We start from the raw sequence: 55,395 nt of genomic DNA, 5'->3' as shown, positions 1-55,395 counted from the left end.
GGGATGTTCCGGCTGAAGCGGGCGATCGACCTCGGCGTGAATGTCGGGCTCGGCACGGACGGCGTGACCAGCGGCGACAACTGCAACATGTACGAGGCGATGCGGCTCGCCGCCTTCACCTCGCATGTGCAGACGCCCGACCCGCACGCCTGGGCGACGGCCGAGCAGGTCTATCTCGCGGGCACGCTGGGCTCCGCGCGCGCGGCCGGCTTCACCGACATCGGCGCGATCGAGCCGGGGATGAAGGCGGACATCGTCTTCCTCGACCTCGTGACGCCGCACTGGATGCCGCACAACGCGACGCTGAACCAGATGATCCACGCCGAGGATTCGACGGCGGTGCGGCACGTCATGATCGGCGGCCGCTTCGTCTATCGCGACGGGAAGCACACCACCCTCGACATGGCGAAGCTGGCAGCCGAGGCCGAGGAGGCGCGCGACCGGCTGGAAGCGGCCAATGCCGAGCAGAAGGCGCTGTTCGATCTGCTGGAGCCCGTGGTGGCGAGCTTCTGCTCCGGCCTTGCGGCGCGGCCCTACCACCTCTCCCGCTACATGTGCGACGCCCCGAATTCGGGGATCTGACCAGCCGGCGGGTCAGAGGGTCTTCAGGAACTCCACGATGTCCCGCCGTTGTGCTTCCGTCAGCGCCGGGCCGATGACGCCGTTGCCGCGCGGCCCGTCGCGGAATTCGTGGCCGCGGTTGGAATTGCCGGGGATCGTCGTGTCGAAGGGGAAGCCCCCGGGGAAGACGCCGGTCTCGAAGCCGACATTCACGGGATCGAACTGCCGGCTGCCGACGATGAAGGTCCTGTCGCGCTGGTCGGCCGGAACCAGCATCTGGTGGAGGCTCGGCACCGAGCCGTTGTGCAGGTAGGGCGCCGTCGCCCAGACGCCGTCCAGCGGGCGCGCGCGGTAGGCGCCGAGGGCGCGCCACTCGTTGTCCCGGAAGCCGTCCATCTCCCGGCGCTGCGCGGGCGATATGTTGTTCTGTTCGTACCAGGTCCGGATCACCTCGGTGGTGACGCGCCGCAGCCCCTCGGCGGCGGAGACCGGCGTTCGCGAACCGGTGTCCGGATAGGCGCGGCGCCGGACGAAGTTCATCGCAGCCGCCGGATCGGTGCCGATGTGCTCGAGCGCGACCATGTTCAGGCGCAGCTCCGGCCGTTCCGCCTCGCCGGGAGCGCCCGCCGCCATCGCCCAGCGCCCCGTGTGGCAGCCGGCGCAAAGATCCCCGTAGAGCGCCGCCCCGCGGGAGGCGGCCGCCCGGTCGATCGGGCCCAGCAGCCGCTCCGGCCAGGGCGGCGGCCGCAGCCCGGCCCGAGGGGCGGGCCCGGCCAGCAGGCGCTCCATCTCGTGGATCGTGTCGAGCCGCACGGTGGTGCGGTAGAGTTCCTGGCGCGAGCCGGTGAGCGTCGTGCCGGCGCGCACGCCCATCGCCTCCGCGACGTTGCGGCCCATCGGCTGGCGGATGGCGCCGTTGTACTGCACCCAGTCGAACCAGGATGCGTCCCAGAGGGCGGGGAAGCTCACCGGCCCATCAGCGACGGCGAAGTTGCGCCGGTCGTTCAGCCCCGTTCCGAAGACGAAGTTCCCGCCGCGACCGAGCGCATCGAGGCGGCCGAAGCCCTCCACCACCGGGTAGAGCCGGTTCGCCTGCGCGATGTCGAGCTCGCTGCGCCCGGCCGCGACCGCGCGATCCAGCCGGTCCTTCAGGCCTTGCCGGGCTTCGGACGTCATCCCCGTGCCCAGCACGGCCGCGGCGAAGCGGTCGAAGCGGATGTCGGATCGCTGCGTCAGCAGCAGGGCGAACCCGAGCTCCTGCTGGAAGGCGGCCGTGTTGGTCATGGCGGGCCCGCCGTCGATCCGGATGGCGCGGCCGCCCCGCTCGATCTGGCCGGTGTGGCAGGCGGCGCAGGTCAGGCCCACGACCGTCTCGGGGCGCCCGTCGGCCGCGGGGAAGCGGTCGTCCGGGGCGAAGCCGACCGGCAGCCCATGGGGGTTGGCCGCCGAAACAGGATCGGGCAGGAAGCCGAAGCGGGCCAGGTACCCGGGCGCGGCGAAGCGGGAGGAGCCGATCAGGCTGACCCCCGGCTGCTCCAGGGCGAGGAACCAGGCCAGCGGCATGAGCCGCGTGCCCTGGGATGCGTGGTAGAACCAGCCGCGCTGGGCTTCCGTCCAGTTCTGCTCCGCGAAGGCGAGGTCAGCCGGCGGCCGGTATTCAGGCAGCTCGGCGCAGCCCGCCGCCAGCGCGAGGAACAGCGACGCGACACCACCGATACCCATTCGTCCGGCCATTTGCAGATCGCCTTGTACTTGCCATCGGGACAGTAGGCGCGGAACGACATGCGGCTCAAATGAAATATTTCGAAGTCATGGCCTATAGAAACTGGCAAAAATTATATCGCATTGTCTCTCGCAACGGCACATCGACGATGAAATGCATTTACCGTCCATCGCCCGGAGGATCTCCGGTCGAGTGCGGCCTGCAGTTGCCGGGTCGACGGCGACTTCAACCCGCAGCGGATCGGTGATGGCGGGCCCGCATCGGCTCCCCTGGCCCCGACGGCGTCGGTTCATCGAATATTCGAATAAATAAACCTGCCCATCTTCGTCGCCATTTGATGATAGTGGACATACGTGACTTACTTCAATCGGAGATCGGCCTTGTCCAGAAATATCGTGATCTGCTGCGACGGAACCGGCAACGAGATCGGCACCACGATTTCCAACGTGCTGAAGCTTTACCGCAGTATCGAGAAAAGCGATCGCCAGCGCGTGTACTACAATCCCGGCGTCGGAACGATCGGCCAGCAGAATGCCTGGCAGCGGCTGCGTCAGAATGCCCGGAGCGTGTTTGGACTGGCGACCGGAGCCGGGCTCGACGACGACGTCCTGGGCGCCTACCGCTTCCTCTGCGAGACCTACCGGGACGGCGATCGGATCTGGCTCTTCGGCTTCAGCCGCGGCGCCTATACCGTGCGTGTCCTCGCCGCCTTCGCCCATGTCATCGGGCTCCTGCCGCCGGACCAGCTCAACCTCGCGGGCTACGCCCTCTCCGCCTACAAGCGCGCCAGCGCCGAGAGCCGGCGCGAGGAACGCCGGCAGGCCAATGCCCCCGCCCCGGAGCCGAAGGCGCGCAGCGCGGACCTGGAGGCGGCCTGGCACTTCAGCCGCGTCGCCGGCGGCTATCCCGTCCGCATCGAGTTCCTCGGCGTCTGGGACACGGTGGCCTCGGTGATCGTCCCGCGCCGCGACACGCTCATCCCCGATCTCCAGACGCTGCGCTTCACGCGGACGAATCCGAGCGTGAAGACCTTCCGGCAGGCCATGGCCATCGACGAGCGCCGCCGCATGTTCCGGCTCAACCACTGGAAGGAGCAGCAGCCCTACAGGCCGAATCCCTATGTCGCCGCCTCGGCCGTCCCGCAGGACATCCGGCAGGTCTGGTTCGCCGGCGTGCATGCCGATATCGGCGGCGGCTATCCGGAAACGGAAAGCCAGCTCTCGAAATACCCGTTGCACTGGATGGTCGAGGAGGCCGTCGCGAAGGGCCTCCACGCGGATCGCGGGATGATCGATCACCTCGTGCTGGGGCTGCCGCGACCGGGCAGCAACCACACCTACGTCGCGCCCGACGCCGGGGGCCCGCTGCACAATTCGATGAAGCTGCTCTGGAAGCCGCTGGAATGGATTCCGAAGTCCGTCAGATGGCGCGAATGGGCCGGCCGCTCCGATCTGCTCGGCTGGTACCTGCCGCGATCGGAGCCGCGGCTCATCCCGGACGGGGCGCTGCTGCATCGGTCGGTTCTGGAGCGGATGGCCAAGGTTCCGGACTACCGGCCCGTCAACCTGCCGCCGTCCCACCATGTCGAGAACGCGCCCTGAGCCGAACCCGGCACGGCGCTTGCTGACCGGAGGTTCATCTTCCCTCCAGGTCGGACTCACGCATGCAACGCCGCTCGCTCCTGCCGCTTCTCGCGGCATCTGCCTTCCCGCGCGCCGCGCCGGCGCAGACGCCCTGGATCCCCGACCGCCCGATCCGCCTGATCGCGCCCTTCGCCGCCGGCGGCGCGGCCGATGTCGTCGCCCGCGTCACCGCCGAGGGGCTGGCGCAGATCCTGGGACAGCAGGTCATCGTCGAGAACCGCACCGGGGCCGGCGGTGCCGTCGGCACCGAGCTCGTCGCCCGTGCCCGGCCCGACGGCTACACGCTCACCACCTCCAGCCAGGCGACGCACGGCATCAACCCCGTGCTGACGCGCCTCAGCTTCGACCCCGCGACCGACACCACGCCCATCGCCATCGTCGCGGGCGTGCCGGCGGTGCTCATCGTGAACAACGACCTGCCGATCCGCAGCGTCCCGGAGTTTCTCGCCTACGTGAAGGCGCGCCCGGGCCAGGTGAACTACGGCTCGGCCGGCATCGGCTCGTCCAGCCACATGGTCATGGCGCTGCTGGCTCAGAAGGCCGGGCTGGAGCTGAACCACGCCCCCTATCGCGGCACGGCGGTCGCGATGCCGGACCTGATGGCCGGCCGCCTCGGCGCCATGACGGACAACATCCCGGGCGCGCTGGCCTTCATCCGCGACAACCGCGTGCGGGCGCTGGGCGTCTCCACGCCGAACCGGCTGGCGGTGCTGCCGGACGTGCCCAGCATCGCCGACACGGTGCCCGGCTTCAGCGTCCTGAACTGGTACGGGATCTCGGGGCCGGCGGGCCTCGCGCCGAACATCGTGGCGACGCTGCACGCGGCGGTGCAGACCCTGCTGGCCCGCCCCGCCTTCCGCGAGCGGCTGATGAGCCAGGGCACGGACCCCATGCCCATGAGCACCCCGGAGTTCACCGCCTACATCGCCCAGGACCGGGCGCAGTGGCAGGAGCTCGCCAACGCGACCGGGCTGCGCGCGGACTGATCAGTAGAAGAAGCGCTCCTCTACGATCATCCCCTCCTCGACGGTGTAGAGCGCGACCTCGGTCATCTGCATGCGCTGGCCCGTGGCCTTCACGGTGATGTCGATGCGCATGGTCAGCGCGAACTGGTCCTCGTTGATGTAGGGCCCCTCGACCTCGAAGCCATGGACCTCGTGCGCGGCGGTCCAGGCGGCGCCCTTGGCCGCGACGGCGGGCTTGCCATAGACGGCGCGCGGCTCGCCCATCGCCTCGATGCTCGAGACGTCCTCGTGCCAGTAGCGCTCGGCGGCGCCGTGGAAGTCGCCCTGCTTCAGCAGGGCGGTGAAGCCCTCGGCGGTGGCGCGGATGTCGATCATTCCCGTTCTCCTGCAATCGGATGCGGAGAAGGCTAGACCCGGGCGAAGGTCAGGGATGTGAAGCTTCGGTCAAGGGGTGGCGACGCGGGTGGCGTCTCCCTTCGAAATCGGCCGACGCCCATGGGGCGCCGGGCGCGCTATCAGTACTGGTTGGGGAAGAGAACCTTCTGATAGGTCCGGCCATCGCCCGACTTCGCGGCGGGGATGAAGGGGCGGGCCTTGGCGAGGGCCGCCATCGTCGCGGCGGCGTTCAGCTCATAGGCCGGGATGGCCTGCAGGGCCGCCTCGCATTTTTCCCAGCCGTCGATGATCCCCTGGCGGTTCTTGTGCCAGTCGTCCGTCGTGGGGAACTTCTTCCGATCGAACCCCGTGTAAGCGTAGCCGGCATAGGCGCGTAGGGCCGTGGACCTCAGGCCGCCGTAGGAGCTGATGTAGTAGTCCAGCAACTGGCAGATCGCCTCCATGCCCTCGTCGTCGTCGCCGCGGCGTACGGCATCGACATCGACGGAGATGGCGCCCTTGTTCTTGACCCGCGTGAGTTCCGCGGGTTCCGTCTGGCCGAAGCCAATGGCGCTGCCACCCACCTGCGAGCCATTGTTGAACAGCCCTTCCTCCCAGCAGATGGCGAGGATCAGCTCATGCGTGCAGGAGAGGGCGGTCGTCATGTTATGCTTCTGCACGAGGCAATCCATGTAGGTCATGTCGCGGCCCGGCGTGTAGCCGCGGTAGGGATTGGCCATGGGATGCTCCTCGCTCGTGCCGCCGGTCCATCCGGCTTCGCGAGGCCATCATGCGGGGCGCGTGTCGCGGCCGGGTCGCGGCGAGCGTCTGGGTTGGTCGCGTTGGTCGCTCCCTCCGGACGAATCGAGCATCGCAAGGAAGGGATATAGGATGAAATACCTTGAACTTTCGAGGCTGTTCTTATAGCCGAGGAATGACCCACGCCACCCCACTCACCGACGCCGAATACGCCCTCCTCCTCCCCTTCCTCTCCACCGGCCGCCCGCCCGCCGACCGCCGCCCCCTCGACGCCATCTTCCACGTGGTCATGACCCGCTGCATCTGGGCCGACCTCCCGCCGCATCTGGGAAAGCCCGACACCGCCCAGCGCCAGCTTCGCCGCTGGATGCGCGCCGGCGTGATGGACCGGCTCCTCATCGCCGTCGCGCGCATCCCCGCCTATGCCGGCCTCCGCCTGCGCATCTGCCGCGCCTGACGCCGCGCCGCCCGTGTCGCCTCGATGCAATCGCTGCTGCTGGCCAAGGCCTTGCGCCTGGAGGCGGCGCTGCCCTGCCCTTCCATCCACCTGCCCAAGCCGGCTTTGTCCGAAACCGTGCAAAGGCTCACATTCCGGCTCTTCGAAAATCCGCACCGCGTGGATTCCCGGGTCTTCGGGCTCCTCGGACGCCTCATGCGCTTCGCCGGAGGCCGCCGCGACCTCTGGCGCACCCAATGATGCGCCTAGAGCAGCCCGCCCAGCACCTGCCCGCCCGGCAGCGGCCGCGGCGCGCCGGTCGTGCCCGGGAAGCTGATCGGCAGCCCGCGCGCCGTCCGCGCCGCGAGCACGGCGAAGCACTGCGCCTCCAGCGCGTCGCCGTTCCAGCCCGTGACCTCCACCGGCCGCACCGGCTCGCTGAGGGTCGCCGCCAGCGCCCGCATCATCGCGGGATTGCGCCGCCCGCCGCCGGCCACCAGCCATTGCAGCGGCGGCTCCGGGAAGTGCCGGGCCGCGGCGGCCACGCAGACGGCGGCGAAGGCGACCAGCGTCGCCGCCCCGTCCTGCGGCGAGAGGTTCTGGGCGCCCGCCTCGCGCAGCGCCCGGTCGAAATCCAGCCGATCCAGCGACTTCGGCGGCTTCTGGGCCAGGTAAGGATGCGCCATCAGCCGCCCCAGCACCGCGCCGTCGGCATGGCCGGCCAGGGCCAGATGCCCGTTCTTGTCGTAGTCCTTGCCGAGGGAGCGCTTCGCCCAGTCGTCCAGCGGGCCGTTGGCGGGCCCCGTGTCGAAGGCCAGGAGATCACCGTCCGGCCCGAGCCAGGTGACGTTCCCCACGCCGCCCAGGTTCAGCACCGCGAGCGGCTTGGGCAGCCCTGCCGCCAGCGCCGCATGCGCCACGGGGACCAGCGGCGCCCCCTGCCCGCCGGCCAGGACGTCGGCCGAGCGGAAGTCGTAGGCGACGGAGAGGCCGGTCATCTGGGCCAGCTTCCGGGCATCGCCGATCTGCCAGGTGTAGCCCCGGGCATTGCGGCCATCCCCGGGCCGGACCGGGCGATGAAGGATCGTCTGGCCGTGGAAGCCGATGAGCTCCGCCTCCGGCAGCCCGGCCCGCGCCGCCTCCAGCGCGATGCGCGCCACCGCCGCGGCATGGCGGTCCGTCAGCCGCGCCGTGCAGTCGAGCAGGAAGGGGTCCTCGGCCGTGATGTTGGGAGCCATCTCCAGCAGCCGCCGCAGGTCGCGGCGCAGCGCGGGCTCGTAGGGCAGCGTCACCGTGGGGCCCAGCTGGCCCACGCGCTCCCCGTCCGTCTCCACCCAGGCCGCATCCACGCCGTCCAGCGACGTGCCGCTCATCAGCCCCACGATTCTCAACATGGGCCGAGTGTGCTACGCCGCACGGCCAAACGCCAACCGGGTCCAGAACTTCATGTCCGACTTCCTCGATGTCATCCGCGAGCGCGGCTTCGTCCACCAGGTCACCGACGAGGCCGCGCTGAAGGCCGCGTTCAAGGCCGGTCCGGTGGCGGGGTATATCGGCTTCGACGCGACGGCGGACAGCCTGCATGTGGGCAGCCTCGTGCAGATCATGCTGCTGCGCTGGCTGGGCAAGACCGGCAACCGGCCGGTGGCGCTGATGGGCGGCGGGACGACCAAGATCGGCGACCCCTCGGGCCGCGACGAGACGCGCCAGATCCTCACGGAGGAGCGCATCGAGGAGAACAAGGCCGGCATCCGCCGCGCCTTCACGAGCCTGCTCGAATTCGGCGACGGCCCGGGCAAGGCCATCATGCTCGACAATGCCGAATGGCTGGACGAGCTGCGCTACATCCCCTTCCTGCGCGAGGTGGGCCGCCATTTCAGCGTGAACCGCATGCTGACCATGGACAGCGTGCGGCTGCGGCTGGAGCGCGACCAGCCGCTCACCTTCATCGAGTTCAACTACATGCTGCTGCAGAGCTACGACTTCGTGGAACTGCGCCGGCGCCACGGCGTGACGCTCCAGATGGGCGGCAGCGACCAGTGGGGCAACATCGTCCTGGGTGCCGACCTCGTGCGCCGGATGGACCAGAAGGACGCCTTCGGGATCACCGCGCCGCTCATCACCACGGCCTCGGGCGCGAAGATGGGCAAGACGGCGGCGGGCGCGGTGTGGCTGAACGCCGACCGCGTCTCGCCCTACGACTACTGGCAGTTCTGGCGCAACGCCGAGGACGCGGATGTGGGCCGCTTCCTGGCGCTGTTCACGGAGCTGCCGATGGACGAGGTCCGCCATCTCGGCGCGCTGCGGGGCTCGGAGATCAACGAGGCGAAGAAGATTCTGGCGACCGAGGCCACGACGCTGCTGCACGGCCGTGCGGCGGCGGTGGAGGCCGCCGAGACCGCGCGGCTCGCCTTCGAGCAGGGCGCGGCGGCCGAGACGCTGCCGAGCATCACGGCCGCGCTGCCCGCCTCGCTGGCCGACCTGCTGGTCAGCGCCGGCCTCGCCTCCAGCAAGGGCGAGGCGCGGCGGCTGGTGGCGCAGAACGGCATCCGGCTGAACGACGATGTCGTGAGCGATGCCCAGCGCTCCGTGACGGCCGATGACCTGCAGGACGGGGCGGCGAAGCTTTCCGCAGGCCGGAAGAAGCACGTGCTGGTGCGCGCCGCCTGAACTAGCGGCGGGAGTTCCGGCGCGGCTGCGAGGCGGCTCGCCGCGTGTTCCGGGCGGGCCGCGCTGCCGTCGCGGCCGGGGCCGCCGTCGGCCGGATCGTGTTGGCGCCCACGCGGTAGCAGCGATTGCCGCGCGCGAAGTCCCGCAGCTCCGCCGGCACGGCCGCCACCGTGTCGCCCGCCTCCAGCCGCGCCCGCCCTTCGGGCGACCAGCTGGCGGGACGGATGGTGGGGCTGGCGAAGCTGCCGCTCGCCCGTATCGGGATGTCCAGCGCGAAGAAATTGGTGGTATCGCGCTGGCTGCCGATCACGAGGTCGAGCTGCCGGCGGTTGAGGTCGAAGCTCGCGATGCCCGCGATGGTGCCGGTGCCGGCCTCGATGCGCAGCGGCGCCACCTCCCCCACCCCCCGGCGGATCTCGGCCACCGCCAGCAGGCAGGTGACCGGCGTCGTCCCCCGCGGCGTGCGGAAGAGCGAGCGGATGTCGGTCGAGGCCATCTCGATGACCTCGCGCTGGATCTGGCCGCTGGTCATCGCCACCACGGCGGAAAGATCGGCGGCCCGGGTCACGGCGTTCAGGGTCCGTCCCTGCCCCTGGGCGATGACGCGCGCCTCCAGCCGGCCGGTGAGCGGCAGCGGGCGCAGGCCGAAGGCGCGGCGCAGCGTCTCGACGTCGCCCTCGCGCATGGCGACCTGCGCCAGCACCGCGACCTCATCGCCGCGGCGCTCGAGCTGGCCATGGGCGGAGATGCGCGCGGAAAAGGCCCGGAGCGCGAGCTCGTCCACCACGATCCGGTCCGCCACGACGGCGGCCTGGATCCGGGCCTCGGTCGCACGGACCTGGCCGTAGCGCAGGTCGTCCGCCGTCAGGCGCGCCTCGATCATCGGGTCCGGCTTCTCCTGCACGATCAGCGGCAGGTCGGCGTCGTCGGAGGGCGGCGCCCCCGTGCGCGGCGGCGTGCCCAGCAGGCGGTTCATGTCGAGCCGCGAGAAGTTGAGCTGGGCGGAGATGCGGTCCGGTTGGCCGTCGGCCCCCTCCGCCATCTGCAGCAGCGGGCCGGCCAGCGGCGCGCCGTCGAGGGCGCCGGTCACGGTGGTGAGCTTCCAGAGGTCGCCCTGCCGCTCCATCTGCCCCGCGAGCCGGATGGGGATGGTGGGCCCGCCCCCGCTTCCGCCGCCGATGGCCAGCAGCGTGGCCGGCGAGGGCGCCTCCAGGGCCAGGTCGGCCTGGATGCCGTCGAAGTTCAGCGGATCCGTCGCCGTGCCGCGCAGGGTCAGGACCGTGTCGCCGCCAGCGGTGGCGCGGAGGTCCAGCGGGAAGGGCGTCGGTACGTCCCAGAACTGGAGGAAGGTGCCGAGCGCGGTGTCGAGCACAAGCGGCACGTCGTTGTAGGCACCATTGGCGAGGAGCCGGACCGGCTGGTCGCGCCCGGGCGCCGCCAGGCTCGCGGAGTCGAGCCGCACGCGCAGCGCCTGGCCGCTGCGCGTGCGGATGGTGATCTGGCTTCCGGTCAGCTGCAGCACCTGGACGAAAGGGAAGCCGCGGCGCGATTCCGGATCGGGGCCGGGTGTGCTGGGCGCCTGGGGCGGGGTCTCGTTGAAGCGCCAGTTGCGCTGCTGGTCGGCGTTGCGCTCCAGCAGGAGCGACAGCCCGTCGATGGCCACGCGCGTGACGATCACCTCCCGATGCAGGAGCAGCGGCCAAAGCTCCAGCTCCAGGTCCAGGGAGGTGAGCGTCACCATGTCCGGCTGCGTGCCGCCGTCGATATTGGCGAGGTGCAGGCCGCGCAGCGCGACGGCAAGGTTCCTACCGGGCGTGACGCGCAGGCTCTCGATCGTGACGCCCCGTCCGGCGGCGGCCGTGGCCCGGCCGACGACGTAGGAGGCCAGCTCGACGCTCGGCAGCAGGAACCAGGCCGCCGTGAGCGCGGCCGGCACCAGGGCCGCGATCGAGGCGACCGCAACCAGGATCGCGATGGTCCTGCGCCTCAAGCTCAAACCCTTGTCATCCGAGGGAAATCCGGCCCGAAGGCCATAAGGTGTCATGCCAGCGGGGACGGCTGCGGGCAACGGCCCCTCGCCCGCATCTCCCCCTTTGGCCGATGCTATGGCATCCTGCGACAAACAACGGGAAACATGTCCATGAACGAGCCCAGCCTGGTCATCCGGGGCGGGACCGTCGTCGACGGCACCGGAGGCGCGCCCTACGAGGCCGACATCGCGCTCGACGGCGCCCGCATCGCCGCCATCGGCCGGAACCTGTCGGTTCCCCGCGGGACCGAGGAGATCGACGCGCGCGGGCAGCTGGTCACGCCGGGCTTCGTCGACATCCACACGCATTACGACGCGCAGGCGACCTGGACCTCGCGCATCCTTTCCTCCTCGCTGCACGGGGTGACGACGGCGCTGCTCGGCAATTGCGGCGTGGGCTTCGCGCCCTGCCGCCCCGAGAGCCGCGACATGCTCGTGAAGCTCATGGAAGGTGTGGAGGACCTGCCGGAAGTCGTTCTGACTGAAGGATTGCCGTGGAACTGGCAGAGCTTCCCGGAATATCTGAACGCACTGGACTCGCGCGCCTACGACATGGATATCGCGACCCAGGTGCCGCATGCGGCGCTGCGCGTGCACGTCATGGGCCGCCGCGGCTTCGAGCGCGAGCCGGCGACCGCCGAGGACCGGGCGGAGATGGCGCGGCTGGCCCGCGAGGGGATCGCGGCCGGCGCGCTGGGCTTCTCCACCTCCCGCGCCATCGCCCACAAGACGCTGGCCGGGGAGCCGACCCCCACCCTCGGTGCAGCCGAGATCGAGCTGGCGGAGATCGCCGGCGGGCTCGGCGGCGGCTGGATGCAGCTCATCTCCGACTTCGACGACCCCGCCGAGGAGGAGTGGGAACGGCTGATGCGCATCGCCCGCATCGCGAAGCGGCCTATGACCTTCTCGCTGCTCCAGCGCGAATCCCGGCCGGAGTTCTGGCGCTGGCTGCTGGACCGGGTGAGCGAGGCCAATGCCGAAGGCATCCGCATCACCGGCCAGGTGATGGGTCGCCCCGTCGGCCTCATGTTCGGCTGGGAGCTGTCGCAGCACCCCTTTCTCACCCGGGCCAGCTTCCGGGAGGTGGCAAACCTCCCTATCGCCGAGCGCGCCCAGGCCCTCCGCGATCCGGAGCGCCGCGCCCGCATCCTGGCCGAGCCCACCGCCGACCCGGCGCTCCGCGCGCGCCTCAACAACTACGCCCGGATCTACAAGCTCACGCCGGACTACGAGCCGCCGCCCGAGGCCAGCGTGCTGGAGCAGGCCAAGGCCCAGGGCCGCGACCCCGAGGACCTCTGTTACGACTGGATGCTGGAGGACGGCGGCCGCGCCATCCTCAACCGTCCCCTGCTGAACTATGCGGACGGCAATCTGGACGCGATCCGCGAGATGGTGACCCATCCGCACACGCTGATGGGGCTGGGCGATGGCGGCGCCCATGTCGGCTATATCTGCGACGCCTCCTACACCACCCACATGATGACCCATTGGGCCCGCGACCGCGCCCGCGGCCACAAGCTGCCGGTGGAGTTCGTGGTGAAGCGCCTCTCCGCCGACAACGCCCAGGCGCTCGGCCTCAGGGATCGCGGCACTCTAGCGGTGAACATGAAGGCCGACCTCAATATCATTGATTTCGAAGCAATGAGCATCGAGCGTCCCAACATGCGCTACGACCTGCCGGCCGGCGGTAAGCGCCTGGTCCAGGGCGCGAGGGGCTACACGGCGACGATCTGCTCGGGGCAGGTGACACAAAGAAACGGCGAGATGGCGGAGGCCCTGCCCGGCCGCCTCATCCGGGGAGGAAAATCATGAGACACGATCTGGTCATCCGCGGCGGGCACGTCGTCGACGGCACCGGCACGCCCGGCTTCGAGGCGGATGTCGCCATCCAGGACGGCGAGATCGTCCAGGTCGGCACGGTCGCCGGCTCCGGCCGGGAGGAGATCGACGCGCGGGGGCTGATGGTCGCGCCCGGCTTCGTCGACATTCACACGCACTACGATGGCCAGGCCGTCTGGGACAGCCACCTCGCCCCTTCGGCGATCCATGGCGTGACCACGGCGCTGATGGGCAATTGCGGCGTCGGCTTCGCGCCCTGCCGCGCCGCCGACCGCGACACGCTCATCGCGCTGATGGAGGGCGTGGAGGACATCCCCGGCCCGGTGCTGCACGAGGGGCTGAACTGGTCCTGGGAGAGCTTTCCCGAATATCTCGACGCCCTGGACCGGAAGGCGCGCGACATCGACATCGGCGCCCTGCTGCCGCACGGCGCGCTGCGCGTCCATGTCATGGGCAAGCGCGCCCTGAGCCTGGAGAACGCGACCCAGGGCGAGATCGGCGCCATGCGCGTCCTGACCGCCGAGGCCGCCGCCGCCGGGGCCTTCGGCGCCAGCACCAGCCGCACCATCAGCCACAAGACCCTGGCCGGCGACCCGACCCCCACCCTCAAGGCCCAGGAGGAGGAGCTGATCGGCCTCGCCGCCGGGCTGACCGAGGGCGGCGGCGGGCTGCTGGAGATGGTCTCCGACTGGAACACGCCCGATCCGGCCACGGAATTCGCCATGGTCCGGCGCGTGGCCGCGGCGTCCGGCCGGCCGATCGTCTTCTCCCTCACGGCGCGGCACGACCGAACCGAAGCCTGGAAGGAGCTTCTGGCGCTCTCCGACGAGGCGGCCGCCAACGGGCTCGACATTCGCCCGGTCTTCCCGCCCCGGCCGATCGGCATCCTGCTCGGGCTGGTCGGCAGCCAGAACCCCTTCTCCGGCTGCCCCTCCTACAAGGAGGTGGCGCATCTGCCGCCGGCCGAGCGCGCCGCTGCCTTGCGCGCCCCGGAGCGGCGGGCCAGAATCCTGTCGGAAGATCGGGTTGCGGGCTCCAATTTCCCCCTCATCACAAGACTGCACTGGGCCCGGATGTTCCCCTTCGGCGCCCCGCCCGACTACGCGCCGCCGCGCGAGAAGAGCCTCGAGGCCCAGGCCGCGCGTGCCGGCCAGAAGCCCGAGGCCTTCACCTACGACTACCTCACCGAGGGCGACGGCACCAACTTTCTCTTCGCACCGCTTACGAATTTCGCAGACTATACGCTTGATGCATCAGCAGAATGCCTGCGGCACCGCAACGCCATCATCGGCCTGTCCGACGGCGGCGCGCATGTCGGCTTCATCTCCGACGGCAGCTTCCCGACCTTCGTGCTCCAGCATTGGAGCCGGAACGGCTTTCGGATGGAGGAACTGGTCCGCCGGCAGACCAGCGACACCGCCCGCGCCATGGGCCTGCGCGACCGCGGCGTGGTGGCGCCGGGCCTGTTGGCCGACCTCAACATCATCGCCCCCGACGAGCTGGGGCTGGAGGCGCCACGCATGCTCCACGACCTGCCCGCGGGCGGGAAGCGGCTGATGCAGGCGGCGCGGGGCTATCGCGCGACCATCAAGCGGGGGGTGGTGACCTATCGGGACGGGAAGGCCACGGGCGCCTTGCCGGGGAAGCTCCTGCGACGCGGTTCTTGAGAGGGCTTTGCCCCCTCGTTGTCTCCCCTTTCGGGGCCAACCCCCACCAAAGACCAAAAGTCCTTTGGAAAACAATAATTTAAGTGATGGGGTCCAGGGCAAAAAGCCCTGGCGGGGGGTGCGGGGGGCGGAGCCCTCCGCCTCACAACGTCTCAAACAGCCGCACCAGCAGCCGCGTCCGTGGCACCAGGCAGGAGACCAGCAGGTGCTCCTCGTGGGTGTGCGGCCCGTCGCCGATCACGCCGAGCCCGTCCAGCGTCGGCACGCCGAGGGCGCCCGTGAAGTTGCCGTCGCTGCCGCCGCCCGCGATGCGCTCGCCCGCGACCTCGAAGCCGATCTCGCGCGCCAGCCCGGCGGCATGGTCATACAGGTCCTGGATCGCGGGGCTCTTGCCGTAGGCCGGGCGCGACAGGCCGGGCCGCAGCTCGATGCGGGTGTCGGGATCGTGTGGCTGCAGCGCCATCAGCTTGGCGCGCAGCTCCGCCTCGGTCTCTGCCGTGGGAACCAGGCAGTAGACAATCGCGTCGCAGCGCATCGGCACCATGTTTTCGTGCGTGCCGCCCTGCAGGATTCCGACATTCACGAAGATGTTCCGCGAATAGTCGGTCATCTCCTCGATCGCGAGGATCTGCCGCGCCATCTCGCGGATCGCACTGCGCCCCTGCGCGTGATACGCGCCGGCATGGGCGGGCACGCCATGCACCGTCAGATGGTAGCGCGCGATGCCATGGCGGCCGACGGTCAGCCGCCCGCCGCCGCCCGAGGGCTCCGGCACCAGCACGGCGTGGTGCTTCCGCGCCTCCGCCTCGATGGCCTCGCGCGAGGAGGGGCTGCCCATCTCCTCGTCCGGGATCATCATGAAGCTGACCGAGCGGCGCGGCCGGCGGCCAGTGGCGTGCAGGTGCTCCAGCGCGGCCAGCGCCATCGCGTTGCCGCCCTTCATGTCGTAGATGCCCGGGCCGTAGGCGCGGTCGCCCTCGACCCGGAAGGGCAGCGGGCCGGCCAGGGTGCCGACCGGATGCACCGTGTCGATATGGCCGCAGAGCAGCAGGCCGGGGCCGTTGGTCTCGCCGGGGATGCGGCCGATCAGGATGTCGGCATAGCCGTCGCGGCCCGGCATGCGCTCGATGGCGGCGCCGATCGCCCTCAGGCGCCCTTCCACCATGTCCGCCACGCGGTTGACCCCGGCGACGTCCTGGGTCGGGCTCTCGATCTCGACCCAGCGGCGGACGTCGGATAACAGCCCTTCCGCCGTGAGCTCCCTCATCGGGCGAGTGCCGCCTCGACCCTCAATGCGGCGTCCAGCGCCGCCCGGCCCTGCTGGCCCGTCGCCTCGTGCGGCGTGCCGCGGGCGATGGCGGCGATGAAGGCGCCCTGCTCGGCCTCCAGGCTGTCGTGATCCACCCAGCTCCGGCGGGTGAGGCCCCAGCCGGGCATGTTGTCGACGGGCACCTCGCCGTCCGGCGCCAGGAACTCCAGGCTGCGGGCGAGGAAATCCACGCGCATCTCGCCCTCGGGCCCGAGCAGCCGCAGCTTCCGTTCCAGCCCGACGGCCACGCGGCTCGCCGTCACCTGGGCCTGCGTGCCGTCCTCGAAGCGGAGCTGCGCCACCACCCAGTCTGGCAGCTTCGTCATGACGCTGCCGCCCACGGCCCGCACCTCGGCCAGCGGCGAGGGCACCAGCGAGAGGATCAGATCCAGGTCGTGGATCATCAGGTCCAGAACGACGGAGACGTCCAGGCTGCGCGGCCGGAAGGGCGCCACCCGCGCCGCCTCCAGCGAGACCAGCCGCCGGCCGTTCAGGCTCTCCCGCAGCGTCTGGATCGCGGCGGAGTGCCGCTCGATCTGGCCGACCATCAGCACCAGGCCCCGCCCGGCGGCCAGGGCGATCAAGGCGTCGGCCTCGGCCAGAGTCGCCGTGATGGGCTTCTCAACGAACACATGCTTGCCGGCCTGCAGCGCCGCCTCGGCCAGCCGGGCATGAAACAGCGTCGGCGTCGCGATCACCACCGCGTCGCAGGCCTCCAGCAGGGCTTCCGACGAAAGCGCGGGGCAGCCGGCCTCGCCCGCCACCTGGGCGGCCCGGGCGGGATCCGCGTCGTGCAGGCCGGCCAGGGTCGCGCCTGCTGCATTCCTCAGCTTGAGGGTGTGGAAGCGGCCGAAATGGCCCGCGCCGAAGACGCCGATCCGGGGGGAAACCATCCCCGCTCCCTACTCCCTCCGCCCAAGGCTTGCATCCCCCCCTCCCCCTCGTCATGTTCCGGCCGAATCGCTGGTCCAGGTATCTTGCCCTCATGATGTACTTCGCGCGTTGGAAGACGGCCGCCATCCTCCTGGTCTGCCTGCTGGGCGTGCTCGTCAGCCTGCCCAACCTGCTGCCGCGCTCCGCCTTCCCGAGCTGGGCCCCGATCCGCCAGATCTCGCTGGGCCTCGACCTGCGCGGCGGTTCCTACCTGCTTCTGGAGGTCGACACCTCCGTCCTGCTGCGGGAGCGGCTGGAGGGCCTGGTCGAGGCCACGCGCCGCGGCTTCACCCAGGCCAATCCGCGCATCGCCTATACGGGCCTCGCCGCCCAGACCGAGCAGCGCCGTATGTCCGTGCGAATCACCGATTCCGCCCAGCGCGACGCGGCGCTGCGCATCGTGCGCGAGCTCGGCAACCCCGTGAGCGTCGGCGGCGGCGCCCAGGCGCCGGACATCGAGGTCGCCGTGGCCCCGGACGGGCTGCTCACGGCCACCGTCACCGAGGCCGGCCTCCGCGCCAAGGCGACCGGCGCCGTGGAGCAGTCCATCGAGATCGTCCGCCGCCGCATCGACGAGACCGGCGTCTCCGAGGCGCTGATCGCGCGCCAGGGCCAGAACCGCATCCTGGTCCAGCTCCCGGGCGTCGAGGATCCCGGCCGCATCAAGGACCTGCTGGGCCGCACCGCCCGCATGACCTTCCACCTCCTGGACGAGACCGCGAACGTCCAGGCGCCCACGCCGCCCCCGGGCGTGATCTTCCTGCCCGGCGAGCAGCCCGGCGAGCGCTATGCCGTCCGCCGCCGCGTCGAGGTCGACGGCGCCAACCTGACCGACGCCCGCGCCAGCCAGGACACGCGCACCGGCGAGTGGGTGGTGAACTTCACCTTCGACAGCGTCGGCACCCGCCGCTTCAGCGAGATCACCCGGGCCAATGTCGGCCGGCCCTTCGCCATCGTGCTGGACGACAAGGTCATCACCGCGCCGAACATCCGCGAGGCCATCACCGGCGGCCGCGGCCAGATCAGCGGCAACTTCACGGTGCGCACGGCCAACGACCTCGCGGTGCTGCTGCGCGCCGGCGCCCTGCCCGCGCCGCTGACCGTGGTGGAGGAGCGCTCCGTCGGGCCGGAGCTGGGGGCGGACGCCATCCGGGCCGGCATGATCAGCCTCGCCGCGGGCGCGGCCTTCGTCTTCCTCTACATGGGCTTTGCCTATGGGCTCTTCGGCTGGTTCGCCAACATCGCGCTGGCCATCAACATCGTCCTGCTGATCGCCTGCCTCTCGCTGCTGGAGGCCACGCTGACGCTGCCGGGCATCGCCGGCATCGTGCTGACCCTGGGCACCGCGCTCGACGCGAACATCCTGATCAACGAGCGCATCCGCGAGGAGGTGAAGATCGGGCGATCGCCGATATCGGCGCTCGAGACAGGATATACAAAGGCTTCGGGGACGATTCTTGACTCGAATCTCACCAACCTGATCGCCATGGCCTGCCTTTACGGTTTCGGTTCGGGCCCGGTGAAGGGCTTCGCGGTGACGGTCGCCATCGGCACCATCGTCCAGATGTGGACGGCGACCGTCCTCACCCGTCTCCTGGTCGTCTGGTGGTACCGCTGGAGAAAGCCGCGCGAGCTGCCGGTGCTGGAGCGCCCTGGGCTGACCATCGGCCAGCGCCTCGCGCGTCCGCTCTTCCGCATCTGTCCGGACGTGACGAAGATCAAGTTCATGCGCGGGGCCGTGATGGGCCTCGTCGTCTCCGCCGTGCTCTCCACGGCCTCGCTGGTCGGCGCCTTCTATCCCGGGCTCGACAAGGGCATCGACTTCAAGGGCGGCATCATCATGGAGGTCCGGACCCAGGGTCCGGCCGACATCAACGCCCTCCGCGCGGCCACCGGCGGGTTGAACCTCGGCGATGTCGGCCTGCAGCAGTTCGGCGACGAGAGCACCCTGCTCGTCCGCCTGCCCGCCCCGCCCGACGAGGCGCAGACCCAGCCGATCGTCTCGCGCATCCGCGGCGCGCTGGAGGCGGCCTCGCCCGGCATCCGGATCCTTCGCGTGGAGGCCGTGGGCAACCGCGTCTCGGACGAGCTCTTCATCGGCGGGCTGCTGGCGCTCGGCCTCAGCCTCGTGGCGATGCTGATCTACATCTGGGTCCGATTCGAATGGCAGTTCGGCATCGCGGCCATCATCACGCTCATCCTGGATACCACGAAGACCGTCGGCTTCATGGTTCTCTTCCAGGTCGAGTTCAATCTGACAACCATCGCGGCCATCCTCACCGTCATCGGCTTCAGCGCCAACGACAAGGTCGTGGTGTTCGACCGGATGCGGGAGAATCTGCGGAAATTCAAGACGATGCCGCTGCAGGAGCTGGTCGATCTCTCGATCAACGAGACGCTGAACCGCAGCCTCGGCACCTCCATGACCCTGCTGCTCTCGGCCCTGCCGCTGGCGCTCTTCGGCGGCGACACCCTGGCCGGATTCGCCTGGGTCATGGTCTTCGGCATCATCGTCTCGGCCTCCTCCTCGGTCTTCATCGCGGCGCCGATCGTGCTCTTCAGCGGCCGCAACACGCTGCGCCGCGGCGAGTCCGATCCGGTCGCGCCGAAGGGACAGACGGCCATCCGCTGATCCGTCCCGGTATCCGGAGCGGATTCAAAGGGTTGACCCGCGTGCCTGCGCGGGCACGCCTTCCGATTCATTCTGCGGCATGTCCAGACCGTGTTTGAGGTCGCATCGAATTGTGTGTAATCTCGAATCTATGATCACGGTTCGAGGCAGTGTCAGGTTTTGAGACGTTCCAGCGGCAGGGAAGCCCCTCCGCTTCCGGAGGCGGCCCCACCCTTGGCCGTGTGCTCGTGCTCGCCCAGGACGAGGGGCTGATCGAGGCCGCCTTCCGTGCCGTTGACCGTCTGCGCGGCCCCGCGCCGCTGATCCTGCGTTCCCAGGCCGAGGTGCTGAGCGCCGTCGTGGGCAACACCAACGGCTTCGCCCATATCCTCCTCGAGGATGCCGAGCTTCCGATCCAGCGCTCCCTGGTCGATGCCCTGGCCGAGGCCTCGCCCCGCGCCGTCATCTCGCCGCTCACCCCGCTGGCCGCCCTCTCCGAGGATGGCGAGTTCCTTCTCGGCCTGCTCAACGGCACGCGGCTCATCGCCCATGACGCGCTGCGCGCCGGCCGCAACTCCACAGGCATGAAGGCCGGCCTCTCCGGCGATTCCCTGCTGCTCCGCTACCAGCCCATCGTCGACACCCGCACCCGGCGCCTCGTCATGGTCGAGGCCCTCGCCCGCTGGCGCAGCGAGCCCGTCTCGCTGACGCCCGTGAACTTCGTGCCGGCCATGGAGCAGATGGGCCTCTCCCGCCTGCTCGCCGCCGCCGTCACCCGCATCGCCGCCCGCGACCTCTCGCGCCTGCCCGGACGGCTGCCCATCCCGGTCTCGGTGAACCTGCCCGTGCCGGAGATGGAGAAGCGCGACGTGGTCGCCTGGCTGGGCCAGCAGCTCCGCCGCTCGCGCCTGCCCCGCCAGCGCCTGATGGTGGAGCTCACCGAGACGGCGCCGGTGAAGGACCGCACGCGCCTCGGCCGCTCGCTCCGCCGGCTCAACGCGGCAGGGCACGGCGTCATGCTGGACGACTTCCTGATCGACGACCCGCGCCAGAACCTCCTCGGCCTGCCCTTCGCCAGCGTGAAGCTGGACCGCTCCCTCGTGCAGTCCCTGCCCCATTCGGCCCGGGCGCGTCAGCAGGTCCGCGTTCTGGCGCGGCGCGGGCTGTGCCTCACCGCGGAAGGGGTCTCCAGCCCGTTGCTGTTCCGGCTGCTAAGGGATCTGGGCGTGCAGCGCGCCCAGGGGTTCCTGGTGGGACGGCCGCTGCCCATTGAGGCCCTGCCGGCCTGGAATGACCGATGGCGGAAGACGCCGATCAATAGGCTCAAGGCGTAAGTCGGGGCTCTGCCCCGAACCCCGCTGGGGATCGTGTCGATCCCCAGACCCCCTGACGGAACTTAGCGGTACGCCTCGCCGTAGAGGGTCATGATCTCCTCGGCGGTGGGGACGCGCGGGTTGTTGGCGGGGCTGCCGGACGCCAGCGCCTGCTCCGCCATCACGGGGAGCAACCCGTTCCACTTGTCGGCGCCGATGCCATAGGCCGCCGGTGTGGGCACCTGCAGCTCCTGGTTCAGCGCGCGCAGCTCCTCCATGAGCTTCGCGCCGGCCAGCTGGTCCGCGTCGCCGGGTGCCGCGCAGCCGATGCAGCGCGCCGCCTCGGCATAGCGCGGCAAGGCATGGTTCAGGCCGAAGCCCGTCACCGCCGGCAGCAGCATGGCGTTCGAGAGACCGTGCGGCACATGGAAATGCGCGCCGATCGGCCGCGACATCCCATGCACCAGCGCCACCGACGCGTTCGAGAAGGCCAGCCCCGCCAGCGTCGCGCCCAGCATCATCGCCTCGCGCGCCGCCGCATCCTCGGGATCCTTGTAGACGCGGCGCAGATGCGGGCCGATCAGCCGCATCGCCCGCTCGGCATACATGTCCGAGACGGAATTGGCGCGCTTGCTGACATAGGCCTCCAGCGCATGCGTCAGGCTGTCGATGCCCGTATCGGCCTTGGTCCGCGCCGGCACCGTCTTCGTCAGCTCGTGGTCCACCACGGCCGCCAGCGGCAGCGCCCCCAGCCCTGCGATGAGCATCTTCTCGTCGCGCGCGACGTCCGTGATGACGGTGAAGCGCGTGGCCTCGCTGCCCGTGCCCGCCGTGGTCGGAACGCAGATCACCGGGAGCGCGCCCTTGTCTGCCGCGAAGGGCACCTTGAACGTGCTCATCGGCGTGCCCGCCGGTGCCGCCGCCAGGATCGCCATGGCCTTGGCCGTGTCCATCGGGCTGCCGCCGCCGAAGCCCACCAGCACGTCGAAATCGCCGGACTGCAGTACCGAGACGCCGTAGGCCACGACCGCATCGGTCGGGTCCGGCACGGTCTCGTGGAACACCACGGGGGACATGCCGGCCGCGCGCAGCGGCTCCAAGCATTTCTCCACCGTGCCCGAGCTGACCATCCAGGGGTCGGTCACGACGAGCGGGTGGGAGAGGCCGAACTGCTTCAGCAGCTCGCCGAGGCGGGAGAGGCTGCCGCCGCCGATGATCATCTGGCGGGGCGCGACGATGGATTGGATCATGGGGCGGGATGTTAGACCGCGATGGCTGCCGCTGGGAGTCACCCGGCCGGTGATTGGTCAGCCCCGCTTCGGCGGATCTGCCGTGCCGGCCGTGCCAGCCCCATCGACTCCCTGAGGGTCCCGCCGCTGTATTCCTGCCGAAAAATGCCGCGCCGCTGCAGCTCCGGCACCACGAGATCGACGAACATGTCCAGGCAGCGCGGCAGGACCGGCGTTCCGATGTTGAAGCCGTCGCAGGCGCCGCTGCGGTACCAGTCCTCCAGCTCGTCGGCGACCTGGCCCGGCGTTCCCCTGATGATGAGCGAGCCGGAGGTCGGTGCCAGGTGCTGATAGGCCCGACGGATGCTGGGCTTCTCGCGCTGGAGCCACTCGGCGGCCAGGAGCCGGTAGGTCGAATTGCCGACCCCCTGCGCCGTCGGGACCGCCGGCATCGGATCGTCGATCGCGTAGGAGGACAGGTCCATCTTGAACATGCTCTCCAGGAAGGAGACGCCCAGGGCCGGGCTGATCAGCTCCTGGAGCTCCCTGTAGAGCTCGTCGGCTTCCGCTTCGGTGCGGCCGAGGAAGATGGTGGCCCCCGGGATGATCTTCAGCTGGTCCGGCGTGCGGCCATACCTGGCCATCCGGCCCTTGAGGTCGGCGTAGAAGCGCTGCGCCTCTGATTTCTCGGTGGTCAGCGAGAACATCGTGTCGGCGATCTCCGCCGCCAGCTCCAGCCCGTCTTCCGACTGGCCCGCCGTGCACAGGATGGGGCGGCCCTGCGGCGGCCGGGCGATGTTCAGCGGCCCCTGGATCGAGAAATGCGTCCCGACATGGTCGAGCCGCTGCACCTTCGTCGGGTCGAGGTAGCGGCCGCTGGCCTTGTCCTCGATGAAGGCGTCCTCGGCCCAGCTGTCCCAGAGCCCCTGGCAGACCTTCACGAACTCCCGGCAGCGCGCGTAGCGCTCGGCCCGCGGCACGTGCGAGGCGAGGCCGAAGTTCACGGAATCGCCCTCGTATCCCGTCGTGACCACGTTCCACACGGCCCGCCCGCCGCTGAGATGGTCGAGCGAGGCGAAGCGACGCGCCAGGAGATAGGGCTCCTCATAAGTCGTCGTCGCCGTGGCGAAGAGGCCGATATGCTTCGTGTGCTGCGAGATCGCCGCCAGCAGGGTCAGGGGCTCGAAGGCCGTGGGCCGGCTTGATCGGCTGGAGGCGGCGAAGAGGTCCGGGTGGTCCATGTGGCGCACGGCATTGCCGTCCGCGAGGAAGAGCATGTCGAACTTGCCGCGCTCGGCGGTCTGGGCGATGCGGATCGCGTGGTCGAGGTTCATGGCCGTGTGCGACCAGGCCTCGGGATGGCGCCAGCCGCCCAGATGGCTGCCCATCGGGATGAGGCTGGTCATCAGGATCATCATCTCGGAAGGCTCCCGGGCCAGAGGCGCATTCGATGCGTGGCGCTGTGCGGGGGCTTCATCCGGACGCCGCCGTCACGCTAACCATCTCCCCTGACCGATGACGGTGTTGCGAGCATGTCCTAGGCCCCTCGCTCTGCTGCCGCAGCATAGAGCGCCATCCGCTGCGCAGCCTTCTCCGTGAGGCCCCCGGAGAAGTCGAGGCCCGCCGGCGGGAGCTGGCCCGCGAAGTGGCAGGCGACTCCATCCGCCAGCGGCGGGTCCTTCTCCCTGCAGATCTGCTGGGCGAAGGGGCAGCGGGTGTGGAAGCGGCAGCCGGGCGGGATGTTCATCGGGCTCGGCACGTCGCCGCCCAGCGGCCGCACCCGGCCGCGCCGCGACGGGTCCGGATGCGGGATCGCCGCCAGCAGCGCGCGCGTATAGGGGTGGCGCGGATTGTCGAAGAGCGCGCGCTTTTCCGCAATTTCCACGATGCGGCCGAGATACATGACCGCGATCCGGTCGGCGACATGCTTCACCACCGCGAGATCATGCGCGATGAAAAGGTAGGAGAGGCCGAGCCGCTGCTGCAGGTCGCGCAGCAGGTTCACCACCTGGGCCTGGATGGAAACGTCCAGCGCCGAGACCGGCTCGTCGCAGACCACCAGATCAGGTTCGACCGAGAGCGCCCGGGCGATGCCGATGCGCTGGCGCTGCCCGCCCGAGAACTCGTGCGCGTAGCGCTCGGCGTGATAGGGCGCGAGGCCGACCAGCCGCAGCAGTTCCTCGACGCGGGCCCGGCGCGAGGCGGCATCGCCGATGTCGTGGACCTCCATCGGCTCCATGATGGTCTGGCCCACGGTCAGCCGCGGATTCAGCGAGGCGTAGGGATCCTGGAAGACGATCTGCGCGCGGCGCCGGAAGGCTTTCAGCGTGGCGCCGCTGAGCTTCGTGATGTCCGTCCCCTCGAAGCTGACGCTGCCGGTGCTGGGCTCGATCAGCCGCAGCACGAGCCGTGCCGTGGTGGACTTGCCGCAGCCGCTCTCGCCCACCAATGCCAGCGTCTCGCCGCGCCTCACGGTGAAGGAGACGCCGTCCACGGCACGCACCAGCCCGATCTGCCTGGCACGGATCACGCCCTTGCGGACGGGGTAGTGCTTGGCGAGGTTCTCGACCTCCAGCAGCGTGCCGCCATCGCCCGACCGGTTCACGCCGCCACTCATGCTGCGACGCTCTCTTCGACGGGCGCGCGAAGGCAGGCGGCCTCGTGGCCGGAGACGATCTCGCGCAGGGCCGGCACTTCGGCGCGGCAGGCATCGATGGCGAAGGGGCAGCGGGGGTTGAAGCGGCAGCCGGAGGGCAAGGCGAAGGGTGGCGGGACGGAGCCTTGGATGGCGAGCAGCCGCTCGCGGTCCTCGTCCAGCCGCGGGATGCTGCCCAGCAGGCCCAGCGTGTAGGGGTGCTGCGGGTCCTCGAAGAGCGCGCGGGCGGAGGTCCGCTCCACCACCCGGCCGGCATACATCACCGCCACGTCGTCGGCCATTTCCGCGACCACGCCGAGATCGTGGGTGATGAGGATGATGGACATCCCCGTCTCGGCCTGGAGGTCGCGCAGCAGGTCCAGGATCTGCGCCTGCACCGTGACGTCGAGGGCCGTCGTGGGCTCGTCGGCGATGAGCAGGCGCGGCGAGCAGGCCAGCGCCATGGCGATCATCACGCGCTGGCGCATGCCGCCGGAGAGCTGGTGCGGATACTCGTCGAAGCGCCGCTCCGGCGAGGGGATGCGGACGCGCTTCAGGGCGGCGATGCCGCGCTCGCGCAGCTCCGCCCTGCTGGCCTTGGGTTCGTGGACCCTGATGCCCTCGGTGATCTGGAAGCCCACGCTGTGGACGGGGTTCAGGGACGTCATCGGCTCCTGAAAGATCATGCCGATGTCGCGGCCGCGCACCTGGCGCATCTCGTTGTTGGAGAGGCCGGCGAGGTCGCGGCCCTCCAGCAGCACGCGCCCCGAGGCGATGCGGCCTGGATGCGCGACCAGCCGCATGATGGAGAGCGACAGCACCGACTTGCCGCAGCCGCTCTCGCCAACGATGCCGAGCGTCTTGCCGCGCTCGACATCGATCGAGACGCCATCCACGGCGGTGATGTCGCCGCCCGAGGTGCGGAAGACCGTCCGCAGCCCCTCGACCCGAAGCAGCGGCTCCGCCGCGCCGGATGGCGCGACCGTTTCGATATGATCGGGTGCCGTCACAGCCACTTGAAGGTCGGCACCGCGATCTTGTCGGCCGTGCGATGCGCCCAGTCCTGCTGCGGCACCTTGGCCACCACGCGCTTCTGTGCCTCCGAGAGCGCCAGCGCGGCGGCCTTGAAGTCCATGGTCAGCACCTGGCCGTCGCCGACCACCTTGATGCCGTCGACATAGACGTCGCGCACCGCACGGTCGCCGGCGGCGTAGATCAGCGCGCGCACGGGATCGTGGTTCGGCTGCATGCGGGGATGGGTCGCATCCACCAGCACGAAGTCGGCGCGGCAGCCGGGGGCGAGGCGCCCGATATCGTCGCGACCCAAAGCCCGCGCGCCGCCGATGGTGGCGGCGTCGAAGATGTCGGTCGTCGTCGTCGTGCGCGGATCGGTCGCCTGGGTGCGGGCGAGATAGGCCACCAGCCGCAGCTCATCCAGCAGGTTGTGCGGATAGGTGTCGGTGCCCACGCCCATGTTCACGCCGTTGCGGTGGTAGCGCCCGAAATCCTTCAGCGTGATGCCGCGCCGGGCGAAGACGGTCGGGCAATGCGCGACCGTCGTGCCCGTCTCGGCGAGGATCGAGATGTCGCGCTTGGTGTGCCAGGGCGTGCTGGGATGGTCATCCAGGAAGATGCCGTGGCCGATGACGGCGCGCTCGTCGAGCAGCCCCATCTCGTGCAGCCACTGGATGGGCGTGAAGCCGTGCCGCCGCGTGATCTCGTGGAATTCCGAGACCGACTGCGCCGCGTGGATCTGCCAGGACAGCCCGCGCGCGCGCGCCTCCGCCCGGCTGTCGCGCAGGAGCTCGGGCGCACAGGTGTCGATCTGCGCCGGGCAGGCCATGCCGAAGAGCCGCCCCGAAGGGTGCTGCTCGGCGCGCTGGATGAGGGTGAAGGCCTCCTCCATCGCCTTCTCGCCGGCCTTCTCGTCCCATTCGTATTCGACGACATGGCCGTTCTTGGTGAACCACCGCGCCGACTTGAACATCGGCGCGATGCAGACGCGCATGCCGGAATCGGCCAGCAGGTCGAGCCAGCCCGGATGCGCCATGGAGAGGTCGGCCAGCGTGGTCACGCCGCTCAGCAGCAGTTCCGAGAGCGCCACGCGCACGCAGTCCGGCACGGCTTCCGCGTCGGTCCGGAAAATCGGCATGTATTCGTAGAGCGAGGAGTTGTAGAGGCCGGGGCTGCCGATCTCGTCGATCAGCCCCTTGTTCATCGGCTCGCTGCTCGGATGCGAGTGGATGTTCACCAGCCCGGGCATGACCATGAGGCCGCTGCCCGAGATCACCTCGTCTGCCACGCCCTCGTAGCCGCGGCCGACGAAGCGGATCACCCCATCCTCGAAGGCCACGTCGCCGCCGGGCAGGTAGGCGTGGCGCTTCTCGGAGGCGTCCCAGGCGACGACGAGGTCGGCGCCCCTGATGAGCGTGACGGCCATGGTCAGCGCACCACCCGCAGGTCGAGCCCGCGATAGACGCCGATGCCGTAGAGCCCATGCGCCCGCACGCCGTCCACGCGCTGGGTCGAGAAGACCGTCAGCTGCGTGCGCGCGAGCGTCAGCCAGGGGGCCTGCTCGGCGAGCCGCCGCTGGATCAGCGCCGTCACCTCGGCGCGGCGGGCGGGATCGGTGCCGCGGCGGGCCTCTTCCAGCCAGGCGTCGGTCTCGGGGTCGTTCCAGTTCATCCGGTTCGGCGAGGGCCGGTTGCGGCTGTGCCAGTAGAGCGAGAGCGCATCCGTCGCCGAGATGTACGGGTAGCTGAGGATATAGGCGTCGAATTCCTGCGTCGCGAGCCGGCCCCAGGCCACCGTCGCGTCGAACATCTGTACGCGCATCTCGATGCCGACCTGCCGCAGCCCCTGCTGGATGATCTCCGCACTGCGCTGGTTGGTGAGGTTGGTGATGCCGTACATCAGGAAGCTGGCGCGTTGGCCGTCCTTCACGCGGACGCCGTCGGACCCCATGCGCCAGCCGGCCTCGTCCAGCATGCGGCGCGCGGCGGCGGGATCGTAGTTGGGCACCATCGCGTCCGACTGCGCGTCATAGTCGAGCGCGTTCGGGTTGATGATGTTGCGCGCCGGCAGCGCATGACCCGACCAGACCGCGCGCGTCAGGCCCACGCGGTCCACCGCCATATGCGCGGCGCGGCGGATGACGGGGTCGCTGACCACGGGCTTGTCGACCTTGAAGCCCAGGAAGACGTCCCAGAAGTAGTTGGGCTGGGTGCTGCTGCGGATGGTCGGCACGCGGCGCATCGTGTCCCAGAAGGCTTCCGGGATGAACTGCGTGATATCAGCCTGTCCCGCCTGCAGGGCGGCGACGCGCGCGGCGGCCTCGGGGATCACGCGGAAGACGATGCGCTCGACATGCGCCGGACCCTGGTTCTGCAGGACGGGTGGGCCCCAGCGGTAGGTGGGGTGGCGCGTCATCACGAACTCGCTGCGCGGCGTCCAGTTGGCCCAGCAATAGGGGCCGGTACCGTTGAAGCCCTGCACGCCGAAATTGTCGCCGAGCCGCTCGACCGTCGCGCGGTCCACGATCACGCCGAAATACTGGCTGAGCTGGGAGAGCAGCTCGCCGAAGGGCTCGGTGAGCTCGTACTCCACGGTATAGGGATCGACGGCGCGCAGCTCCTTCACGGGGCCGGCGCGCCAGGCGACGGGCGAGGCCACGCGCGGCGTGGTGCGGCCGATCCAGCGGTTGATGCTGTAGACCACGTCGTCGGCGGTGAAGGGCTTGCCGTCGCAGAAGGTGACGTCGCGGCGGAGGTGGAAGGTGTAGGTCTTGCCGTCGGGGCTGATGTCCCACCGCTCCGCGAGGCCGGGACGGATGGTGCGCATGTCGAAATCCATGCTCACCAGCGTGTCGGAGAGCATCTGGATGACCTCGCCGCCGGCGAGCGCGGTGGAGCGGTGCGGATCGTAGCGGTCGCTGTCGATCTCGCGCATGAAGGTGATCTGGTTGCGCGGCTGGGTCTGGGCCTGCGCTGTGAGCGCAAGACCGAGAGCGGCAAGGCCGCCCAATGTCGCGCGTCGCCAAGTCTTGATCATTTTTGTCTCCCGTTCAGATGCGGAGCCGGGGGTCGAGCGCGTCGCGCAGCGCGTCCCCCAGCAGGTTGAAGGCCAGCACGATCACGAAGATGCCCACCGAGGGGATCACGCTGATATGCGGGGCGATGAAGAGGAAGCTGCGGCCCTGGGCGGCCATGGCGCCGAGCTCGGCCACCGGCGGCTGCGCGCCGAGACCCAGGAAGGACAGCGCCGAGCCCAGCAGGATCACCTGCCCGAGCCGCAGCGTCGAGAAGACGAAGATCGCCGAGAGGCAGTTGGGCGCGAGATGCCGCAGGATCAGCCGCCGGTCGCTCATGCCCGTGGCGCGCGCGGCCTCGATGTAGTCGAGGCCCATGACCACCAGCGCGGAGCTGCGCACGATGCGGGCCATCAGCGGCACGGTGGCGATCGAGAGCGCGATGATCACCGAGGTCAGGCCGGGCCCGAAGATGGCCGCCAAGGCGAGGCCGAAGAGGATGGCCGGGAAGCTCAGCATGATGTCCATGAGGCGCATCAGCAGCCCGTCCACGCGGCGGTAGAAGGCGGCGAGGAAGCCCACGACGGCCCCCACGGCGCCGCCCGCGATGAGCGAGGCCAGGCCCATGAAGAGCGTCACCTGCAGCCCGTAGAGCATGCGGGCGAGGATGTCCCGCCCCTGCCCGTCCGTGCCGAACCAGTACTGCCCGTCCGGCGGCTGCATGATGGCGAGCAGGTCGGTCTCGTAGGGGTCGCCCGGCGAGAGCCAGGGGGCGAAGACCGCCGCCAGCAGGATCAGGACGACGATGGCGAGGCTGATGGCGCCGCCGGTGTCGCGCATGAGCATGCGCAGCACGGTCGGGCGGCGCGGCGCCTTGTCCAGGGCCGGAACGGTCGTCGCGCTCATGCCTGCCGCACCCGCGGATCGAGCACCGCATAGAGCAGGTCCACGACCAGGTTCACCAGGATGAAGCCGAGGCTCAGCACGATGATGGTGCCCTGCGCCATGGGGAAGTCGGCGGACAGGATGGCGCCGACGGCGAGACGGCCCACGCCGGGCCAGGAGAAGATCGTCTCGGTCACCACGGCGCCGCCCAGGAGAAAGCCGATCTGCAGGCCGATCAGCGTGACGACGGGGATCAGCGCGTTGCGCAGCGCGTGGCGGATCACGACGAGGCGCTCGGGCAGGCCCTTGGCGCGCGCGGTGCGGACGTGCTCGGCGGAGAGCGTGTCCACCACGGCGGTGCGCGTCATGCGGGCCACGGGGCCGATGAAGACGCCGCCCAGCGTCACCGCCGGCAGGATGATCGCCAGCAGCCCGTCCAGCGTCCAGAGCGGCCCGCCGCGTCCGGTGAAGGGCAGCAGCTGCCACTGGAAGCCCACGAACCAGATCAGCACGAGGCCGAGGAAGAAGACCGGCACCGAGACACCCGCGACGCTGACGGCCATGATCGCCTTGTCCAGCAGCGAGCCGCGCCAATAGGCCGCGATGGTGCCGAGGAAGATGCCGAGCGGGATGGACCAGAACAGCGCCGAGACCATCAGCTCCAGCGTCGGGCCGATGGTGTTCCCGAGCTCCTCCGTCACGGCGACGTTGTTGATGATGGAGACGCCGAGGTCGCCATGCGCGAGGCGCCAGAGGTATTTGCCGAACTGCACGTAGATGGGCTGGTCGAGGCCGAGCTCCGCGCGGATCTCGGCGATGACGTCGGCGGTGGCCTGTGGGCCGGCGCGGACTGTTGCGGGGTCGGTCGGCACCACCTGCATCAGCAGGAAGCCGATGAGCAGCACGCCGAACAGGACCGGAACCGCCAGACCGATCCGCTGCACCGCATGGCGCAGCATCAGGCCAGGATCCCGTGCCGGTCGAAGATGGGTGTGCCGCCGCGGAGCGTCAGATCCACCTGGACCTGGAGGTAGTCTTCCGGCGCGATCTCGGTGATGTCCCGCGAGAGCACGGCGATATCCGCGTCCATGCCCGGCTCGAGCGTGCCGCGGACACCCTCGGCGAAGGTCGTGTAGGCGCCGCACCAAGTGTAGCAGTGCAGCGCCTGCTGGATGGAGAGCCGCTCCTCCGCGCCGAAGACCGTGCCCTGGTTGGTTTTTCTCGTGACCATGGTGAAGAGGTTCGGGAAGGGATCGACGGTGGAGACCGGCGAATCCGAGGAGGCGGCGGGATGATGCCCCTCCTCCAGCCAGGTCCTCATGGGATAGGCGTGCTCGGTGCGCGGCAGGCCGAGGTTCTTCAGGTAGAGGTCGCCGAACTCGTACATGAAGACGGGCTGCGGGACCGGCAGGATGCCGCGGGCCAGCATGCGGCGGCGCTGGTCCTTCGTCACGAAGCCGCAATGCTCGATGCGGTGGCGGCGCTCGGGCGTGGCGTCGGCCTCCTCCATGCCGGTCAATACCTGCTCGATCGCGGCGTCGCCGATGGCGTGGATGTCGAGCTGCCAGCCCTGCTCGTGGTACTTTTTCAGAAGCGCGTGGATGGTCTCGGTCGGGAAGGTGAAGACGCCCGTGCCGCCGCCCGCGCTCGCCAGATAGGGGTCGAAGAAGGCGGCCGTCAGCCCGCCCGCGCTGCCGTCCGCGAAGACCTTGGCCGCGCCCCAGCGGAGCATGGCGTCGAGGTCGTCGCCCGGCTTCCAGGGGCGCATCCCGGCCTCCCAGGCGGCCTCGCCGATACCTTCGGGGTTGCCGGCCAGCACCTGCCACATGCGCTGCAGGCAGCGCCCCTCGCCGACGGCGCGCTCATAGGCCGCGACCTCGGCGAGGTTGGCGGTCATACCGACATTCATGTCCGTCGCCGAGGCGAAGCCCAGCGAGGCGAGCCGGCGCCCCGCGGCCTCGATGGCGTCCACCATGAAATCCTCGGTGGGCGACGGGATGGCGGCCTTGATCAGGCTCATCGCCCGTTCCTGGATGAGGCCGGTCAGCGCGCCATCGCGCTTCTCGATGACCCCGCCCTCGGGCTCCGGCGTGTTGTGGCCGATGCCGGCCGCCCGCAGCGCTGCCGTGTTCGCCACGCCCATATGGCCGCAGGTCCGCACGATGAAGAGCGGATGGTCCGGCACCGCCGCGTCCAGCTCCGAGACCGTCGGGTGGCGGCCGATGTCGAGCGCGTCGTGGTCGTAGCCTCGGCCCAACACCCATTCGCCCTTGGGGCGCGCCTTCGCCGCCTCGCCGAGCCGCTTCAGCGCCTCGTCCAGCGAGCGAACCTCCTCGGCGCGGAGGTTCACCATGCTGAGCCCGAGGCCGAAGGGCAGCAGATGCATATGCGCTTCGTTGAAGGCGGGAATCGCGAGGCGTCCGCCCAGGTCGACCCGCTTCGTGTCGGCGCCGGCCAGCGCCTCGATCTCGGATTTCGCGCCGACGGCCATCACCTTGCCGCCACTGACCGCCATCGCCTCGGCCATGCCGCCGGCGAGCCCGCGGAACACCGCGCCGCCCGTGAAGATGATCTCCGCGCCCAAACCCGATCCCCAGTCCAAATCGCGCGGGATGGTCACGCGCGCCCTGCCCTGCGTCAACCGCGTGACGGACCCCTTCGACATACCGTTACGGGCATGGCACGCTGGGCACAGGCAAAGGGAGGCCGGAATGCCGCGGGCTTGGGCAATGGGCCCGCCGCAACGCGTTCCGCGCCAGAAACAGGACGACCGCCATGCAACGCCGCGCGCTTCTCGCCGCCTCCGCCCTCCTTCCCGTCGCTGCGAAAGCGCAAGGATTCACGCCGCAGAATCCGGAATGCATCGCGGGCGCCACGCCAGGCGGCGGATTCGACATCTCCTGCCGGCTGACCTCGCGCATGCTGAACGAGACGGGGATCGTCGGCCCCTCGATCCGGACCCAGAACATGCCGGGCGGGATCGGGGCGGTCGCCATCAACTACATCAACGCGCAGCGCCGCGCCGACCCGAACGTGATCGTGGCCGTCTCCACCGGCTCCTGGGTGAACATGGCCACCGGGCGATTCGGCCGCTTCGCCGAGAACGACGTGCGCTGGATCGGCGCGATCGGTGCGGACTACGGCGTGATCGCGGTGAAGAAGGACAGCCCCTTCGCCAACCTGGCCGACCTCGTGGCCGCGCTGCGCGCCAATCCCGCCAGCGTGCCGATGGGCGCCGGGGGCGCGGTGGGCAGCCAGGACTGGACCAAGGCGGCGCTGATTGCGCGTGCCGCGGGCGTGGACCCGCGCCGCATGCGCTACGTGCCCTTCGAGGGCGGCGGCCAGGCGCTGGCGGCGGTGCTCGGCGGCCATATCCAGATGTCGCCGGCCGATGCTTCCGAGGCGCGCGGCCAGTTCGAGGCCGGCGAGATCCGGCTGCTGGCCGTGCTCGCGGCCGAGCGGTTGCCGGGCGCGCTGGCCTCGGTGCCGACAGCCAAGGAGCAGGGCTTCGAGGCCGAATGGCCCATCGTGCGCGGCTTCTATGGCCCGCCGCAGATGCCCGACGCCGCCTACAACTTCTGGGTGGAGGCGATCCGGCGGCTGACGGCGCATCCGGACTGGCCGGCGCAGCGCTCGGCGCAGGGACTCTTCGAGTTCAACATGGTGGGCGCGGAGTTCACGGAGCTGGCCAAGCGCAAGACCGCGGAGTTCCGGCAGCTCGCGCGGGACGTGGGCCTCGTCAGCCAGTGAGTGCCGGCAGCGCCGGAGGCGCGCGAGGCACCGGCATGGCTTCTGCCGAACGTGTTCTCGGCGTTCTGCTGATCGTCCTGGCGGCGCTGGTCCTCTGGTCGGCGCAGTCGCTGGTCATCCCCTTCGCGGCCGATCCGCTGGGGCCGAAAGGCTTTCCCTCGGCCGTCGCCGTGATCCTGGCCGCCTGCGGCACGCTGATCCTGCTGGAGCGCGGGCCGGCCTTCGCCTGGCCGGAGCGGCGCGCGGCCCCGCTCCTGCTCATCGTCGTGATGGTGGGTTACGCGCTCCTGCTGGAGACGCTGGGCTTCCTCATCGCCACGGCCGGGCTCGCGCTCGGCGTGGCGCTGCTCTTCGGCGCGCGGCCCTGGCTGGCGCTGGTGACCGGGGCGGTCACGAGCGTCGCGCTCTGGGCGCTCTTCGACAGGCTGCTGGACCTGTCGCTGCCGAAGGGTTTCCTCGGCGCATGATGGATACCTTCTCCGCGCTCGGCGGCGGCTTCGCGGTCGCGCTGGTGCCGACCAACCTCGCGCTGGCCTTCCTCGGCTGCATCATCGGCACGGCGATCGGCGTGCTGCCGGGCATCGGGCCGCTCAACGCCATCGCGCTGCTGCTGCCCTTCTGCCTGGCGCTGCGGCTGCCGCCGGAGAGCGCGCTGATCCTGCTGGCGGCGGTCTATTACGGCTCGGGCTATGGCGGGCGCATCACTGCGATCCTGCTGAACATGCCGGGCGAGCCCTCGGCCGTGCTGACGACGCTGGACGGGCATCCGCTGGCGAAGCAGGGGCGCGGCGGCGCGGCGCTGGCCATCTCCGGCATCGGCAGCTTCCTGGGCGCCACGCTCTCGGTGATCCTGATGACCTTTCTCTCCGTGCCGTTGGCGCGGGTGGCGGTGGCCTTCTCGCCTGCGGACTACGTGGCGCTGATCGCCTTCGCGCTGTCGCTGCTCGGCGCCGTCGGTGGCGCCTCGGCGCCCAAGGCCTGGGCGGCGGGGTGTCTGGGCATCCTGCTGGCGCTGATCGGCGTGGATTCCGGCACGGGGGTGGAGCGTTTCACCGCCGGCTCGATCGAGCTGCTGGGCGGCATCGACTTCACCGTGCTGGCGGTCGGCCTCTTCGCCATCGGCGAGATCCTGCTGCTGATCGAATCCAGCCTCCAGGCCGAGGCGGCGAAGCTCGGCGGCGGGAAGCGGCTGAGCTTCCGCGAGATCCTCTTCTGCCTGCCGGCCATGCTGCGCGCCACGGGCATCGGCTTCGTCATCGGCGTGCTGCCGGGGGCCGGCGCCTCCGTCGCGTCGGCTCTCTCCTACACGGCCGAGAAGCGGCTGCACGAGAGCGAGAATACCTTCGGCAAGGGCGATCTGCGCGGCGTGGCAGCGCCCGAAACGGCCGACAACGCAGCGCAGATCGGCAACCTCGTGCCCATGCTCTCGCTGGGCATCCCGGGCTCGGGGACGACGGCGGTGCTGCTGGGCGCGCTGCTAATGTACAACATCACGCCGGGGCCGCTGCTCTTCACGCAGAGGCCGGATGTGGCCTGGGGGCTCATCGCTTCGATGTATATCGGCAATGCGATGCTGCTGCTGCTGAACCTGCCGCTGGTCGGCATCTTCGCGCGGCTGCTGAGCGTGCCGGCCTGGGTGCTCTATCCGGGCGTGCTCGCGCTGAGCTTCGCCGGCGTCTATGCGGTGAGCAACTCGGCCTTCGACCTGCTGATGGCGGTCGGCTTCGGCATCATGGGCTGGCTGTTCCGCAAGCTGGACGTGCCGCTGGTGCCGATCGTGCTGGGCTTCGTGCTCGGGCGCATGCTGGAGGACAATCTCCGGCGCGCGCTGGCGCTATCGGATGGGAGCGTGACGGAGCTGGTGGCGTCGCCGGTGTCGATCGTGCTTTGGGTGATGACGGTGGTGGCGGTGCTATGGCCGCTGCGCGCGAAAATCTGGAAGAATTGAGGGGCTCTGCCCCTCAAACTCCCCGGCAGGAAACTCAGTTTCCTGCACCTTCGATCAGTAAAAGGGTCCAGGGCCAAAAGCCCTGGTGGGGGGTTGGCCGCGAAGCGGAGACAACGAGGGGCGGAGCCCTCTCACGAACCCATCGGCGCCCCATCGAAGTCATTTGCGAGCACCCCCCGCGGCGCGATGAACGAATAGGGCCCGCGCGGCAGGAACTGCGAGGTCCCCTCCTCCGCCTGCACCACGCCGTCACGCATCACGACCTCGCCGCGGCGGATGGTCATCATGGGCCAGCCCGTGACCTCCATCCCCTCATAGGGCGTGTAGTCCGCGACGTGCTGCATCAGCGCGTTGGTCAGCGTCTTCTTCGCCTTCGGATCCCACAGCACGAGGTCCGCATCGGCGCCCACGGCGATGCTGCCCTTGCGCGGCGCCAGCCCCATCAGCCGCGCCGGGTTGGTCGAGGTCAGCCGCACGAAATCGTCCAGCGTGATCCGCCCCTTGGAGACGCCCTCGCTGAACAGGATCGGCAGCCGCGCGGCGATGCCGGGGATGCCGTTCGGGATGTCGCGGAACACGGCGTCGCGGCCGTTCTGCGCCTTGCCCTTGTCGCCATCGAAGCTGAAGGCGCAGTGGTCCGACGAGACCACGTCCAGCACGCCGCGCCGGATCATGTCCCAGATGCGGGCGTGCTCCGCCTCGTCGCGCGGCGAGGGACTGCACATGAACTTCGCGCCCTCGAAGCCCGGACGATCCATGTCGGCGGCGGTGAGGGCGACGTATTGCGGGCAGGTCTCGCCCCAGACCTTCACGCCGCGGGCCTGGGCGCGGGCGATCTCCTCGGCGGCCTCGGCGCAGCTGACATGGAAGACCTGAATGGGCTGGTCCACGAATTCGGCGAGCGCGATGGCGCGGTGCGTGGCCTCGCGCTCCACGACGGGCGGGCGGGACCAGGCGTGGTACTTCGGCGCGGTCAGCCCCACGTCGAGCAGCGCCTGGGTGCGCCAGTTGATGGCGTCGTAGTTCTCGCAATGGACGGTGACGAGGCAGCCGAGCTTGCGTGCCGTGGTCAGCACCTTGAGGTACTGCGCGTCGGAGAGGTGCACCGCGTCGTAGGTGAGGAAGACCTTGAGGCTGCGGATGCCCTTGGCGACAAGTTGCGGGATCTCCTTCTCCATCACCTCGTCGGTCGGGTCGGCGATGATCTGGTGGAAGCCGTAGTCGATCATGCCCTTCTTCGCCCGCGCCTCGGCATCGGCATGGCGCTCCAGCACGCCGCCGCCCTTCCATTGCGGGATGAAGCAGACGACCGAGGTGGTGCCGCCTGCGAAGGCCGAGCGGCTGGCCGTGACGAAGCTCTCCTCGGCGACGCCCTTGGGCTGCGCCTCCTCGATGTGGCAATGCGTGTCCACGCCGCCGGGCAGGACCAGCAGGCCGCCGGCATCCACCACGTTGCCGGAGGTCTCCAGCGATTCCGCCAGCGCCACGATGCGCCCACCCTTCACGCCGATGTCGCAGCGCGTGGTGCCGAAGCCGGTGGCGACCTCGCCGCCGCGCACCACCAGGTCGAACTCCGCCATGCCGTCACTCCTCAAGCTGCCAAAGCGGGACGACCGGGGCGCGAAGGCGCCAGAGGTCTGAATCCCGCGACAAAACAAGCGACGAGAATGCGGGCAGCTCAGCCCTGAAGGAAGGGGTTGGTCCGCCGCTCCGTGCCGAAATCCGAGCTCGGGCCGTGGCCGCAGACGAAGCCGATGTCGTCGCCGAGCGGCAGCAGCTTGGTCCTGATGGCCGATATCAGCGCATCGTGGTCGCCATAGGGGAAGTCGGTGCGGCCGATGGAGCCCTGGAACAGCACGTCGCCCACGAAGGCCACGCGCAGCGCCGTGTTCACATAGACGAGGCTGCCGGGGGAATGGCCCGGGCAGTGCAGCACGGCGAACTCGGCGCCGCCGAGCGTGACCTTGTCGCCCTCGTCCAGCCAGCGGTCGGGCACGAGGTTGCGCGAACCGTGCAGGCCATAGGCACTGCCTTGTTTCTCGAGGTTGTCGAGCAGCATCTTGTCGCCGATCTGAGGGCCGATCACCGCGATGCCGGTCCGCTCGCGCAGTTCGTCCGCGCCGCCGGCATGGTCGATATGGCCGTGGGTGAGCAGGATCTGCACCAGCGTCAGGCCCTGCTTCTCCAGCTGGGCCAGGATCTCGTCCACGTCCCCGCCGGGATCGATGACCGTGGCTTCCTTGGTCGCGTCGTCCCAGACCAGCGTGCAGTTCTGCTGGAAGGGGGTCACGGGGATGATGCCAGCCTTGAGGGCCATGGGGTGCTCCGGGAAAGCCTCTTCCCGGCCTATCATCCGGGCAGCCGGATCGCCACCCTCAGCCCGCCCTCCCGGCGGTTGTGCAAGGTCACCTCACCGCCATGGGCGCGCAGGATGCTGCGGGCGATGGTGAGGCCGAGGCCGGTGCCGCCCGTCTCCCGATTGCGGCTGTCCTCGATGCGCTGGAACGGCTGGAAGACCTTCTCCTGGGACGCCTCCGGGATGCCCGGCCCCGCATCGTCCAGCAGCATGACCACGCTCTCGCCTCGGCGCTCCAGCGCCAGCCGCGCGGAATCCCCGTACTTCAGCGCATTGCCGACGAGGTTGGAGAGCGCCCGCTTCAGCGCCACGGGCCGGACCCGCATCACCAGGTGCTCGGGCCCGTCGAAGGCGATGTCGGCGGCATGTGCGGGATTGGCGTCGGCCGCCTCGTCCAGCACGGTGCGCGCGAGGCTCACGAGGTCCACCGAGGTGGCCGGCTCGTTCGCCGCGTCGTCGCGGGCGAAGGCGAGCGTCGAGGCGATCATCGCCTCCATCTCCGCGAGATCGGCCAGCATCTTGGCGCGCTGCTCGTCATCGTCCAGGAATTCGGCGCGCAGCCGCAGCCGCGTGATGGGCGTGCGCAGGTCGTGGCTGATGGCGGCCAGCATCTGCGTCCGGTCGGCCACGAAGCGGCGGATATTGGCGGCCATGGTGTTGAAGGCCGCCGCCGCGGTCGCGATCTCGGCCGGGCCGGATTCGGGCAGCGCCGGCGCGTTCACGTCGCGCCCGAGCCGGGTCGCGGCGTCCGCGAGGTCGGCCACCGGCCGCGTCAGCCGCCGCACGCCCCAGAGGATCAGCAGCGCCGCCGTCACCGACATGGCGATGAAGGCGATGAGGAAGGTGTCCGAATGCCAGGGACGCGGCGTGGGATGCCGGAAGGTGAGGTTCAGCCAGCCCTGGTCCGGGAAGCGCATGGAGATGGAGAAGGCATGCGCCTCCACCTCGCCCGCGCGCACCTCCACCGGCCGGAAGCGGCGCGGCGGCGCCGGCAGCGAGCCGGGGCCCGGCCCCTCGACCCGGAAGAGCCGCGCGATGTGCATGGGGATCGGCGGCAGGTCGGCCGGCGTGGTGGGCTGCGCGTCATAGGTGGCGGAGAGGGTGGAGGGCAGGTCCGCATCGGCGAGGATGGCCGCCCGCCGCTCGGGCGGCGAGATCACCAGCGCGCGCCAGAGGTTGAAGGCGCGCACGGAGTTCTCGCGCGCCTCCGAGGCGCGCTGCAGCTCCACCCGGTCGAAGGCATGGATGGTCAGGCCGAGCGCCTGCACGGCCATGAGGCCGAGGATCAGCACCAGCGCGGTGCGGCCCGCGAGGCTCGCGGGCCAGAAGCGACGGACGATGCCGATCTCCACTAGGCCCGCTCGACATTGGCCGACAGCACGTAGCCGCCGCCGCGCACCGTCTTGATGACCGAGGGGTTGCGCCCGTCATCCTCGAGCTTGCGGCGCAGCCGCGAGACGGCGACGTCGATGGCCCGGTCGAAGGGGCCGGGCTGGCGGTTGTGCAGCAGGTCCATCAGCATGTCGCGCGTCAGCACGCGGTTGGGGCGCTCCAGCAGGGTCGTCAGCAGCTCGTACTCGCCGCCGGTGAGCGGCACCTCGGCGCCCTGTGGGTTCAGCAGCCGCCGGCGCGAGGCCTCCAGGATCCAGCCGGCGAAGTGGAGCGTGCCGCCGGCCTCCTCGCCGTGGCCGTTGGTGGCGTCGCCGCCCTGGGCGCGGCGCAGCACCGCGCGGATGCGGGCCAGCAGCTCGCGCGGGTTGAACGGCTTGGCCATGTAGTCGTCGGCGCCGAGCTCGAGGCCGACGATGCGGTCCGTCTCCTCGCCCATGGCGGTGAGCATGACGATGGGCACGTTAGACTGGCTGCGCAGCCAGCGGGCGACGTCGAGGCCGGATTCGCCGGGCAGCATGAGGTCGAGCACGACGAGGCTGTAGCGCGCGAGCGGCCAGACGCGCCGGGCCTCGCGGGCGTCGCGGGCGAGGGTGACGCGCAGGCCCTGCTTCTCCAGGAAGCGTCCGAGCAGCTCGCGGATCTCGCGGTCGTCGTCGAGGACGAGGATGTGGGGGGCTGGTTCCATGCCGCGCATGTTACAATCGGCGCCGGTTTCGGTGCGTCGCCAATTGTAACAGGGTTTTCGTGCCCTCAAACCCCGGGCGCCGCCTCCGGCGACTTGGCTTCGCCGCGCCACTGATGCGCAAGCCGGCAGGTCACTTGGGCGGCGCCGGCCGCTGTGCGGCCGGACCATCCTGCGAGGCCGCTCTTTCTCAGTCGTCCGCGCGGGCGCCGGAGACGCGGACCACCTCGGCCCAGCGGTCCAGCTCGGCGCGGAGGAAGGCAGCGAACTCCTCCGGCGTGCCCATCGCGGGCGCGGCGCCGACATCCTCCAGCCGCCGCGTGACCTCCGGGATGCGCAGCGCGCGCGTGGCCTCGACATTCACACGCTCGATCACCGGCCGCGGCGTGCCGGCAGGCGCGAAGAGCCCGTTCCACGACGAGACCTCGTAGCCGGCGACGCCCTGCTCGAGAAAAGTCGGCACGTCGGGCATGCTGCCGAGCCGCTGCGCCGAGGCCACGCCCAGCACCCGCACCCGCCCGGCACGCAACTGCGGCAGGACGGAGACGGTCGTGGAGAGCACGCAGGGCAGCGCGCCGGAGAGCATGTCGGTGATCGCCGGCGCGTCGCCGCGATAGGGCACATGCAGCAGGTCGATGCCCAGCGTGACCTTCAGCATCTCGCCCGCCAGGTGCGAGGCAGAGCCGTTGCCGGCCGAGCCGTAGCCGATCTGCCCCGGGCGGGCCTTGGCCATGGCGATGAGCTGCGCCATGTCGCGCGCCTGGTAGTCGGAGCGGACCATCAGCGCGATCGGTACCTTGTTCGCCAGCACGATGGGATCGAAGGAGCGCACGGCGTCGAAGGGCAGGTTCGTCTTCAGCACCGGGTTGATGGCGTTGGGGCCGAGATTGCCCATCAGCAACGTGTGGCCGTCATTGGCGCTGGTGGCGACGTTCTCCAGCGCGATGGCGCCGTTGGCGCCGGGGCGGTTGTCCACCACCACGCTCTGGCCGAGCACGCGCGAGAGCGGCTCGGTGATGAGGCGCGCCGTGGTGTCGGAGGCGCCGCCCGGCGGATAGGGGATGACGATGCGGATGCTGCGGTCGGGCCAGGCGGCACGGGCGCGGCCGGCCAGAGCCGGGGCGGCGAGCGCGCCGAGAAGCATGGCGCGGCGATGGGTGCGCGGGGTCATGGACGTACTCCGTATATCCTTTGTTGGGGCGATCCTTGCGGAAGCCGGACCTTCGGTCCAGAGGCCGAAATTGCCCGAACGGGCGCGGCCGTGTTATCGGCTCCGCGGCGCGCGGGTGTGGCGGAACGGTAGACGCGACGGACTCAAAATCCGTTTCCGGCGACGGAGTGTCGGTTCGAGCCCGACCACCCGCACCACTTCATTTGGCGCGATGCCGCCGGCCAACCCATCGCCCGGGGTCGACGTCGCTCCTCTCCGCTCCGCCAGGTCCCCTCAGCCGGGCATCATCCGCTCGACCAGCGCGCGCACATAGGCCGCGTCCAGCGGCCCGCCCCCAAAAAGGATTCGGTACATGATGGGCGCGACCACGTGGTCCAGCGCCTCGGCCGAATCGAAGCGCTCGCCGCGCCGCGCCGCGCGCTCCGCGAGGATCTGCAGGTGGTCCATCGTATAGCTGCAGCACCGGACGGCGTCCGCCTCCTGGGAGGAGGAGCACACGTCGCGCAGCATCGCGCGCCCGAGCTCGGAGGACATCTCCTCCATATACTGCTCGGCCCAGGCCTGGAGGTCCGTCTTCGCCGTGCCGGTGTCGACGGGATCGGCGATCGGCCGCAGCCGCTGCACCGCCACGTCGGCCAGCAGTTCGGCGAGGCCGCCCCAGCGCCGGTAAATGGTGGATGGCGTCACCCCCGCCCGCGCCGCGATCGCGGGAATCGCCAGTTCGTCGCGGTCCATCTCGGCCGAGAGCTGCTCGACCGCTTCATGGACCGCGGCCTGGATGCGGGCGCTCCGGCCGCCCAGCCGTATCCGTTCCTTCAGCATCGTCGTTCCGGCCCTTTCGCCACTCCGATCCTCTCCAAAGTTTAACGCAAATAATTAGCTTTAAGCCGCAGAAGGGCACCCATATCGCTTAAAGCCAATTCTTAGCGATAAGGGATCGCTCCCGCCCATGTCCAGCACCAACCTCTGCGCCGCCCCTCCGAAGGCCGGCGCCTCGCCCCGGGCCATGACGGTCTTCGGCGCGATCGCCCTCGGCACCATCCTGGCCGGCTCCACCGCGCCGACACCGCTCTACCGACTCTACCAGGAGCAATGGGGCTTCGCGCATGTCACGCTGACGCTCATCTTCGCCGTCTATGCCCTGAGCCTGCTCGCGGCGCTGCTCACCGTGGGCTCGCTCTCCGACCATGTGGGGCGGCGGCCGGTGATTTTCGCCTCCCTGCTGACGAGCGCGGCCTCCATGTGGATCTTCGCCCATGCGAGCTCGCCCGAGGGGCTGATCGCCGCGCGCATTGTCCAGGGCTTTTCCGCGGGTGCGGCGGCCAGCACCATCGGCGCGGCGCTGCTCGACGCCGACCGCGCGCGCGGCCCGCTGGTCAACAGCGTCGCGCCCTTCACCGGCATGACCCTGGGCGCGCTCGGCGCGAGCGCGCTGGCGAGCTTCGCGCCGGCGCCGACGCAACTGGTCTTCTACATCCTGCTCGCCGCCTTCGCCGTGCAGGCCGTCGCGGTCTGGTGGATGCCCGAGACCGGCGCGCGGCGCCCGGGCGCCTGGGCCTCGCTGCCGCCGCACATCTCCGTGCCGTCGCACGCGAGGGCCGCCCTGCTCGCGGTCACGCCGGCCAACGTGGCGGCCTGGTCCTTCGGCGGCTTCTATCTGTCGCTCATCCCCTCGCTGGTGCGGGCCGCGACGGGGCTGACCTCGCCGATGGTCGGCGGCACGGTGGTGGCGACCTTGACCCTCAGCGCCGCCGGCGCGGTCCTGCTGTTCCGCGGATGGGCGGCCAGCCGCGTCCTGGCGGCCGGCGCCGGATCGCTGATCCTGGGCGTCGCGACGACGCTGCTCGGCGCGCATCTGTGCCTCGTGCCGCTCATGCTGGCGGGCGCGGTGTTCTCGGGCGCGGGGCTGGGCGCCGTCTTCTTCGGGGCATCGCGGACGATCCTGCCGCTGGCGGGGCCGCGCGAGCGGGCCGGGCTGCTCGCCGCCTTCTATGTGCAGTGCTACCTGGCCTTCAGCCTGCCCGCGATCCTGGCCGGGCTGGCGGCGCCGCATCTCGGCCTGGCCGCGACGGCGCAGGTCTACGGCGCCGCGGTGATCCTGCTCGCGACCGCCTCGCTGGTCGCGACGCGGCTTCGCCCGGCGGTGGCGCGGGGCTGACACCGGAAGGGCGCGGATCGCTCCGCGCCCTCATGCGTCACTCCGCGGCGCTGGCGCGGATCGGCAGCTTCCAGTTCGGCCGGATGAAGTGGCAGGTGTAGCCGTTGGGAATCCGCTCCAGGTAGTCCTGGTGCTCGGGCTCCGCCTCCCAGAAGGGCCCGGCCGGCGCCACCTCGGTCACGACCTTGCCCGGCCAGAGGCCGGAGGCCTCGACATCGGCGATCGTGTCCAGGGCGACGCGCTTCTGCTCCTCGCTCGTGTAGTAGATCGCCGAGCGGTAGCTGAGGCCGACATCGTTGCCCTGGCGGTTGCGCGTCGTCGGGTCGTGGATCTGGAAGAAGAACTCCAGCAGCCGCCGGTAGCTGATCCTGGCGGGGTCGAAGATGATCTCGATCGCCTCGGCATGGGTCCCGTGGTTGCGGTAGGTCGCGTTGGGGACGTCGCCGCCGGTGTAGCCGACACGCGTGGAGATCACGCCGTCGTAGCGGCGGATGAGGTCCTGCATGCCCCAGAAGCAGCCACCGGCGAGTACGGCACGTTCGGTCATCGGATGTCCTTTGCTGGGTTGGAAGGTTCGGTCCCCGATGTGGCCTCGGCACCCCTTCGAAACAACCGGTGGATTTTGGACGGCCAGCGCGTTGCCACCCCTTCGCCCCTCGCGCATACCGGAGATGGCGCGGGCGGTCGCGCCGCGAGGCCTGGGGAAGTCGGTGAATGGCGGAATCGGTGATGGTGCTCGGCGCGGGCATGGTCGGGGTCTCGGTCGCGCTGCACCTGCGCCGCCGCGGCTGCGACGTGGTGCTGGTCGACCGCCAGGGCCCCGGCGAGGGCGCCTCCTTCGGCAATGGCGGGCTGATCCAACGCGAGGCGGTCTATCCCCACGCCTTCCCCCGCTCCTTCTCCGAGCTGCTGCGCATCGCGCGCAACAAGGCGGTGGACGTCTCCTACCATCCGCTGGATCTGCCCAGCTACGCCTCGCCGCTGCTGCGCTACTGGTGGCATTCCGAGCCCGCGCGTTACGCGCAGGTGGTGCTGGCCTGGTCGGCCCTGATCCGGACCTGCCTCGACGAGCACCTGGCGCTGGCGCGCGGCACCGAGGCGATGGCGCTGCTGCGGCCCATCGGCTTCATGCGCCTCTTCCGCGATCCGGCCGGGCTCGAGGCGGCCGCCGCGGCCGCCGAGATCGGCAAGCGCGACCACGACGTGAATTTCGCCGTGCTCGATGGCAAGGCGCTGGCGGCCGCGGAGCCGCACCTGCTGGTCGAGCGGGCCGGCGCGCTCCATTGGACGGACCCGCTCTCGGTCAGCGATCCGCATGCGCTGACCCTCGCCTATTTCCATCGCTTCCTGGAGGAAGGCGGCGCCTTCGCGACGGGCGACGCGACGACGCTGGCGGCCGTCGGATCGGGCTGGAAGGTCCAGACCCAGGACGGTCCCGTCGAGGCCGCGCGCACCGTCGTCGCGCTCGGCGCCTGGGCGCCGAAGGTGACGCAGCCTCTGGGCTATGCGCCGCCCATCTTCGGCAAGCGCGGCTATCACTACCACTACGGCATGCAGGGCAATGCCGTGCTGAACCGACCGATCATCGACACCGATGCCGGCTTCGCGCTGATGCCGATGCGCGCGGGCGTGCGGCTCACCACCGGCGCGGAATTCGCCGGCACCGATGCAGCGCCGACGCCCATCCAGCTCGAGCGCGCCGAGCCGGTGGCCCGGAAGCTCCTGCCGCTGGCCGGCCGCGTGGAGGACAGGCCCTGGCTGGGCGTCCGCCCCTGCATGCCGGACATGCTGCCGGTCATCGGCCCGCTGCCGAAGCACGAGAGCGTCTGGTGCGCCTTCGGGCACGGCCACCAGGGCCTGACCCTGGGCCCGACCACCGGCCGGCTGGTGGCGGAGATGATGACGGGCGAAAGGCCCTTCGTGGACCCCGCGCCGTACCGGCCAGAGCGGTTCTGACCCATGCTGTTCCGGGCCGCGGTGCTGGAAGGCATCCGGGCCGGGACGGTCACCCTCGCCTTCCGCCGCTGGTCAAGGCCGACGGTCAGGGCCGGCGGCACCCTGCGCACCTCCGTCGGAATCCTGGCCATCGAGGCCGTGGACCGTGTCGAGCATGCCAGCGAGGCCGAGGCCCGGCGCGCCGGCTTCGCCGACCGGGCCGCGCTGATGCGGGATCTGGAGGCCCAGCGCGCCGCGCCGCTTTATCGCATCGCCTTCCGCCTCGCCGGTCCCGACCCGCGCGCGGCGCTTCGTGAGCAATCGGAGCTCGGCGGCGACGAGCTGGCCCGGATCGCGCAAAAGCTGTCGGGGATGGAGGCCGCCTCGCCCTGGACGCTCCGGACGCTCCGCCTTCTCGCGGAGCGCGAGGGCGTCGCCTCTAGGGAGATCGCCGAGGCCCTGGGCGTCGATCGCGACACGCTCAAGGCGCAGGTTCGCCGATTGAAGGAACTCGGCCTGGCCGAGAGCCTGGCGCTCGGCTACCGCCTCTCGCCCCGCGGCCGGGCCTTCCTGCGGAGCCGGCCGGGCGGCGGATAGGCAACCTTACCGGCTTCGGCCGCTTCTCCCCCAAGCATGTCCGCCACCTTCACCACCCGCATTCCCCATCGTCTCGACCGGCTGCCCTGGAGCCGCTTCCACTGGCTGGTGGTGGTCGCGCTCGGCGTCACCTGGGTCCTGGACGGGCTGGAGGTCACGCTGGTCGGCTCGCTCGCGGGCGCGATCCACAACTCGCCGAGCCTGAGCCTCACGGAGACGCAGGTCGGCCTCACCGCCTCGGCCTATCTGCTGGGCGCGGTGCTCGGCGCCCTGCTCTTCGGCTGGCTGGCCGACCGTCTCGGCCGGAAGAAGCTCTTCACCCTGACCGTGCTGGTCTACCTGACCGCCACCATCGCGACCGGCTTCTCCTGGGACTTCTGGTCCTTCGCGATCTTCCGCTTCTTCACCGGCGCGGGCATCGGCGGGGAGTATTCCGCGGTCAATTCGGCGATCCAGGAGCTCATCCCGGCGCGGCGGCGCGGCACCACCGACCTCGCCGTCAACGGCACCTTCTGGGGCGGTGCCGCGATCGGAGCGCTCTCCTCGGTCGTGCTGCTCGACCCCGCCGTGATCGACCCGGAGATCGGCTGGCGGCTGGCCTTCGGCATCGGCGGCGCACTGTCGCTGACCGTGCTCTTCCTGCGCCGCTGGATCCCGGAAAGCCCGCGCTGGCTCATGACGCACGGCCGGAAGGAAGAGGCGGAGAAGATCGTGGGCGACATCGAGGAATGGGTGGCGCGGGAGACCGGCCCCCTGCCCCCCATCGAGGGCGCGCCCATCCCGATCAACCCGCGCAGCCACACCACGCTGGGCGAGGTGGCGGTCACGCTCTTCCGCACCTATCCCGAGCGCGCTGTGCTGGGCGTGGTGCTCATGGCCTGCCAGGCCTTCTGCTACAATGCGGTCTTCTTCACCTATGCGCTGGTGCTGACGAAGTTCTACGGCATCGCATCCGAGCATATCGGCTGGTTCATGCTGCCCTTCGCGCTCGGCAATCTGATGGGGCCGCTGACGCTCGGGCATCTCTTCGACAGCATCGGTCGGCGGATCATGATCACCGCGACCTACGGGATCGCCGGCATCCTCATGGCCGCGACCGGCTTCGCCTTCGCCCAGGGCTGGCTTTCGGCCTGGGAGCAGACGGCGGCCTGGACGGTCATCTTCTTCTTCGCCTCGGCCGCAGCCTCGGCCGCCTATCTCACCGTGGGCGAGAGCTTCCCGCTGGAGATGCGCGCCATGGGCATCGCGCTGTTCTACGCCCTCGGCACGGCGGTGGGCGGCGTGGTGGGGCCGACGCTCTTCGGCTGGCTGATCCAGGGGGGCCAGCGGACGGACATCATGTGGGGCTACCTGCTCGGCGCCGCGCTGATGCTGCTGGCGGCGGGGACGGAGTGGAAGCTGGGCTTCGCCGCCGAGGGAAGGTCGCTGGAGGACGTCGCCCGGCCACTCTCACATGCGGGGGAGAGCTAGCTTCCCGCGCGAATGTTCGCGGCCCGGATGACCTCGCCCCAGATCCGCCGGTCGCTCATGATCTCCTCGCGATAGGCCTCGGGCGTGCCGTTCACCGGCACGAGGAAGCGCTCCTCCAGCCGCCGCTGAAACGCGGGGTCGCCCATCACGCGGTTGAGCTCGGCGTTCCAGAAGGTGACCCATTCCGGCGGCGTCCCCGCCGACATCACCACGCCGTAGCCCACGTCGCCGGTGAAGCCCGGCAGGGTCTCGCGCGCCAGCGGCACGTCGGGCAGCGTGGGATTGCGGTCGGCGGAGACGAAGGCGATCGCGCGCAGCCGGCCGTCCCGGATGAAGGGCAGCGATTCCGGCAGAAGGGAGAAATAGAGGTCCGCATTGCCGGCGAGGATATCGAGCAGCGCCGGTGTGCCGCCGCGATACTGGATCTGCTCCATCGCGACGCCCGCCTCATGCCCAAAGCGCGCCGCCAGCAGGTGCGTCTGGCCGCCCAGCCCGGAATTGCCGATGTTCAGCTTGCCCGGATTGGCCCGGCCATAGGCGATGAGCTCCGGCAGGGTGCGGTAGGGCGCATCGGGCCGGCCCACCAGCACCATCGGCACGCGGATCAGGTTGGTGACCGGGACCAGCGCCTGGTCGGTGTCCAGCGGCATGGTGAAGCCCGGCAGCACCGGCGCCGTGGCCAGGACCGCGCTGGCGGAGAGGGCGAGCGTGTGCCCGTCCGGCGCATTGGCCGCGGCCTGCATGGCAATGAAGGTGCCGCCGCCGGAGCGGTTCTCGACCACCGCGTTGCGCCCGCCGAGCCGCGGCCCCAGCGCCTCGCCGAGCATGCGCGCCACGAGATCCACCGTGCCGCCCGGCGCGAAGGGCACGATCAGGCGGACGTCCCGGGAGATCGTCTGGGCGGCGATCGTCTGGGCGGCGGCAGCGCCGGGCGCGAGGGCGAGCAGGGTGAGGGCGAGGCTGCGGCGGCGCATGCGGCGATCCCGGCGATGGTGCGTGCCGCAGGGTAGACGCGGGCCGCCGCGCGACAAGGGAAAAGCTGCCGCGATCCCAGGCACCCGTCACGGAATGTCCGACCGACCGCACATTGCGTCGCCAGAATGGACTCTTCTAAGGCAGGGTGCCGCAGCGGCAAGGGCACGTTGGCCTTCACCGTCTGGATGGCGAAGCTGCTGCGGATGTCGGCCACGCCCGGCAGCTTCAGAAGCATGTCGAGCAGGAAGCGCTCGTAGCCCGCGAGGTCGGGCACCACGACCTGCCTGAGGAAATCCGCCTCGCCGGAGACGAAGTGGCAGGAGACGACCTCGGGCAGGTCCACCACCGCCTGGCGAAACTCCTGGGCGCGCTCGGCGCGCAATTCGCGCTGCTGGGCGCGATCCTCGTCGGCACCGGCCTCGGCTTCGATCTGGCCTATGTCGCGACCGGCGCCTCGCTGGGCCGCCGGATCGCGCGGAGCCCCGCGCTGGAGCGCCTCCAGCGCGGGGTCTTCGCCGGGCTGCTCATCGGCTTCGCCGTCCGGCTGGCGGCGGCATCGCGGCCCGCGTGAATCATGCCGTCCTGCGGACCAGCTCGGCGAGTTGGTCGAAGGCGGAACTCGTGCCGGCCTCGAAGCCCATGCCCAGATGCCCCGCCTTCATGGCCGCCGAGGCAAAGAGCGTGTGGTGGGTCAGGCGCGTGCGGCCGTCCTTCTCCGCGAAGGAGAAGGTCATGACCATGGTCTCCGCGCCCGGCATCTCGAAGGTGTTGTCGAAGACGATGCGCTCGTAGGGCATGATCTCGAGATAGGTGCCGCCGAAGGGCGTGTTCTGCACGCCGCTCGGCCCCGTCATGGCGAAGCGCCAGCGGCCGCCCACGCGGAAATCCACCTCGCAGAGGGTGAGCGGCCAGCCCACCGGCCCGAACCAGCGCATAAGGTATTCGGGCCTGCTGCAGGCCTCGAAGACCAGCCGGGCGGGCGCGTCGAAGTCGCGGGTGATGGTGAAGCCGAGATCCTCAGCCATGGTCGTCCTCCTTCCTCTTCAAGTCCCGCACGAGGGTGTCGAGCCGGTCGAAGCTCGCCTCCCAGAAGCGGCGATAGTCGCCGATCCATTGCTCCGCGGCCGCGAGCGGCGCGGCCTCCAGCCGCACGGGGCGGAACTGCGCCTCGCGGCCGCGCGAGACGAGGCCGGCATGCTCCAGCACTTTCAGGTGCTTCGAGATGGTCGGCTGGCTCAGCCGGAAGGGCGTGACGAGCTGGTTCACCGTCGCCTCGCCCTCGGCGAGCCGCGCCAGGATGGCGCGCCGCGTGGGGTCCGCGAGGGCGCCGAAGACGAGATCGAGCTGCTGTGCGGCCATCATGGGCATCACCTCATCGCTATATTTCTATATAGCTATATAATAACGACACCCCTGTCAACGGGAACGCTCCCGCCTTCGCCTCAGAGCCGCAGGAAGGGAGAAAATCCGCCGTAGATCATGCGCTTGCCGTCGAAGGGCATCTCCTCCATCGCCGGCTTGATCCGCGGATCCGCCATGACCCTGGCGTTCACCGCGTCGCGCTGCTCCCGGGATTCATAGGTGATCCAGGAGAAGACGACCGTCTCGTCCTCCTTGGCCTGGACCGCGCGCGGGAAGGAGGTCAGCTCGCCATAGGGTACGTCGTCGCCCACGCATTCCACGTAGTCGAGCGCGCCGTGCTCCTTCCAGACCTCGCCGGCCTGGCGGGCTAGCTCCTTGTAGTCCTCGAGCCGGTCTTTCGGGACCGCCAGGATGAAACCGTCGACATAGGCCATGCGGAACTCCCTCTCTCGGCCCGGAGGCCGCTCAGCCGGGAGAACCCGCTCGCTCAGACCGAGGTTGCACGCCGCCGCATGACGACGTCTTCATAGGCCGCCTGCAGCCGCGCGAAGACCGAAGGAACGGGCCCGGGCGCGCCGAGGTGCATCGCGCGCAGCTCCTGCATGAATTCGGCCCAGAGGGATGGCCCGCCCTCCTCCAGCAGCTCCGCGCGGATGGAGAGCTCCTCCGAGACGGGCCTGTGCCGCCGGCCCCAGGCGCCCATCTGCGCCAGCAGCGGCACAAGCTGGATGGCGGGCTCGGTGAGGCTGTAGATCGCCTTCTGCCTGTGGCTGGGGTCGCCCTCGCGGCTCAGCAGCCCGGCCTCGACGAGGCGCTTAAGCCGGTTGGCCAGGATGTTGGAGGCGATGCCCTCCTCGGAATGGCCCAGCAGCTCGCGGAAGTGGCGGCGATTCCCGAACATGACGTCGCGGATGACGATCAGGCTCCAGCGGTCGCCCAGCATCTCCAGCGTCAGATTGATGGGGCAGCCCGAGCGCAATCCCAATGCCTTCCTCAAACCAGTTGCAAAATAGGATCACTTTGGTAGGACACAACCGATTGCTCAACGCAACCGGTCCGGGAGGCTCTCATGGCCCTCACGCTCTACGCGCACCCGCTCTCATCCTACTGCTGGAAGGCCCTGACGGCGCTCTACGAGAACGGGACGCCCTTCGCCTATCGCAACCTGGAGGATCCGGGGGCCGCGCAGGAGCTGGCCGCGCTCTGGCCCCTGATGCGCTTCCCCGTGCTCGTCGACGACGGCGAGGCGGTGTTCGAGACCAGCCTCGTCATCGAGCATCTCGACCTCTTCCACCCCGGTCCCACGCGCTTCATCCCCGCCGATTCCCGCGCCGCGCTGGAGGTCCGGCGGATGGACCGCGTCTTCGACAACTACATCCAGACGCCGCAGCAGAGGATCGTCTTCGACGCCCTCCGCCCGGAGGCCGAGCGCGACCCTCGTGGCGTCGCCGAGGCCCGGAAGATGCTGGAGGCCGCCTATGCCTGGCTCGACGGCGTGATGGCCGGCCGCGAATGGGCCGCCGGCGACGCCTTCACCCTGGCCGATTGCAGCGCCGCGCCCGCCCTCTTCTATGCCGACTGGACGCACAGGATTCCCGAGGCCTTCCCGCATCTGCTGGCCTACCGGCGCCGCCTCCTGGCCCGGCCGTCCTTCGCCCGGGCGGTGGATGAGGGCCGGCCCTACCGGCACATGTTCCCCCTCGGCGCGCCTGACCGGGACTAGATTCCCCCTGGATTCCCCCTGGGGATTCGCCCGTCTGGACAGCCGTGCCCATCCGCGCCAAACCCTGCCACCCCTGCCCCTCCACCCGGAGTCCGCCGCCATGAGCCCGGCCGCGCCTGACCAGACCTTCGAGACCATCGCCGACATCATCTCGGAGACGGCCAACGTCGACCGCGCCAAGATCACGCCCGAGGCTCACGTCATCAACGACCTCGGTATCGACAGCCTCGACTTCCTCGACATCGTCTTCGAGATCGACAAGCGCTTCGGCATCAAGGTGCCGGTCGAGGCCTGGACCGAGCAGGTGAACAGCGGCAAGGCCCCGGCCGAGCAGTTCTTCGTCATGGGCCCCCTCGCTGAGCGCATCGAGGAACTCGTGGCCGCGAAACAAAGTTGAGAATTGGCAGGCCTGCCCCTTGCGCCTGGAATATTTCGAGATGATCGACCGGGTCGTCTCCCGCGAGGAGGATCGCCTGGTCGCCGAAGCCCGCGTGCCGGAGGCGAGCCCGGTCTTCGAGGGCCACTTTCCCGGATTTCCCCTCATGCCCGGCGTGCTGATGGTCGAGACCATGGCCCAGGCCTGCGGCTGGCTGATGCTGGCCCGCAGCGGCTTCACCCGCATGGCGCTGCTCGCCAAGGTCGGCGAGGCGAAGCTGCGCGGGATGGTGAAGCCGGGCGCGTCCCTCACCGTGACGGCCGAGCTCGTGCATGACGGCTCCGGCTACGCGGTGCTGAAGGGCACGCTCGCGGAAGGGGCCACGCGCGTGGCCGAGGCGGAGCTGACCCTGCGGACCATGGCCTTCCCCTCGCCCGAGCTGGAGGCCGGCGTGCGCGCCCGCGCCGCCGTCATCGGCCTCTCCGCGTGAGGCGCCCCGTCTTGAAACGTCCTGTCGCCATCACCGGCATCGGCCTCGCCTCCTCCCATGGCGAGGGCCGCGCCGCGCATGCCGCGCTGCTGAAGGGCGCGTCGCCGATCCTGGAAGAGGCGCGCTTCGCCCCTTACCCCGTGCACCCGCTGGCGCCCCTGCCCTTCGACAAGGCCATCCCCCGCCGCGAGTTCCGGCAGATGGAGACCTGGCAGCGCCTCGGTGTCTATGCGGCTGGCCTCGCCATCGACGATGCCGGGCTGCGCGACCGCGTGGCCGACATGGACCTCGTCGTGGCCGCCGGCGGCGGCGAGCGCGACACGGCGCTGGACGAGCAGATCCTCGCGGTACGTCCGGACGAGGCCGCCCTGCACCGCATGCTGATGGACGGGCTGCGGCCGACGCTCTTCCTCGCGCAGCTTTCCAACCTGCTCGCCGGCTCCATCTCCATCACCCACAACGTCGCCGGCTCCTCGCGCACCCTGCTGGGCGAGGAGATCGCCGGTGCCGAGGCGGTGCGGGTCCTCGCCGCGCGTGTCGCGGCCGGAAGCTCGGATCTCGGCCTGGTCGGCGCCGCCTTCGCGGCGGAGCGGTGGGACCAGCTCATGCTCTACGCCATGGGCGGCGCGCTGCATCGCGGCCCGTGGGAACCGCTGCCGCAGCGCCAGGGCATCGTCTTCGGCAGCGCGGCCGCCTTCCTGACGCTGGAGCCGGCCGCGACGGCCGTCGCGCCGCTGGCGATCCTCTCCCACATCGCCACCGACCAGGGCGGGTCGCAGACACGGCCGGCACGGCTGGCAGCGCTGCTCGCCGGCCTGCCGGAGCGCCGGACGGGCTGCCTCGTGATCTCCACCGCGACCGGCGGCGCAGCCCCCACGCGCGACGAGCTGGCCGCCCTCGGCGCCGCGCCCGACCTTTTTGCCGCCGACCTGATCGGCCATTCCGTCGAGGCCGCCTTCCCCGCCGGGCTCGCGCTCGGCGCCCTTGCCGTCTCCGCCGGGGCGTCCCAGGTGCTGGTCACCGGCACGGGCCAATGGCGCGGCGAGGCCGTGGCCCTTCTGGAGACCCCCACATGAGGATCGCCGTCACCGGCATCGGCCTCGTCACCTCGCTCGGCTTCGGCACCGACGCGAACTGGGCCGCGCTGACGGCCGGCACCTCCGGCATCCGGCACATCACGCGCTTCGACACGACGGGCATGCGCGCCACCATCGCCGGCTGCGTGGACTTCCCGGAGGATGAGGACCGCACCTTCACCACTGCCGCGCGCGTCGAGCGGCTGGGCGGGCTCGCCATCGCCGAGGCGCTGGCGCAGTCCGGCCTGGAGGCGCCCTTCGGCGGCCCGCTCGCCATCGGCATGCCGCCCGTCGAGATCGAATGGCCGCAGCGCCTTTCCTTCCACGCCCAAAACTATCCGGAGCTGCTGGAGAAGGCGCCGAGCGCCATGCCGCTCTACGAGGAGTTCCTGTTCGGCGGCGCCTCCACCCGGCTCGCCGAGCGCTTCGGCACGACGGGTGTGCCCCAGGTGGTCACCACCGCCTGCGCCTCCGGCGGCTCGGCCATCCAGCTCGCCATCGAGGCGATCCGCCGCGGCGAGACATCCAAGGCCATCGCGGCCGGCAGCGATGCCAGCCTCCAGCCCGAGACGCTGATCCGCTTCGGCCTGCTCCAGGCGCTCTCCACTCGCAACGATCCGCCCGAGGCCGCCTCGCGCCCCTTCACCTTGACGCGCGACGGCTTCGTGATGGGCGACGGCGCCGGCGCGCTGATCCTCGAGGACGAGGACCACGCCCGCGCGCGCGGCGCCACCATCCTCGGCTACGTGCTGGGCGCGGGAGAGGCGGCGGACATCTTCCACCGCACCCGCTCCTCGCCGGATGGCGCGGCCATTGTCCGCTGCATGCAGCGCGCCCTGGACGATGCCGGGCTTGCGCCCGAGGACATCGGCTACATCAACGCCCACGGCACCTCGACGCCCGAGAACGACCGGATGGAGGCGCAGGCGGTCCGCATGCTGTTCGGCGACACGCCGCCGCCCATCAGCTCCACCAAGTCGATGATCGGCCACACGCTCTCGGCGGCCGGCGCGATCGAGGCCGCCATCTGCCTGCTGGCGCTGCGCCACCAAGTCCTGCCGCCCACCATCAACCAGGACGACGTGGATCCCGAGCTCGGCCTCGACACGGTTCCCGTTGCCCGCTCGCATCGGTTCCGGGCCGCGCTCTCCAACTCCTTCGGCTTCGGCGGCCAGAACGTTTCGGTGATCCTGGGCACAACCGATTGATGGATTGACCCCCGGCCTTTTCAACCGCTGGTCTATGTTTTCAGCACCAGTGAGTCGCGGGGAAACCATGGGCAACCTGATTCGCAGCCTGTTCGAGCCGTCGGAGCTGACGCCGCATGGCTTCTGCCTGCTTTGGGAACCCGGGCTGATCTGGCTGCACACGGTCTCCGACGTGCTGATCGCGCTGTCCTACTTCTCGATCCCGCTGGCCATGATGGCCTTCCTGCGCAGCCGCCGCGACGTGGAGTTCGGCTGGGTCGTCTGGCTCTTCGCCGCCTTCATCCTGTTCTGCGGCACGACGCACGTCTTCTCCGTCCTGACGCTGTGGCAGCCCTATTACTGGCTGGAGGGCCTGGTGAAGGTCGCGACGGCGGCCGTCTCGCTGGTGACGGCGGTGCTGCTCTGGCCGCTGCTGCCCAAGGCGATCGCCCTGCCCTCGCCCGCGGCGCTGCGCGAGGCCAATGCGGCGCTGGAGCGCCAAGTGGCCGAGCGCAACACACTGGTCCGGGCCCTGGAGCGGCGCGAGGCGGAGCTGACGGAGCTCGCTGCCACGCTGGAGCGGCGCGTGGCCGAGCGGACGGAAAGCCTGGCCGCCGTGAACCGCCGCTTCGAAACCGCGCTCGCGGCCTCGGGCGTCACGGTCTTCACCCAGGACGAGGACCTGGTCTTCACCTGGATCAGCAAGGACGAGCTCGGCCGTCCCGCCAGCGACTTCATCGGCCGCACCGAGGCCGAGATCCTGCCCGAGCCGCCGCTCTCCCAGGTCGAGGCGCTGAAGCGCGGCGTGATCGCCACGGGCACCCCGGCCCGCGCCCAGGTGCAGGTGGGCGAGCAGTGGTTCGACCTGACCCTCGAGCCGCTGCGCGAGGGGCCCGGGCTGATCGGCGGCGCGGTGGACATCACCACGCAGAAGGCCAGCGAGGCGCGCATCCGCTTCCTGCACAACGAGGTGACCCACCGCGTGGGCAACCTGCTCGCGGTGGTGCAGGCCGTGCTGCGGCAGACGGCCAAGGGCACGGCCACGATCGAGGAGCTGGTCGAGCGCTTCTCCGAGCGCCTGCACTCGATGGCCCGGGCGCAGCAGCTGCTGGTGCGCGAGGGCGCGCAGCTCGCCACA

At 70.3% G+C, this 55,395-nt stretch carries 52 protein-coding genes and 1 tRNA gene (2 of these 53 cut by a window edge); 24 read left to right on the top strand and 29 right to left on the bottom strand.

Annotation, left to right across the window (positions count from 1 at the left end):
* Positions 1-582, top strand: the end of a protein-coding gene (locus AC1ROY_RS17650) for an amidohydrolase family protein (protein WP_493150167.1). It extends 936 nt beyond the left edge of the window; 582 of the gene's 1,518 nt are visible here — the last part of the coding sequence; its start codon lies beyond the left edge, outside the window; it ends in the stop codon at positions 580-582.
* Between the two features lie 12 nt (positions 583-594).
* On the opposite strand, the gene AC1ROY_RS17645 is transcribed toward AC1ROY_RS17650, so the two are convergent.
* Positions 595-2,295: a di-heme-cytochrome C peroxidase gene (locus AC1ROY_RS17645; RefSeq protein WP_493150166.1), complete on the bottom strand. Its 1,701-nt coding sequence runs from the start codon at positions 2,293-2,295 to the stop codon at positions 595-597.
* A gap of 369 nt (positions 2,296-2,664) precedes the next feature.
* On the opposite strand from AC1ROY_RS17645, the gene AC1ROY_RS17640 reads away from it, so the two are divergent.
* The gene (locus tag AC1ROY_RS17640) at positions 2,665-3,885 is read left to right on the top strand and encodes a T6SS phospholipase effector Tle1-like catalytic domain-containing protein (protein WP_493150165.1); all 1,221 of its coding nucleotides are present in this window, start codon (positions 2,665-2,667) and stop codon (positions 3,883-3,885) included.
* A gap of 62 nt (positions 3,886-3,947) precedes the next feature.
* Positions 3,948-4,913, top strand: a complete 966-nt coding sequence (locus AC1ROY_RS17635) for a Bug family tripartite tricarboxylate transporter substrate binding protein (RefSeq protein ID WP_493150164.1) — start codon at positions 3,948-3,950, stop codon at positions 4,911-4,913.
* On the opposite strand, the gene AC1ROY_RS17630 is transcribed toward AC1ROY_RS17635, so the two are convergent.
* A complete protein-coding gene (locus AC1ROY_RS17630; RefSeq protein WP_493150163.1) occupies positions 4,914-5,267 on the bottom strand; it encodes a SnoaL-like domain-containing protein in 354 nt (117 codons plus the stop codon).
* Positions 5,268-5,407: 140 nt separating this feature from the next.
* Positions 5,408-6,007, bottom strand: coding sequence for a hypothetical protein (locus AC1ROY_RS17625; protein ID WP_493150162.1), 600 nt, complete (start codon positions 6,005-6,007; stop codon positions 5,408-5,410).
* Between the two features lie 194 nt (positions 6,008-6,201).
* On the opposite strand from AC1ROY_RS17625, the gene AC1ROY_RS17620 reads away from it, so the two are divergent.
* On the top strand, positions 6,202-6,483 hold the full coding sequence (locus AC1ROY_RS17620; protein WP_493150161.1) for a transposase: 282 nt from the start codon (positions 6,202-6,204) through the stop codon (positions 6,481-6,483).
* Between the two features lie 245 nt (positions 6,484-6,728).
* On the opposite strand, the gene AC1ROY_RS17615 is transcribed toward AC1ROY_RS17620, so the two are convergent.
* The gene (locus AC1ROY_RS17615; RefSeq protein ID WP_493150208.1) at positions 6,729-7,853 is read right to left on the bottom strand and encodes an anhydro-N-acetylmuramic acid kinase; all 1,125 of its coding nucleotides are present in this window, start codon (positions 7,851-7,853) and stop codon (positions 6,729-6,731) included.
* Positions 7,854-7,908: 55 nt separating this feature from the next.
* On the opposite strand from AC1ROY_RS17615, the gene tyrS reads away from it, so the two are divergent.
* On the top strand, positions 7,909-9,132 hold the full coding sequence (gene tyrS, locus AC1ROY_RS17610) for a tyrosine--tRNA ligase (protein WP_493150160.1): 1,224 nt from the start codon (positions 7,909-7,911) through the stop codon (positions 9,130-9,132).
* 1 nt (position 9,133) lies between these two features.
* On the opposite strand, the gene AC1ROY_RS17605 is transcribed toward tyrS, so the two are convergent.
* Positions 9,134-11,122: an AsmA family protein gene (locus tag AC1ROY_RS17605; protein WP_493150159.1), complete on the bottom strand. Its 1,989-nt coding sequence runs from the start codon at positions 11,120-11,122 to the stop codon at positions 9,134-9,136.
* A 150-nt stretch (positions 11,123-11,272) separates the two neighbouring features.
* Here AC1ROY_RS17605 and AC1ROY_RS17600 point away from each other — a divergent pair, with 150 nt between their 5' ends.
* Entirely contained in the window at positions 11,273-12,973 is a 1,701-nt protein-coding gene (locus AC1ROY_RS17600) for an N-acyl-D-amino-acid deacylase family protein (RefSeq protein WP_493150158.1), read from the top strand.
* Positions 12,970-14,667, top strand: a complete 1,698-nt coding sequence (locus tag AC1ROY_RS17595) for an N-acyl-D-amino-acid deacylase family protein (RefSeq protein ID WP_493150157.1) — start codon at positions 12,970-12,972, stop codon at positions 14,665-14,667. Before AC1ROY_RS17600 ends, AC1ROY_RS17595 begins: the two co-directional genes overlap by 4 nt.
* A gap of 142 nt (positions 14,668-14,809) precedes the next feature.
* Here the strand turns inward: AC1ROY_RS17595 and AC1ROY_RS17590 are convergent, their stop codons facing one another.
* On the bottom strand, positions 14,810-15,934 hold the full coding sequence (locus AC1ROY_RS17590) for a M20 family metallopeptidase (protein ID WP_493150156.1): 1,125 nt from the start codon (positions 15,932-15,934) through the stop codon (positions 14,810-14,812).
* Entirely contained in the window at positions 15,931-16,869 is a 939-nt protein-coding gene (locus AC1ROY_RS17585; RefSeq protein WP_493150155.1) for a Gfo/Idh/MocA family protein, read from the bottom strand. The genes AC1ROY_RS17590 and AC1ROY_RS17585 overlap by 4 nt, the downstream gene beginning before the upstream one ends.
* 92 nt (positions 16,870-16,961) lie before the next feature.
* Here AC1ROY_RS17585 and secD point away from each other — a divergent pair, with 92 nt between their 5' ends.
* Together secD and AC1ROY_RS17575 are read left to right on the top strand one after the other, a co-directional pair.
* Positions 16,962-19,541: a protein translocase subunit SecD gene (gene secD / locus AC1ROY_RS17580; protein ID WP_493150154.1), complete on the top strand. Its 2,580-nt coding sequence runs from the start codon at positions 16,962-16,964 to the stop codon at positions 19,539-19,541.
* 227 nt (positions 19,542-19,768) lie between these two features.
* The gene (locus AC1ROY_RS17575) at positions 19,769-20,854 is read left to right on the top strand and encodes an EAL domain-containing protein (protein WP_493150153.1); all 1,086 of its coding nucleotides are present in this window, start codon (positions 19,769-19,771) and stop codon (positions 20,852-20,854) included.
* 62 nt (positions 20,855-20,916) lie between these two features.
* On the opposite strand, the gene AC1ROY_RS17570 is transcribed toward AC1ROY_RS17575, so the two are convergent.
* The 9 genes from AC1ROY_RS17570 to AC1ROY_RS17530 form a co-directional block, all read right to left on the bottom strand.
* Positions 20,917-22,083, bottom strand: a complete 1,167-nt coding sequence (locus AC1ROY_RS17570; RefSeq protein ID WP_493150152.1) for an iron-containing alcohol dehydrogenase — start codon at positions 22,081-22,083, stop codon at positions 20,917-20,919.
* Between the two features lie 38 nt (positions 22,084-22,121).
* Positions 22,122-23,468, bottom strand: coding sequence for an LLM class flavin-dependent oxidoreductase (locus AC1ROY_RS17565; RefSeq protein WP_493150151.1), 1,347 nt, complete (start codon positions 23,466-23,468; stop codon positions 22,122-22,124).
* 131 nt (positions 23,469-23,599) lie between these two features.
* Positions 23,600-24,679, bottom strand: a complete 1,080-nt coding sequence (locus AC1ROY_RS17560; RefSeq protein WP_493150150.1) for an ABC transporter ATP-binding protein — start codon at positions 24,677-24,679, stop codon at positions 23,600-23,602.
* On the bottom strand, positions 24,676-25,707 hold the full coding sequence (locus AC1ROY_RS17555) for an ABC transporter ATP-binding protein (RefSeq protein WP_493150149.1): 1,032 nt from the start codon (positions 25,705-25,707) through the stop codon (positions 24,676-24,678). Before AC1ROY_RS17555 ends, AC1ROY_RS17560 begins: the two co-directional genes overlap by 4 nt.
* Entirely contained in the window at positions 25,704-27,137 is a 1,434-nt protein-coding gene (locus AC1ROY_RS17550; RefSeq protein ID WP_493150148.1) for an amidohydrolase family protein, read from the bottom strand. Before AC1ROY_RS17550 ends, AC1ROY_RS17555 begins: the two co-directional genes overlap by 4 nt.
* 2 nt (positions 27,138-27,139) lie before the next feature.
* Positions 27,140-28,747: an ABC transporter substrate-binding protein gene (locus AC1ROY_RS17545; protein WP_493150147.1), complete on the bottom strand. Its 1,608-nt coding sequence runs from the start codon at positions 28,745-28,747 to the stop codon at positions 27,140-27,142.
* Between the two features lie 13 nt (positions 28,748-28,760).
* Positions 28,761-29,630, bottom strand: a complete 870-nt coding sequence (locus AC1ROY_RS17540; RefSeq protein ID WP_493150146.1) for an ABC transporter permease — start codon at positions 29,628-29,630, stop codon at positions 28,761-28,763.
* Complete coding sequence (locus AC1ROY_RS17535) at positions 29,627-30,568, bottom strand: ABC transporter permease (RefSeq protein ID WP_493150145.1); 942 nt, start codon at positions 30,566-30,568, stop codon at positions 29,627-29,629. The genes AC1ROY_RS17540 and AC1ROY_RS17535 overlap by 4 nt, the downstream gene beginning before the upstream one ends.
* Positions 30,568-32,193, bottom strand: a complete 1,626-nt coding sequence (locus AC1ROY_RS17530) for an amidohydrolase (RefSeq protein ID WP_493150144.1) — start codon at positions 32,191-32,193, stop codon at positions 30,568-30,570. Before AC1ROY_RS17530 ends, AC1ROY_RS17535 begins: the two co-directional genes overlap by 1 nt.
* A 191-nt stretch (positions 32,194-32,384) precedes the next feature.
* Here AC1ROY_RS17530 and AC1ROY_RS17525 point away from each other — a divergent pair, with 191 nt between their 5' ends.
* From AC1ROY_RS17525 to AC1ROY_RS17515, 3 genes are read left to right on the top strand one after another with little or no spacing between them, the layout of a single operon-like run.
* The gene (locus tag AC1ROY_RS17525; protein ID WP_493150143.1) at positions 32,385-33,359 is read left to right on the top strand and encodes a Bug family tripartite tricarboxylate transporter substrate binding protein; all 975 of its coding nucleotides are present in this window, start codon (positions 32,385-32,387) and stop codon (positions 33,357-33,359) included.
* A gap of 35 nt (positions 33,360-33,394) precedes the next feature.
* Positions 33,395-33,826: a tripartite tricarboxylate transporter TctB family protein gene (locus AC1ROY_RS17520; protein ID WP_493150142.1), complete on the top strand. Its 432-nt coding sequence runs from the start codon at positions 33,395-33,397 to the stop codon at positions 33,824-33,826.
* Positions 33,823-35,307, top strand: a complete 1,485-nt coding sequence (locus AC1ROY_RS17515) for a tripartite tricarboxylate transporter permease (protein WP_493150141.1) — start codon at positions 33,823-33,825, stop codon at positions 35,305-35,307. The genes AC1ROY_RS17520 and AC1ROY_RS17515 overlap by 4 nt, the downstream gene beginning before the upstream one ends.
* Positions 35,308-35,438: 131 nt before the next feature.
* Here the strand turns inward: AC1ROY_RS17515 and hydA are convergent, their stop codons facing one another.
* The 5 genes from hydA to AC1ROY_RS17490 form a co-directional block, all read right to left on the bottom strand.
* Positions 35,439-36,887 (bottom strand): dihydropyrimidinase, encoded by a 1,449-nt coding sequence (hydA, locus tag AC1ROY_RS17510; RefSeq protein ID WP_493150140.1) that lies wholly within the window; start codon positions 36,885-36,887, stop codon positions 35,439-35,441.
* 98 nt (positions 36,888-36,985) lie between these two features.
* Positions 36,986-37,624: an MBL fold metallo-hydrolase gene (locus AC1ROY_RS17505; RefSeq protein WP_493150139.1), complete on the bottom strand. Its 639-nt coding sequence runs from the start codon at positions 37,622-37,624 to the stop codon at positions 36,986-36,988.
* 32 nt (positions 37,625-37,656) lie between these two features.
* Positions 37,657-39,015, bottom strand: coding sequence for an ATP-binding protein (locus AC1ROY_RS17500; protein ID WP_493150138.1), 1,359 nt, complete (start codon positions 39,013-39,015; stop codon positions 37,657-37,659).
* Positions 39,015-39,740, bottom strand: a complete 726-nt coding sequence (locus tag AC1ROY_RS17495) for a response regulator (RefSeq protein WP_493150137.1) — start codon at positions 39,738-39,740, stop codon at positions 39,015-39,017. The genes AC1ROY_RS17500 and AC1ROY_RS17495 overlap by 1 nt, the downstream gene beginning before the upstream one ends.
* Positions 39,741-39,927: 187 nt before the next feature.
* Positions 39,928-40,908, bottom strand: coding sequence for a Bug family tripartite tricarboxylate transporter substrate binding protein (locus AC1ROY_RS17490; RefSeq protein ID WP_493150136.1), 981 nt, complete (start codon positions 40,906-40,908; stop codon positions 39,928-39,930).
* Positions 40,909-41,019: 111 nt separating this feature from the next.
* Here AC1ROY_RS17490 and AC1ROY_RS17485 point away from each other — a divergent pair.
* Positions 41,020-41,105, top strand: a tRNA-Leu gene (locus AC1ROY_RS17485).
* A 76-nt stretch (positions 41,106-41,181) separates the two neighbouring features.
* Here the strand turns inward: AC1ROY_RS17485 and AC1ROY_RS17480 are convergent.
* Positions 41,182-41,730, bottom strand: a complete 549-nt coding sequence (locus AC1ROY_RS17480; protein ID WP_493150135.1) for a TetR/AcrR family transcriptional regulator — start codon at positions 41,728-41,730, stop codon at positions 41,182-41,184.
* 127 nt (positions 41,731-41,857) lie between these two features.
* On the opposite strand from AC1ROY_RS17480, the gene AC1ROY_RS17475 reads away from it, so the two are divergent.
* Positions 41,858-43,066 carry an MFS transporter gene (locus AC1ROY_RS17475; RefSeq protein WP_493150134.1) on the top strand — a complete coding sequence of 403 codons (1,209 nt, stop codon included), beginning with the start codon at positions 41,858-41,860 and terminating at the stop codon, positions 43,064-43,066.
* Between the two features lie 37 nt (positions 43,067-43,103).
* Here the strand turns inward: AC1ROY_RS17475 and msrA are convergent, their stop codons facing one another.
* Positions 43,104-43,613: a peptide-methionine (S)-S-oxide reductase MsrA gene (msrA, locus tag AC1ROY_RS17470; RefSeq protein WP_493150133.1), complete on the bottom strand. Its 510-nt coding sequence runs from the start codon at positions 43,611-43,613 to the stop codon at positions 43,104-43,106.
* A 167-nt stretch (positions 43,614-43,780) separates the two neighbouring features.
* Between msrA and AC1ROY_RS17465 the strand changes: the two genes are divergently transcribed.
* From AC1ROY_RS17465 to AC1ROY_RS17455, 3 genes are read left to right on the top strand one after another with little or no spacing between them, the layout of a single operon-like run.
* Positions 43,781-45,022 carry an NAD(P)/FAD-dependent oxidoreductase gene (locus AC1ROY_RS17465; RefSeq protein WP_493150132.1) on the top strand — a complete coding sequence of 414 codons (1,242 nt, stop codon included), beginning with the start codon at positions 43,781-43,783 and terminating at the stop codon, positions 45,020-45,022.
* 3 nt (positions 45,023-45,025) lie between these two features.
* The gene (locus AC1ROY_RS17460) at positions 45,026-45,598 is read left to right on the top strand and encodes a MarR family transcriptional regulator (RefSeq protein WP_493150131.1); all 573 of its coding nucleotides are present in this window, start codon (positions 45,026-45,028) and stop codon (positions 45,596-45,598) included.
* Between the two features lie 36 nt (positions 45,599-45,634).
* On the top strand, positions 45,635-47,068 hold the full coding sequence (locus AC1ROY_RS17455) for an MFS transporter (protein ID WP_493150130.1): 1,434 nt from the start codon (positions 45,635-45,637) through the stop codon (positions 47,066-47,068).
* On the opposite strand, the gene AC1ROY_RS17450 is transcribed toward AC1ROY_RS17455, so the two are convergent.
* On the bottom strand, positions 47,065-48,042 hold the full coding sequence (locus AC1ROY_RS17450) for a Bug family tripartite tricarboxylate transporter substrate binding protein (protein ID WP_493150129.1): 978 nt from the start codon (positions 48,040-48,042) through the stop codon (positions 47,065-47,067). The two genes, AC1ROY_RS17455 and AC1ROY_RS17450, sit on opposite strands and share 4 nt — an antisense overlap.
* Positions 47,940-48,389: an Lrp/AsnC ligand binding domain-containing protein gene (locus AC1ROY_RS17445; protein WP_493150128.1), complete on the bottom strand. Its 450-nt coding sequence runs from the start codon at positions 48,387-48,389 to the stop codon at positions 47,940-47,942. The genes AC1ROY_RS17450 and AC1ROY_RS17445 overlap by 103 nt, the downstream gene beginning before the upstream one ends.
* On the opposite strand from AC1ROY_RS17445, the gene AC1ROY_RS17440 reads away from it, so the two are divergent.
* Positions 48,357-48,614: a hypothetical protein gene (locus tag AC1ROY_RS17440; protein ID WP_493150127.1), complete on the top strand. Its 258-nt coding sequence runs from the start codon at positions 48,357-48,359 to the stop codon at positions 48,612-48,614. The genes AC1ROY_RS17445 and AC1ROY_RS17440 overlap by 33 nt on opposite strands.
* A gap of 1 nt (position 48,615) precedes the next feature.
* Here AC1ROY_RS17440 and AC1ROY_RS17435 read toward each other — a convergent pair whose 3' ends face one another.
* From AC1ROY_RS17435 to AC1ROY_RS17420, 4 genes are all read right to left on the bottom strand, one after another.
* Complete coding sequence (locus tag AC1ROY_RS17435) at positions 48,616-49,068, bottom strand: SRPBCC domain-containing protein (protein ID WP_493150126.1); 453 nt, start codon at positions 49,066-49,068, stop codon at positions 48,616-48,618.
* Entirely contained in the window at positions 49,061-49,405 is a 345-nt protein-coding gene (locus AC1ROY_RS17430) for an ArsR/SmtB family transcription factor (RefSeq protein WP_493150125.1), read from the bottom strand. The genes AC1ROY_RS17435 and AC1ROY_RS17430 overlap by 8 nt, the downstream gene beginning before the upstream one ends.
* A gap of 80 nt (positions 49,406-49,485) precedes the next feature.
* Positions 49,486-49,839 (bottom strand): DUF1428 domain-containing protein, encoded by a 354-nt coding sequence (locus AC1ROY_RS17425; RefSeq protein ID WP_493150124.1) that lies wholly within the window; start codon positions 49,837-49,839, stop codon positions 49,486-49,488.
* A gap of 53 nt (positions 49,840-49,892) precedes the next feature.
* A complete protein-coding gene (locus tag AC1ROY_RS17420; RefSeq protein WP_493150123.1) occupies positions 49,893-50,384 on the bottom strand; it encodes a winged helix-turn-helix transcriptional regulator in 492 nt (163 codons plus the stop codon).
* A gap of 90 nt (positions 50,385-50,474) precedes the next feature.
* Between AC1ROY_RS17420 and AC1ROY_RS17415 the strand changes: the two genes are divergently transcribed.
* The 6 genes from AC1ROY_RS17415 to AC1ROY_RS17390 all read left to right on the top strand — a co-directional run.
* Positions 50,475-51,128 carry a glutathione S-transferase family protein gene (locus AC1ROY_RS17415; RefSeq protein WP_493150122.1) on the top strand — a complete coding sequence of 218 codons (654 nt, stop codon included), beginning with the start codon at positions 50,475-50,477 and terminating at the stop codon, positions 51,126-51,128.
* Between the two features lie 100 nt (positions 51,129-51,228).
* Positions 51,229-51,525, top strand: coding sequence for an acyl carrier protein (locus tag AC1ROY_RS17410; RefSeq protein WP_131547376.1), 297 nt, complete (start codon positions 51,229-51,231; stop codon positions 51,523-51,525).
* Positions 51,526-51,565: 40 nt separating this feature from the next.
* Entirely contained in the window at positions 51,566-51,994 is a 429-nt protein-coding gene (locus AC1ROY_RS17405) for a 3-hydroxyacyl-ACP dehydratase FabZ family protein (protein WP_493150121.1), read from the top strand.
* An 11-nt stretch (positions 51,995-52,005) separates the two neighbouring features.
* Positions 52,006-53,070 carry a beta-ketoacyl-ACP synthase gene (locus AC1ROY_RS17400; protein WP_493150120.1) on the top strand — a complete coding sequence of 355 codons (1,065 nt, stop codon included), beginning with the start codon at positions 52,006-52,008 and terminating at the stop codon, positions 53,068-53,070.
* On the top strand, positions 53,067-54,278 hold the full coding sequence (locus tag AC1ROY_RS17395) for a beta-ketoacyl synthase N-terminal-like domain-containing protein (protein ID WP_493150119.1): 1,212 nt from the start codon (positions 53,067-53,069) through the stop codon (positions 54,276-54,278). Before AC1ROY_RS17400 ends, AC1ROY_RS17395 begins: the two co-directional genes overlap by 4 nt.
* 67 nt (positions 54,279-54,345) lie before the next feature.
* Positions 54,346-55,395, top strand: partial view of a sensor histidine kinase gene (locus tag AC1ROY_RS17390; protein ID WP_493150118.1) — the 5' portion only. It continues 384 nt past the right edge of the window; 1,050 of the gene's 1,434 nt are visible here — the first part of the coding sequence; it begins with the start codon at positions 54,346-54,348; its stop codon lies off the right edge, out of view.

This window comes from Roseococcus sp. GW821-FHT12F05 (genome assembly GCF_058806835.1).
Note: the sequence above shows the minus strand (reverse complement) of the source record. Positions and strands in the feature narration are given on the sequence as shown.

Excerpts from the sequence above, each read along its gene's own strand:
- AC1ROY_RS17645 (WP_493150166.1), bottom strand. The coding sequence starts at position 2,295 with ATGGCCGGACGAATGGGTATCGGTGGTGTCGCGTCGCTGTTCCTCGCG.
- AC1ROY_RS17635 (WP_493150164.1), top strand. The coding sequence starts at position 3,948 with ATGCAACGCCGCTCGCTCCTGCCGCTTCTCGCGGCATCTGCCTTCCCG.
- AC1ROY_RS17630 (WP_493150163.1), bottom strand. The coding sequence starts at position 5,267 with ATGATCGACATCCGCGCCACCGCCGAGGGCTTCACCGCCCTGCTGAAG.
- AC1ROY_RS17625 (WP_493150162.1), bottom strand. The coding sequence starts at position 6,007 with ATGGCCAATCCCTACCGCGGCTACACGCCGGGCCGCGACATGACCTAC.
- AC1ROY_RS17620 (WP_493150161.1), top strand. The coding sequence starts at position 6,202 with ATGACCCACGCCACCCCACTCACCGACGCCGAATACGCCCTCCTCCTC.
- tyrS (WP_493150160.1), top strand. The coding sequence starts at position 7,909 with ATGTCCGACTTCCTCGATGTCATCCGCGAGCGCGGCTTCGTCCACCAG.
- AC1ROY_RS17600 (WP_493150158.1), top strand. The coding sequence starts at position 11,273 with ATGAACGAGCCCAGCCTGGTCATCCGGGGCGGGACCGTCGTCGACGGC.
- AC1ROY_RS17595 (WP_493150157.1), top strand. The coding sequence starts at position 12,970 with ATGAGACACGATCTGGTCATCCGCGGCGGGCACGTCGTCGACGGCACC.
- AC1ROY_RS17590 (WP_493150156.1), bottom strand. The coding sequence starts at position 15,934 with ATGAGGGAGCTCACGGCGGAAGGGCTGTTATCCGACGTCCGCCGCTGG.
- AC1ROY_RS17585 (WP_493150155.1), bottom strand. The coding sequence starts at position 16,869 with ATGGTTTCCCCCCGGATCGGCGTCTTCGGCGCGGGCCATTTCGGCCGC.
- secD (WP_493150154.1), top strand. The coding sequence starts at position 16,962 with ATGATGTACTTCGCGCGTTGGAAGACGGCCGCCATCCTCCTGGTCTGC.
- AC1ROY_RS17570 (WP_493150152.1), bottom strand. The coding sequence starts at position 22,083 with ATGATCCAATCCATCGTCGCGCCCCGCCAGATGATCATCGGCGGCGGC.
- AC1ROY_RS17565 (WP_493150151.1), bottom strand. The coding sequence starts at position 23,468 with ATGACCAGCCTCATCCCGATGGGCAGCCATCTGGGCGGCTGGCGCCAT.
- AC1ROY_RS17560 (WP_493150150.1), bottom strand. The coding sequence starts at position 24,679 with ATGAGTGGCGGCGTGAACCGGTCGGGCGATGGCGGCACGCTGCTGGAG.
- AC1ROY_RS17550 (WP_493150148.1), bottom strand. The coding sequence starts at position 27,137 with ATGGCCGTCACGCTCATCAGGGGCGCCGACCTCGTCGTCGCCTGGGAC.
- AC1ROY_RS17545 (WP_493150147.1), bottom strand. The coding sequence starts at position 28,747 with ATGATCAAGACTTGGCGACGCGCGACATTGGGCGGCCTTGCCGCTCTC.
- AC1ROY_RS17540 (WP_493150146.1), bottom strand. The coding sequence starts at position 29,630 with ATGAGCGCGACGACCGTTCCGGCCCTGGACAAGGCGCCGCGCCGCCCG.
- AC1ROY_RS17535 (WP_493150145.1), bottom strand. The coding sequence starts at position 30,568 with ATGCTGCGCCATGCGGTGCAGCGGATCGGTCTGGCGGTTCCGGTCCTG.
- AC1ROY_RS17525 (WP_493150143.1), top strand. The coding sequence starts at position 32,385 with ATGCAACGCCGCGCGCTTCTCGCCGCCTCCGCCCTCCTTCCCGTCGCT.
- AC1ROY_RS17520 (WP_493150142.1), top strand. The coding sequence starts at position 33,395 with ATGGCTTCTGCCGAACGTGTTCTCGGCGTTCTGCTGATCGTCCTGGCG.
- AC1ROY_RS17515 (WP_493150141.1), top strand. The coding sequence starts at position 33,823 with ATGATGGATACCTTCTCCGCGCTCGGCGGCGGCTTCGCGGTCGCGCTG.
- hydA (WP_493150140.1), bottom strand. The coding sequence starts at position 36,887 with ATGGCGGAGTTCGACCTGGTGGTGCGCGGCGGCGAGGTCGCCACCGGC.
- AC1ROY_RS17505 (WP_493150139.1), bottom strand. The coding sequence starts at position 37,624 with ATGGCCCTCAAGGCTGGCATCATCCCCGTGACCCCCTTCCAGCAGAAC.
- AC1ROY_RS17495 (WP_493150137.1), bottom strand. The coding sequence starts at position 39,740 with ATGGAACCAGCCCCCCACATCCTCGTCCTCGACGACGACCGCGAGATC.
- AC1ROY_RS17490 (WP_493150136.1), bottom strand. The coding sequence starts at position 40,908 with ATGACCCCGCGCACCCATCGCCGCGCCATGCTTCTCGGCGCGCTCGCC.
- AC1ROY_RS17480 (WP_493150135.1), bottom strand. The coding sequence starts at position 41,730 with ATGCTGAAGGAACGGATACGGCTGGGCGGCCGGAGCGCCCGCATCCAG.
- AC1ROY_RS17475 (WP_493150134.1), top strand. The coding sequence starts at position 41,858 with ATGTCCAGCACCAACCTCTGCGCCGCCCCTCCGAAGGCCGGCGCCTCG.
- msrA (WP_493150133.1), bottom strand. The coding sequence starts at position 43,613 with ATGACCGAACGTGCCGTACTCGCCGGTGGCTGCTTCTGGGGCATGCAG.
- AC1ROY_RS17465 (WP_493150132.1), top strand. The coding sequence starts at position 43,781 with ATGGCGGAATCGGTGATGGTGCTCGGCGCGGGCATGGTCGGGGTCTCG.
- AC1ROY_RS17460 (WP_493150131.1), top strand. The coding sequence starts at position 45,026 with ATGCTGTTCCGGGCCGCGGTGCTGGAAGGCATCCGGGCCGGGACGGTC.
- AC1ROY_RS17455 (WP_493150130.1), top strand. The coding sequence starts at position 45,635 with ATGTCCGCCACCTTCACCACCCGCATTCCCCATCGTCTCGACCGGCTG.
- AC1ROY_RS17450 (WP_493150129.1), bottom strand. The coding sequence starts at position 48,042 with ATGCGCCGCCGCAGCCTCGCCCTCACCCTGCTCGCCCTCGCGCCCGGC.
- AC1ROY_RS17435 (WP_493150126.1), bottom strand. The coding sequence starts at position 49,068 with ATGGCTGAGGATCTCGGCTTCACCATCACCCGCGACTTCGACGCGCCC.
- AC1ROY_RS17430 (WP_493150125.1), bottom strand. The coding sequence starts at position 49,405 with ATGATGGCCGCACAGCAGCTCGATCTCGTCTTCGGCGCCCTCGCGGAC.
- AC1ROY_RS17425 (WP_493150124.1), bottom strand. The coding sequence starts at position 49,839 with ATGGCCTATGTCGACGGTTTCATCCTGGCGGTCCCGAAAGACCGGCTC.
- AC1ROY_RS17415 (WP_493150122.1), top strand. The coding sequence starts at position 50,475 with ATGGCCCTCACGCTCTACGCGCACCCGCTCTCATCCTACTGCTGGAAG.
- AC1ROY_RS17410 (WP_131547376.1), top strand. The coding sequence starts at position 51,229 with ATGAGCCCGGCCGCGCCTGACCAGACCTTCGAGACCATCGCCGACATC.
- AC1ROY_RS17405 (WP_493150121.1), top strand. The coding sequence starts at position 51,566 with ATGATCGACCGGGTCGTCTCCCGCGAGGAGGATCGCCTGGTCGCCGAA.
- AC1ROY_RS17395 (WP_493150119.1), top strand. The coding sequence starts at position 53,067 with ATGAGGATCGCCGTCACCGGCATCGGCCTCGTCACCTCGCTCGGCTTC.